Below are 55,162 nucleotides of genomic sequence, written 5' to 3'. Positions count from 1 at the left end.
CGCTCCTAGAAGTCGAAAGTGACCATGCGATACATGATAAAGTCACCTAAAATGGCCCATAGTCCAAAAGTCAGAAAAACCGGAAATACGACTGGATTCCCCCAAATCTGCCCGTAGTATGACGGCGCAATAAGTTGCAGTATCAGGAACATCACGACAGGAAACAGCGAGATAATCCACGCGGATGCGCGGCCTTCGGCCGAAAGCGCCCTGATTTTTAATCTCAACTTCTGCCGTTCGCGCAGTACAGACGAGAGGTTCGCAAGGATCTCTGTGAGGTTGCCGCCCGTCTTGGCCTGGATCGAGAGCGAGACAGACAGCAGATGAAGTCCCTCGAAGCCGACCCGCTCCGACAGTTTCCGCACCGCTTGCTCCATACTCAGCCCGAAGGTGATCTCGTCAGAGACGATGCCGAATTCCGTGCCGAGCGGATCAGGCATTTCGCGGGCGACGAGGCCGATCGCGACGGAGGCCGGGTGGCCGGCGCGAAGCGAACGGACGATCATGTCGAGCGCATCGGGCAATTGCCTGGCGAATTTCAGGATTCGCTTTTTGCAGGCGCGACGCAGGATGAGAAGCGGCAACAAAAAGCCCACTACCAGGAAGACGAGGAGCGCCTCCAGTGCCGAAAGATTGATCAGGAACCAAAGAAGCAACGCCAGTGCCAAACCGGCAAGAAGGAAAGACGCCGCAAAGGTCATCGGGTTGCCGGTGATACCCGACTGAGTGTATAGCCGGTTCAACCAGACAAAACCGGAGATGAAATCTCCTGAATCGGTCAGGCCGCGCTCGCGCAGCAAACGTTGCAGGGTACGTTCCGCCGGCGCGTCATCGGAGAGGCGGCGAAGCCGGTGATTGACCGCGACCCGGCGCGAGCGCCGACCGGCAAGCGAAAGATAGAAGGCTTCGCCGACAAGAATGACGGAGGCCGCCGCGACCGCGTAGATGAAATAGAGCAGTGCCTGTCCGGTCAGCATCACAAGGCAACCTGGGGATTGAACGCATCCTTGGCAAAATGAAGGCCGAGCGTGGCGGCCTCAGGGGCAAAGCGCGGGCGCACGCCGGTGGCGCGGAAATCGCCGATGATCGTCCCATCGGCGACAACATCGCGCCTGACGAAATGATAGATTTCCTGCAGCTGCACGACATTGCCTTCCATGCCGGTGATCTCCGCGATGGAGACGACACGCCGGCCGCCATCGGCAAGGCGCTGGGTCTGGACAATAATGTCGATGGCCGAGGCGATCTGGGCACGGATCGAATCATGCGTCATAGGCAGACCGGCCATGCCGACCATCTGCTCCAGGCGCGAAATGGCGTCGCGCGGCGTGTTGGCGTGGATGGTTGTCATCGAGCCTTCGTGGCCGGTGTTCATGGCCTGCAACATGTCGAAGGCTTCCTCGCCGCGCACTTCGCCGACGATGATGCGGTCGGGGCGCATGCGCAGCGCGTTCTTGACCAGCTCGCGCTGGCGGATCTCACCCTTGCCCTCGACATTGGGAGGACGCGTTTCCAGCCGGCCGACATGCGGCTGCTGCAGTTGTAGCTCAGCCGCGTCCTCGATGGTGACTAGGCGCTCCCTGGCCGGGATGTAGCTCGACAGCGCGTTGAGCAGCGTCGTCTTGCCGCTGCCGGTGCCGCCGGAAACCAGGATCGACTTGCGCGCCTGCACCGCGATCCTGAGCATGTCGATCATCGGCTGGCGGATCGAATTGAACGCCATCAGGCGTTCCAATGAATAAGGGTTCTTCGAGAATTTGCGTATCGAGACCAGCGGGCCGTCGATCGAAACCGGCCGCACGGCGATGTTGACGCGCGAGCCGTCCGCCAGGCGCGCATCCGCCATCGGCGCGGATTCATCCACGCGGCGACCAATGGCCGAGACGATCTTGTTGATGATCCTCAGCAGATGCACCTCGTCGCGGAACCGGATAGCGGTTTCCTCGATCATGCCGCGACGCTCGATGAAGACACGCTCATGGGTGTTGATCATGATGTCGGTAATCGAGTCGTCCTTGAGCAGGGGCTCGATCGGACCGAGCCCCAGCATCTCGTCGGCGGTGTCGCTGGTCAGCTGATCGAGCTCGCGGGCGTTCAACGGTACGTTCCGGCCGCGCACGAACTCGCGCACGATCGGCCGAATCTCATTGAGGATCTCGTCCTTCGACGCGCTTTCCAGCGCCGTCAGGTTAAAGCGGTCGATGAGATGACGATGCAGCTCGACTTTAAGAGTCAGAAAATCATCGCCCTGTGGCTCGGCTTCGACCGCGGGAGCGGTAGCCGCCCCATTCGACGCGATGACGACTGGCGCCAGTGGCATCTTCTGTTCGTTCGGCCCTTTGATGAAGCGACCCAACATGCCGCTTACCCCCTTATCTTTTCCCCAAATGGAAACTAAGCGTTAACCACGAGAGGCACAAGCGGCCTGCAAGCCACAGAGCGTATATTACTTGCGACATAGTTAAGAGATGAGGAACGGGGAAATCGTTTTATTTTCCCCTGCGTTCCGTGCACCGACTAAAGTCCTACGACCTTTGTCAATATGCATGCGACATTGGTCGATAAGCCGCTAGATATACTGAGATATGCATTATTTCTAATGTGGCAACCGAGGGGTATGGCTGCGGCGGAATTGTGAACGAATGGTTAAGATCACTTGAAAAACGAGGCGAATCAAGCTGTTGTGAAAATTCAAAAAGCGTTTGAACGAGTATTGAAAGGTTAAGGGACTGTTAATCCGTTTGACACTGCTTTTTCGCGCGACCTAGGATTGAACGTGACGGGGGATGCTTGGGTATGGGGTTCATCCTTGGCTCTGTCTCGTCGGGTTCAAACCTCCAAAGGGAGAAATTGGCATGAAGAAGCTCATGACGATGGCCCGGCAGTTCCGCGACGAAGAAAACGGCGCTGCTATGGTCGAATATTCGATTCTGATCGGTATCATCACGGCAGCAGCGATCACGTTGATCGTTGGCGTAGGTGCCTATGTGACCGACGCTTGGCAAACCCTCTGCACCGCCTTGGGTAGGACAGGCGCTGGCTGCACGGCGGCGGCGGCGGGTTGAACAAACTGCTGGAGAGCGTTGTGTCCGGGCCTCTCCGGCTTGAAGATTTGTACCAGGCCCAAATTACCTGGGCCTGGTACAAACCGTAGTTGGGCTGGGGCTTGGGTAAATGCGCGCCAATACACTCATTATGATCGTGCTCGCCGGTATATTCGGCGTCCTGGCGGTCGTGCTGATCAACATCTGGCTGGCCGGTCAGCGCAACGCAATGGCGCAGTCGAACGGCGTGCAAGCAAGCACCGTTGTCGTTGCAGCCATGCCGCTGAAATTCGGCGACGCGCTGAGCACCGACAACTTGCGCGAAATTGCATGGCCGGCGGGAGCCGTGCCAGCAGGCGCATTCAAGACAATCAAGGAAGCGATGGCCGGCAACGGATCGCGCCAGGCGCTGCAATCGATCAGCGCCAATGAACCTATTCTCGCCGCCAAGATCACCGGGCCGGGCCAGCGGGCCACGCTGTCGGCAGTGCTCGCCGAGGGCATGAAAGCAGTTTCCATCCGCGTGAACGACGTGCTCGGCGTCGCAGGATTTGTCTTTCCTGGCGACAGGGTCGACGTTTTGTTGACACGGAACGTTCGAGGCGACGACGGCGCCGACAGAAGCTTCGTCGACGTGCTGCTGCAGAGCGTGAAGGTGCTTGCCGTCGATCAGGTCGCCGACGAGAGCAAGGATGCCCCGCAGGTCGTGAAAGCCGTCACGGTCGAAGTCAGCACCAAGGACGCGCAGAAGCTGACACTCGCGGCGGGCGCCGGCCAATTGTCATTGGCTTTGCGCCAGGCTGCAGGCAGCAAGGGTGAGGCGAATGAGAGGGTCACGCTGGCGGATCTAACCGCCGACACGCCTGAGGATGTCGCCAAGCGCCAGGCCGAGCTGGATAGGCAGGCTGCGGAGGAAGCGGCGCGCAAACAGGCCGACCAAAGGATTGACGGCCTCGCCAAGGCGGTGGAACGTGTCGGCAGTCAACTCGATCAGTTGAGCAAGGCAAAGCCCGCTCCGGCAGTCGCCACGGCGCCGCAACCGGTGAAGGAAGTCGTCAAATACGTTCAACCGGAGCCGCCCAAGCTGGCAACGGTCGGAGTGTTCCGGGGCGTCAAGCTGGAATCATACGAAGTGCCGCGACAAGACTGACGAGGGTCGGCGCGGCGGAGGCTGCCCTGGAGCAGCGAGTGGGGAGACGGGGAATGAAGGGGTTTTGGGTAAGGATGGCGGCGGCCGCGCTATCCGTGTTGGGCGTATCGGCGATCTCCGGCCATCCGGCTGCGGCGGCTGACCGCTTCATCGACGTGTCGAGCCCGTCGCTGCATCGCGTGTTCGTCCCCGTTTCCCAATCCGCCACGATCCAGGTGAACGCCACTTTGGGCGACATCGTGGTCGGCGACGAGAAGATCGCCGACGCGCAGCCAATGACCGACAAGACGCTCTACATCATCGGCAAGAGCGTCGGCACCACCACCGTCAATCTGTTTTCCGAGGACAAGCGCTCGCTGGGCGCCATCCAGATCGAGGTCGGCCAGGATGTCAGCGACATGGCGGTAGCCATTCGCCAGGTGGCACCCAAGGCTCGGATCGAGATCGGTTCCATCAACGGCAAGGTCAGACTTTCGGGCCATGTCAAGGATGCCGCAACGTTGGCATCCATTGTAGAAGTCACCCAGCAATACGGGCCAGACTCCATCATCAATGCCGTCACCATTGACGACAGCGAACAGGTCAATCTTTCGGTGCGCATCCTGGAGGCCAAGCGGAATGCAGGCCGCGATCTCGGGGTGTCCATCAGGAGCACGAACAGCCGCGGCACGACGCTAACGGGCACGGGCGTTGCGGCAGTTGATAAGGACAAAGTCGTGCTTGGGTCTGGCGACCTTGTCAGCGGGCTGCTGTCCACAGCGAGCCCATTTGGAGCATTGATTACCCGCGTGATCGACAGCAACGTCAAGGTCGATCTCATCATTGAAGCGTTGGAGTCGAAAGGCGTTGTGCGCCTGCTGGCCGAACCAAACCTCACCACGGTTTCCGGCGAGACAGCTAGCTTCAACGCCGGCGGCGAAGTGCCGATCCGCAGCGTCAACAGCCAGGGCGAAATCGAAATCCAGTTCAAGCAATTCGGTGTCAACCTGAACTTCACGCCGGTCGTTCTCGACGATGGCAAGATCCACATCAAGCTCGCGCCGGAGGTCAGCGACCTCACCGGCTTTACGCCTGCGGGCGACCCTATTTTCACCAACCGGAAGTTGGCAACAGTGGTCGATTTGCGCGACGGCCAGAGCTTCGCGGTCGGGGGCCTGCTTTCCAGCAAGAACACCAGGCTGCAGGACCAGGTGCCGTGGCTCGGCCAGGTGCCGATCATCGGCGCGCTGTTTCACAATTCGAGCACGCAGAAGGAAGAGACCGAGCTGGTCGTCATCGTCACCCCGCATCTCGTGCGGCCGGTGAGGCCTGGCGAGCAACTGGCGACGCCTTTCGACAAGACGAGACCGGCCAACGATCCGGAGCTCATGCTGCTCGGCCAGCTCGAAGTCAACAAGGACATGATCCGCATGTACGAGCATGGCGAAGGCGTCACCGGGCCCTATGGCCACATGCTGGATGTGAAATCGAAGGACAAGCTGGTCTATGTCAAGAAATAAGCTCCTGCTCGTCCTTCTCGCCACCGGCCTGCTTGCGGGCTGCGCGGCCGACTATCTGAACAATTACGACACGATGACGCTGGCTGCCGGCGACTCGCAGAAGGCCAATCAGCTGCTGCAGACGGTCGATCCGTATAACCCGGCTTCCAACAATACCAAGATCGAAGGCGACGGCGCGCGGTCCGTCGCTGTCGTGCAGAAATACAAGCTGCCGCCAAGCACGACCGCGCCGGCGACAAACATGACGGTCAATGTCGGCCCGACTGGCACGACGCAGTGAATTGAGCAGAAGGATGCGGCGCCGGGCGCGCGAGGACGCCTGGCACGAATGGAACAGAGAGTAGATCATGTTGAGGACCATTCGTGAATTCCGGGACGATCAGCGCGGCATAGCGATGATCCTCGTCACTATCATGCTGCCAGTGCTTATCGGCTTTGCGCTCCTGGTCATCGACATGAGTCGGGCCAACAGCTTGCACAACGATCTGCAGAAGGGCGCCGATGCGTTCGCGCTGGCTGGAGCTGCGGAACTCGATGGGCGAGTGGATGCGCTAACTCGCGCTAACCGCGCCATTCTCAATCTCGTTCAGAATACTTATCGCTTCTCCACCCAAAACACTCAGCAGACATTGACTGCTACAAACACTGACACCAGCAGCATTACGTGGCGCTACCTGAGCGGCATACCAGCCAATGACAGCGATCCTATTCTCGATGCGAGCGTAACAACCGATCCGGCTGCAGCGCGCTTTGTCCAGGTCACCGTCAAGCCAGTCGGGTTTGCGACCATTTTTCCAGCATCGTTCCTGACCGGAAGCAATGCCAGCAACGGCATGAGCATCGGATCGACTGCGGTAGCTGGAAACGCCGGCACCACGGTGTGCTCGATGGTGCCGGTGTTCATCTGCAATCCTTTCCCCGGTCAGGATCTAAACCAGATCGCGAACTCGGCAAGCCTTTTGAAGAAGAGCCTCAAGCTTGTTGTGGGCGGCTCCTCATGGGGCCCGGGTAATTTCGGTTTTCTGCGGCCAAGCGACGGCCACGGCTACGGCGAAAGCGACCTGGCAAACGATGTTGCCATCGGTCAAGTGCCTGAATGCGTGAACACTAGGCTCATCTATACGCAGACCGGCAACTTGACGACCAAGGTTACCAATGCGTTCAACACCCGCTTCGACCTGTTTCCGAACGGCGCTAACAGCTTCCCATCGAAAAACGACAGCCGGTGGCCGCCCGCGCCCAATGTGCGAAAAGGCTACAAAACGACGGGCGGCTGCAACAGCACCTTGCAGACCGATACTACAAAGTTCCGCGGACTGACTCCCGACCTGCAGTTCAACGGGCAGATCGGCAACGGGTTGTGGGATTATAACGGCTATGTCAGCGCCAACAATCTGGCTGCCGGCCTTGCTGGCTTCAAGGACGCCAACAACAACGCCTACAGCAACACCAACCCGCCATCACGCTACGATCTCTACAAATACGAAAATGATCCTTCTCATAATCTTGTAGGCACCGCATCAAAAGGCGGAGAGACGGGCACGCCGTCCTGTGCCTCGACAACGGGCAGCGCCAGCCGGCGTCTGTTCCAGGCAGCAATCGTGGATTGCAGCTCGCAAGCCGTTCTCAATCAGCTCAACGGACAAAGCGGCGCCGTGCCGGCGATGGGCTTTGCGAGCCTATTCTTGACCCAGCCGATCGACAGCGGCGCCGTCATGGCGGAGATCGTGGACATCAACGGCACGCTTGGCCGCGGCACCCTGTCTTCGGTGGTGCGGACCGAAGTACAGCTTTATAGGTGATGCGATGCTTGCCGCCTTGGGCCTAGTTCTGCGCAGGTTCGGCCTTGAGGAGAAGGGCACAGCTCTCGTCGAGATGACGCTGATCACGCCGCTCATGATCAGCCTTTCGGCCGGCGTGTTCGAATTTGGCAATCTTCTCCACAAGAAATTGCTGATTGAAGCCGGACTCAACGATGGGGCTCGCTTCGCGGCGCGCTGCAATCAGACGCTCAATCCGTCGGTGAACTGTGCTACATACGCACGCAACATCGCCGCCACGGGAACCTATGATTGCGGCGGCAACTGCAATGTCTCCGGCAGGGTTTCGGGTTGGTTGCCGTCAACGGTTACCGTCAATCTCAACTATCTTGTCATTCCTGTGACAACAGACACCAACGGGTTGCAGAACTACAGCAGTTCGACTTCGAACGTTAGGGTGGTGCAGCTCTCTACTTCTTTCAGCTATACCGGTGTTTCTTTGCTGAACTATCTCGGGTTAGGACCGATCACCCTTTCCGCTGCCCATCAAGAACGTTACATCGGGTCCTGAAAATGCAGAGCCTCGTTACGTTCAGAAAAGACGAAGCCGGCGCGGCAATGGTGGAGTTCACCATCGTCATGACATTGCTGTTCACGCTTACTCTTGGTTTCGTTGACTTCGGCTATGCATTGTACCAATGGAACGCCGCCACAAAGGCCGTTGAAGCAGGCGCTCGCTTGGCTTCTATTTCAGCCCCGGTGGCGCCTGAGATCACCACCGCCGGACTCGCGACCTCACCCGGTGACCCGATCCCTGTTGGTAACTACAACTATACCTGCAATGGCGCGACCAGCACCTGCACATGCACCGGCGCGGGATGTGTGGCGGGCACGTTTACCCTGGCGAACTTCAATCGCATCTTCCGCGGCGATGCCAGCGGCACTGGAACCTGCCCAGCGCTGGCCGCAGGGCAGCGGCCAGGCATGTGTCATTTCTTTCCAAGGCTGCAACCAGCCAACGTCGTCGTCAAATACACGGCGACCGGTCTCGGCTATTACACTCGCGCCGGCGGATCCGTGCCGACCATCAGTGTCAGCCTGCAGAATGTCACCTTTCAATTCTTCTTCCTGGGCGGACTGCTCGGCTTCAACAACATCACCATGCCCTCGATGCTGAGCACGGCTACGGGCGAAGACATGAAGAGCACATGGCCATGAACGCCATCGACACCAGAGTCCTCCCCACAAAACGCAAGCAGGTGGCGCTGTTTTCCGGCGATGCGAATTTCAAGCGCGATGTCACCACGCGGCTCGATGCGCTGGCGATCTACGACGTCAAGGTCTCGGATGCGGCCGAGTTCCTCAAAGGGCCGCCTGTCGACAGCCGGCCCGGCATCATCATTCTCGATCTGGCCAATGGCGAGCTGCTCGGCAATCCGGCAATCGTCGAGGCGCGTGCGGCCTGGGCGTCGGTGCCGCTGATCGCGATCTCCGACGAGCTCACCTCCGAGCAGACGCGCGTTCTGGTGCGAATGAACGCGTCCGACTGGCTGCACAAGCCGCTCGACGCCAAGGAGCTGCTCAACGCCGTCACCTTCCACGACACCGGCAGCCAGGGCACCAAGAGCCGCATCGTCACCTTCATTGCCGCCAGCGGCGGCGCCGGCGCCACCACGCTGGCGATCTCGGCGGCCGAGTATCTCGCCTCGAAATCGGCCGAGCGGGCGGCCGCGACCTGCCTCGTCGATCTCGACTTCCAGAGCGCCAATTGCGGCGCCTATCTCAACCAGTTCAACCAGTTCGACCTCTCCGGCATCATCGGCCAGCCGGACCGGCTCGATGTCGAGCTGATGGACGTCATCAAATTGTCGCGGCCTTCCGGCCTGACGCTCTATTCCTTCGAGCGGCCGCAACTGCCGTTCGAGCCGCGCGGCTCCGACTTCGTCTTCAGGCTGCTCGATCTCGTCGCCTACCGCTTCGACGACATCGTCATCGACCTGCCCAACATCGAGACGCCGTGGCACGATTCGGTGCTGCGCACGAGCGACGAGATCTTCATCGTCTTCGAGCTCAACGTCGCTTCGCTGAGGCAAGGCAAGCGGCTCTACAAGAAGATCCGCGAATTGCGCGGCAACAAGGTCAGCATCACGCTGGTGGCCAACAAGCACAAGCGCAAATGGTTCGGCAACCACTTCTCGCGCAGCGAGCTGGAGAAGATCTTCAAGGCGCCGCACATCAAGTCGCTGGCGCTGGACAACGCGCTTCTGGCCGACGCGCTGAACCGCGCCATCCTGCCTTCCGAGGTGGACGGACGCGCGCGCTTCAACAAGGACTTGAAACGCATGTTCAAGGAGCGGCTGGACAATGCCCAGCGCTAGACTTCGCATCGTCGGGCGTCTTGCCGCGGCCGGCCTGATCGGCATCGCGCTGGCGTCGGCCTGCGGTTTGGCGCAAGCCGGATCGGGCCTGCCGCCGCTGCCGGCCATGGGCCCCAGCCTGCGCAAGGCGGTCGCCTTCGAGACCCGTGAGCAGGCCGGCACGATCGTCATCCGCAAAAACGAGAAGGCGCTCTATCTGGTGACGGCAGCGGGGCATGCGCTGCGCTACCAGATCAGCGTCGGCCGCGACGGCTTCGGCTGGACCGGAACGGTCAAAATCGCTTCCAAGACCGAATGGCCGGAATGGCGCCCGCCCAGGGAAATGCGCGCGCGCCGGCCGGAGCTGCCGGCGATGGTGCCGGCCGGTCCCTACAATCCGCTCGGCGCCAGGGCGCTTTATCTGTCGCGCGACGGGCGCGACACGCTCTATCGCATCCATGGCACCAACGATCCCAAGGGCGTCGGTTTCGACGGCACGTCCGGATGCTTCCGGCTGACGAACACCGATGTGATCGATCTCTTCAAACGCGTCGCGGTGGGCGCAAAGGTGGTGGTTGAATGACGATGATCAGCGAGCCGGACGTCCCGGCAATCGAACTCGGTCATAGGGAAGCCGCTCCGGGAAAGCCCAGCCGGGCCAGGCTGATCGGCGTCGTGGCGGTGGGTGCGTTGCTCGTCACCGTCGTCAATGTGACAGCCGCGGTCTATCTCTATCGCGGCGTCAGCGACTTGAAGACGATGGAGGCGCGGCTGGAACAGCTCGGTCAGTTCGAGCAGCGGATCGGCGCCCGTATCGACACCGTCAATAACGGTTTCCAGAGCCGGTTCGAGACGCTGGACCATCAGTTGCAGGCGAATTTCGGCCGGATCAATGGCAATATCGCCAAGCTTGAGCAAGGCCAGCCCGTCGCCGCCAGCGAGCCGGCGCCCGGCGCGGCCGAGCCTGCCCTGCTCGACAACACCACGGTGGCGGATGCGTCTGCGGCCGACGGAGACGCTGGCGCCGGAGACGGACAGCCCGCGTTCAAGCGCAAGGTCGCGCCTCCGGGGCCCAACCCGTCCTACCAGCGCATCCAGCAGCCCGACGGCAAGGTCTATTACAAGAAGATCAACTGAGCAGGCGGTCTTCGCCTAGACCGGCAGGTTACAGATCGCGCTGCAGCGCAAGCATGCGGACAGCGCGGGCTTCGGCACGCAGCTTTGCCTCGCGCAGAAACGCGACATGGCAGTAGGCGCATGCCGCGAGACCGAGGCACAGCACCAGGCAGTTCTGCAAGCTTAGGTCGACCATCACCGAGAACTGAAGGCCATGGGGCGTGACGAAGGCGGCGATCGTGCTCGCCGTTTCCGCGTGGCTGCTCAGCGCCATCATGGACGCGGCGAAAATGATTGCAGCATGATTGGCGATGAAGAAACCGCCGGACCATTTTGAGCAGCTTGCCATCCAGCAGGCGCCCGCCGCGAAGACAATGATGGCCGCATCGAGCGCCATCGATCCGCCGAGATAGACGTGCACCTGCTGCCAGAACATGGTCGAGAACGGCCGCAGCTCGAGCCAGGCATGCCACGCAGCGGGGCTCGCCGGATAGAAGCCGAGAAGCAGCGCCGCCGCTCGCTCCGCCGCCAGCAAAATGAGCACCAGGGCCGGAAAGGCAAAAAGCAGTATCGGCTTGCGCATCATGTCATCCCCTCGACATCCGATGGCCGATTCTAGGCCGCATTGGTTGCGCGAGACTTAACGCAACGCCTTGCTTTTCAAGGAATGTCGCTCACATCTAATGTATGGTCCGATTCAGCGGTCGGGGGTGACGCCATGTCGACAGGAGCTAACGGGTCGGGCTCAGGCTGCACCGCCGGCTATCGGCACGATCCCGCGAGGGTCCACGCGTGAACCAGGTGAGCCCGTCCGGCCGCCCGCTGCTGGCGTCCGCGCTCGGCGGTCTCGGTCTGCTCGCAGGCATGGTGCTGATCGTCGAGGGTGGCCGCCTGCTGCCGCCCGCTTCGATCGCACCGGCTCAGGACGCCGGCGACCTGAAGCCGGCCTTTCATGGCCCGATCCATGACGCGCGGCCAGGCCGGCCGACGCGCAAGATCGCCGAGGACCTCATTGCGCCGCCGCCGCTCGACCCATCCGGGATCGAGCGCATCGAACCGCGTCCTCCGCTTAGCGAGCTCGGACTTGCGCCGCGGCCGCAGACGCCGATGCCGCAGGATTGGCGCGAGACGCTGCTTTTCCGTCCCGTCGCGACCTCCTCGGCGGTCGTCGAAGCCATGGGACGCACCGTCGCCATCAGCGGGACGGTCGACATAGGCCCCGACAGGACCTGCATGTTCGACGACACCGCCTGGCCCTGCGGCCAGCGGGCGCGGGCCGCCTTCAACGCTTGGCTGCGCGGACGAGCCCTGAAATGCCTCCTGCCGCCGGACATCGACCGTTTTGCCATCGCCGCGCCCTGCGCGCTCGGCACGCAGGATGTCGGCGCCTGGCTGGTTTCCAACGGCTGGGCGATGGCCGCTCCCACAGGCATTTACGGCAAGGCGGAGGTGGTGGCGAGAACCGCCCGGATGGGCATTTTCGGCCCACCGCAATAGTGCTGCCGCGCAAAGCCGGCGGCCGGTTTCCTCGCGGACTTGCGTGAAAGCAGAATGGTCAGGGGAGTTCAGCACTTCTAAAACCTGTACTGGGCCGACGACCTGGCAGGTCGTCAGCCACCGACCGCGGCCGCCGGTGTGCCGGATCCGGCGCTTGCCATGGAGAACATGCCGACTTGCATCAAATTGTACGTTTCCCTGACACCGAAATCGTAACGGACCTCCTGTATGCCATGCGTCGAACAGGAGATTGGCCCTTGACTGCGAAAACACCGACCGCGCCGGTTCAAACGTGGAAGCACCTCATCTTGCTGGCCGCGCTTGGCACCGCCGCCTGCGTCGCGCTTTCGCTCGGGTTGAACTACCTGCTGCTTTTCAGCGACAGCCTGACGCCATTCGGCCGCGGGGCAATTACGGCAATCATCGTGCCGATCGTCATCGGTCTGCCGTTGTTTGCCCTGCTCGGCTGGCAACAGGTGGAGATCCGCCGCTACCGGCAGGAACTCACCAGATCCGGCACCTACGACCAGCTGACCGGCTGCCTGAACGGCAAGGTGTTCACCTCGATGGTCGACCGGAGGGCGCAGAGACCGGCCGGTCCGCGCTCCGGCGCCTTTCTGGTCATCCATCCGGAACATCTGGCATCGATCAACCTGCGCTTCGGTCTCGAATGGGGCGACGAGGCCTTGCGGCTGATCGCATCGGCCATCCGATCCGCGGTGCGCAAGGACGATCTGATCGGCCGGATCGGAACCTCGATGTTCGGCGTCTTCCTGCCGGGCGCGAGCGAAGAGGACGCCAAGGACATCGGCGAGCGCATTCGCGGCACGGTCGGCGAGATCTACTTCGCGCCCAAAGGCGACAAGGACGTGCTTGCGATCAAAGTCGGCGGCGTCATTTTCGAGCGGGAGCTGGATTTCGAGGACATGTTCCGCTTCGCGGAGGAAGGCATGGCCGAGATCCCGGACGAAGCCGGCCTGCGGCTGTCGCATGTCACCAACTGAGCCGGCGCGATCGCCCGACACGCCCACCAGATGTTTCGGAAAGCCGGTGCTGCGAGAGGATTGAACTTCCGCTAATTCAATAAAAACAATATTTTACACTATGTTTTCCAGCATTGTGACGATCGACAAGGTGAACCTGCTGGACAATTGTCTTGCGGGCAAACCCCAGCAAATCACCCCTCGACCTTGCTTGGATTTCCGCTAGCATGGCCGCGAATTAGCTGTTCCTGAAGAAATCGAATTTCGCTGAAGGGGGCGAAAATTCATGGAGATGCAGCAGGTCCGCTATTTCTTGGCCCTGTCCAACACGTTGAACTTCACCAGAGCGGCCGAGGAATGCAACGTCACTCAGCCGGCGCTTACGCGCGCGATCAAGACGCTTGAAGAAGAACTCGGTGGCGAGCTCCTCCGGCGAGAGCGTCAGCACTCGCACCTGACGGAACTTGGACGGCGGATGCTGCCCTTGCTGCAACAATGCTATGACGCGGCCACTTCCGCCAAGTCATTGGCCAAGGCTGTGCAAAGCAGTGACGTTGCGCCGCTCAATGTGACCATTTCGAATAGTATCAACATTGCGCTGCTGGTTTCGCCGTTCACCGAGCTCTTTCGGGCTTATCCCGGTGTGCATCTCAAAATCCACCGTGGCTCGCCGGCGGCTGTGATCGAGGCGCTAAAGGGCGGTGAAGTAGAGTTGGCGATTGCCGGCCCCCTTGGACAGGCTTGGGACCGCCTGGACGTGTGGCCTCTGTTCCAGGAAGGGATCGAACTCGCGGTAAATTCAGATCACCCGCTCGCCCGGCGAAATGAGGCTGATGTCGCGCTGGCTCAGCTCGCCGCCGAACCTGTGCTCAGCCGGATCGATTGGGAGACGAGCGAGGAACTAGCGCGTTGTCTTTCCGCAAAAGGGTATACACCCCGGACCGCGCATGAAGTCGAGACCGATCAGGATCTCCTTGCGCTGCTTGAGGCCAATGCCGGAGTTGGCTTTGTCTCGCTTACGGCACCGCGATCCTCGAACATCCGCCGGCTCAAACTTCGCGATCTGGACGTCTCGCGGATCGTTTCGGTTTATGCGGTCGCCGGCAGGCAGCGCGCACCTGTCGCGACGACGCTGCTCAATCTCTTGCGAGCGGCCGACTGGTCATCCTTTGGCGTCAGCGAGCCCGCCTGAGCGCCGCGATCAGGTCGTCGATGTCCATGCGACGGCGGTAGTCCGGATCGACGAAGCGGTCGGTGATGATCCCGTCGGTTCCGACGACGAATGTGGCCGGGATCGGCAGGAACCAGCTGGAGTTGCCCTGGTAGCTTGGGAGGTCATAGGCAACGCCCATCAACCGCTCCATTTCGGTTCCGATCCATATTGCCAGGTTAAGAGACAGGGCGTAGCCATTGTCCATATCGGTCAGGAAGGGGAAGCTTGCGCCAACCGCGGCCTTCATCGCCCTGGCGAATTTGCCTCGCTCGGGCATGATCGCCACGATTTGCCCGGCCAATGCCGCGATCTCCTGCTGCGCTTCGACGATGCCGATCGCGTTCAAACGGCAGTAAGGGCACCAATGCCCGCGCTGGAAGGTGATCACAGCGGGCCCTTGGAGCAGGATGTCGGCCAAGCCAACCAGCCTGCCTTCGTCGTCAGGCAGCAGGAATGGCGGCATGACATCGCCGGGCTTTGGCGCCGCCGCTCCGGCACCCTGCTTCTCCAGGCGTTCCACCAGCCGATCTACAGCGTCCGCGAACTCCGAGTTTAGGCGGCGGACCGCCGCGGCAACCACCGCCAGCCGTTCATTGAGAGGCGCATCAAGGTCGATGGCTGCCTGGACGGACTGCTCGAATGTCATTGCCTGGTCGTCGGCGGCCATGTCTGCACTTTCATACCTCGCACACAGCCTATCACCGTAACCCCTCGGCAGTTGCCATGTTTTTCCTGCATGGATTTGATGCCCCACCTGCATCGACACATGCCAGATCTGTGTCTTCTTCGCTGACCGAGGCGACGCGTTACATCATGTTCCTGATATCCGCTGCGAAGGTCGGGAAAGCGCAGACCATCTCAGACAGCTCTCGTGCCGTGATGCCGTGCTTCATCGCGAGCGCAAATATGTGGATCAGCTCTTCGCCGGCATGGCCGACCAGGTGAGCCCCAAGGATCCTGTCTGTCGTTTCCTCGACGATGATCTTCGACCATGCTACCGGCTCGGCGTAAGTCCTGGCCGAAAGCCAGCCTTGCATGTCGTTCGAGCGGACTTTGATGATGAAGCCGCGTTCCCTCGCCTTGGCCTCGGTCAAACCGACGGTTGCCACGGCCGGAATGCTGTAGAGCGAGGCAGGTATGTGACTGTAGTCGGGCCGATGTTTCGGGCCGTCGACGATATTGCGGCCGACGATGCCGCCCTCGTAGGTCGCTATCGGCGAAAGCTGCGGAGAATTCCAGACCGCGTCGCCGCAGACATAGACGTCCGGGTTGGAACGGGACCTCAGATGATCGTCGATCTCGATGCGGCCTTCGCGATGCACGATGACGCCGGCGCCGAGATCGAGGCCCTCGACATTGGCAACGCGCCCGGCGCAATTGACGGCCCGATCTGCGTCCACCCGGTATTCGGCGCCATCCTTCGCGAAGCTCACCCGCAGTCGCCCGTCGACCTCCTCGATCTTCTTGACCCAGGCCTTGGTATGGATGCTGATACCCAGGCGCTCGCTCTCGCCAAGGAGCTGAGCAACGGCATCCACGTCGAAGCTTCCCAGAAGCTGCGGCAGCGCCTCTAGGATCGTGACTTCGACGCCGGCGCGCGCATAGACGTGACCCAGCTCGAAAGCGATAACGCCACCGCCAATGAACACCACGGCGCGAGGCAGCGTCGGATCGCTCAGCACATCGTCCGATGTCGTCAGGAATTCCGAGCCCGGAATCGGCATTGGGCGCGGCTTCGAGCCGGTGGCGATGACGATGTTCCTGGCCTCGAATTCTCGACCGCCGACGCGGATGGCGTTGCTGGCGACAAATGCGGCCTCGCCGTAGATGACGTCGACGCCTCGCTTGGCCATCAAACCGGACAATCGGGACGGGATATCCCTGATGATGTCCTTTTCCCGCTCGATCAAGCCTCGCCAATCTAGCCGCGGCGGTTCGATCCTTATTGCATGATCGCCGGCCCTCGCGATCTCGTCGAGCGCGTGGGCTGCCGCGACCAGCACCTTCTTCGGAGTGCAGCCGCGATTGGGACAGGTGCCGCCAAGATCGCGAGCCTCTACCATGGCGACGGAAAGTCCGGCGGCGTGCGTCGCCACCGTCACGCCCATTCCGGCATTGCCGCCGCCCAGGATCACGACATCATACTTTTCCATCGCATCGCCTCCGCCGCTCTAATGAAGCTTGATGCGCGGTCTGGCGCGCCTGACGATCATCTCGCCGATCGAAGCCAGCGTTGTCTGCGCCAGGCCGTGCACCGCCTTGAGATGCATCTTGTGCAGCGTGCGGTAGACGAGCCTTGCAATGAGACCTTCGATCTTCAGTCCCCCGATCAGGCTGCCGAACGTACCGTAGTCGGCGAGTGAGACGAGGGAACCATAGTCGCGGTAGCGATACGCCGGCGGGGCCCGCCCCGCGAGACGCGCCGCAATCACCTTGGCCATGTGGCCTGCCTGCTGATGGGCTGTCTGGGCACGCGGCGGCAAGGCGTTTTCTTCGCCCGGGAGAACGCAGTTCGCGCAGTCGCCAATCGCGAACACATTCTCGTCTGCGACCGTGCGCAAGGTTTCATCGACGATCAGGCGGTTGATGCGATCGGTTTCGAGACCTTCGAGACCCTTCAGGAAATCCGGCGCCTTGATACCGGCCGCCCAGACGACCAGTTCGGCAGGCACAAAGAGCTTGTCGCCGAGCCGTATACCGTCTTCGGTCACTTCAGTGACCTTGATCCCGCAGCGTATCTGCACGCCCAGCTTGATCAGCAAGCGTGCCGTGGCGCGCGCCATCTGCTCAGGCAGCGCAGGCAGGATTCTCGGTCCGGCTTCGACGATGGTGATGCGGATCAGCCTTTCGAAATCGATGTTGTCGAGATTATGCGACGCAATCTCGCGCATCGACTTGTGAAGTTCCGCTGCCAGCTCGACGCCGGTGGCGCCGGCGCCGACAATGACGCAATGGAGCTGACCAGGTGAAAGCTGCTCATACTGCGCATTGGCGCGCAGGCAGGCGTCGATCATGCGCTTGTTGAAGCGGGCCGCCTGTTCCGCGGTATCGAGCGAAATCGCATGGCGCGCGGCGCCCCGCGTGCCGAAGTCATTGGTCACGCTGCCAACGGCCATGACCAGCGTGTCGTAGCCCAGAACGCGCGGCGGGATGACCTGGCGACCGTCATCGTCGAAGCTGGGCGCAACGAAAACCTGGCGTTTGGCACGATCGATGCCGACGACCTCGCCAATGCGGTATCGGTAGCCGTGGCGGCTGGCATGGGCGATGTATTCGACCGCGTCGCGCGATGCACTCAAGGCGCCGGATGCCACCTCATGCAACAGCGGCTTCCAGATATGGGTGCGGTTTCGGTCGACAAGCGTGACGGAAAGCCGCCGGCTGCCGAACTTGCGGCCGAGGCGCGTCGCCAGTTCCAGGCCGCCCGCGCCGCCGCCTACAATGATCACGCGGTGCAATGACTTGTCCGCGTGCGTGCGAGTCTCCGGGATCGTGCGGAACAGCGCAGCATTGTTGGCGAGCACAGCTTCCGGGATCAACCGCATGCCGGGGGTGACAATCTGCATCGGTGGTCTCCGTATCTTGCTCGGCGCGGCACGTCACTCTTGGGATTCGTGGATCACGATGCCTTGCAGCATGTCGACCTCGCATTCCCAGGGCTTGTCAGCGAGGACGCGCTGCCCATGCTCGTATCCTGCCTGCCAGCGCGTGCGTATGCCCGAGCGGGTGAAGTCGATGTCCTTGGTGTGGTCCTCGCCGTCCAGTCGCGGCGAAAGCAGGCGAACGAGATGCATGACCGACGGGCAGCCATAGGAGGCGAGCTCCTTGAACATCGGATCCTCGCGACGCTCCTCCGGCACGAGCCTTCCCAATTCGCGCACGACATGCCGCAACCGATGCAGTTGCTCCTGCCGTGCAACGTGGCTCCGGCCGCGGCTGGCATATTGAAGGTCCTTCTGTCGCCCCATGACCTGCCAGATCGATTTCGGCTCGTTGGCGCGGGGCTGCCACATGTTGACGGCAAAGATCAGCGCGTCACGCCGAGGGCGCTCGTCCAGCACGACCTCAATGGGCGTGTTCGAATAGATGCCGCCGTCCCAATAGGGCTCGCCGTCGATGCAGACTGCTGGAAACGCCGGCGGCAAGGCACCCGACGCCATGACATGCGCCGCCGACAGGATCATCTCGCGCGTGTCGAAATATTTGAGCTCGCTGGTGTTGACGTTGACCGCGCCGACCGTCAGCCGCGTGTGGCGCCCGTTGAGATAGTCGAAGTCGATCAGATTGCTGAGCGTCCTCTTGAGCGGATCCGTAGTGTAATAGGATGCGTTCTCGACACCGACCTCGCGGTTGACTCCGAACATGGCGCTTGGGTTCGGCTCGAAGAACCCCGGGATGCCGCGCATCACCGTGCCCATATTGGCAAAAATGTTGCTTGGAACCATCATCCGGAAAAACTCGTCGAATGGACTGCTGCGGCTGACGCCGTCCCAGAATTCCTGCAGCCTGGCCAGACGCACGCCGGGCTCGTTTCCAGCAATCAGCGCGGCGTTGATGGCGCCGATGGACGTGCCGATGACCCAGTCCGGTTCGATGCCGCCCTCGACCAGCGCCTGGTAGACGCCGGCCTGGTAGGCGCCGAGCGCGCCGCCGCCTTGAAGGACAAGAACGGTCTGACGCTTGACTTCGCCCTGATGGCCGATCGCCGGTCCTGCTTGCGGGGCGGACAGGTTTTGCGTGATCTTGTTCATCGCCTTCGCTCCTCGTGCGGGTCTAGTGAGCGGTCCAGCCGCCTTCGATCGGCATGACGGCACCGGTGATCGAGGCCGCGTCGTCCGACGCCAGGAACAGGCAGAGCGCGGCAACCTGCTCGACCGTGACGAACTGCTTGGTCGGCTGCGCTGCCAGCAGAACATCCTTGATCACCTGCTGCTCGGTGATGCCGCGCGCCTTGGCGGTATCCGGTATCTGCTTCTCGACCAGCGGCGTGAGCACGTAGCCGGGGCAAACGGCGTTGACCGTGATGCCCTGTTCGGCAACCTCCAACGCGACTGCCTTGGTCAGGCCGGCGACACCGTGCTTGGCAGCGACATAGGCGGATTTATAAGGCGATGCGACGAGCGCGTGCGCCGAGGCCACGTTGATGATGCGACCCCATTTGCGCGCCTTCATCGCCTGCAAGGCGCGCCGGATCGTATAGAACGAAGACATGAGATCGATCGCCACCACCGCTTCCCATTTCTCGATCGGGAAGTCATCGATCGGCGCGACATGCTGAATGCCGGCGTTGTTGACCAGTATGTCGACGGCGCCGAACTCGGCGATGGCCTTGTCCATCATCGCCGTGATGGCGTCGCCCTTGCTCATGTCGGCATTGTCGTATCGAACGGCGACCTGATGATCGGCCGCAAGCTTGGCCCGCAGGCGTTCGATCTCGGCGGCGTCGCCAAAGCCGTTCAGAACGATGTTGCAGCCCTCGGCCGCGAAGGCTTCGGCAATGCCTTGCCCGATGCCGCTGGTCGAACCGGTGATGAGCGCTGTCTTGCCTTTGAGCATCGTCTTGTCCTTCCGATTGCGCTATGAGCGACGGGGTGCGGGCCGGCTCTGGATCTGACGATGAGTATGGTGAACCGCCGCAAGCTGCGGAAATGCCGTTGAGACATGGATTCGATAGCTGACGGTCAGATCGTCGGCTGTGGAGGTCGATCGACCGCTCGGGTTGTTTGACGTCAGGGCAGCTAGTAAGATTGCATGGCACCCGGGCCGTGCCGTATGCACGTCCAGTGAGGGAGCGTGCAGTGGAGATCAGCCAGGTCCGATACTTCTTGGCCGTCGCCAAGGAACTGAATTTCACGCGGGCGGCCGAGCAGTGCAATGTCACGCAGCCGGCGCTGTCGCGCGCCATCAAACTCCTGGAAGATGAATTCGGCGGGCCGCTTTTCCACCGTGAGCGCCGTTTCACTCACCTCACCGAGCTCGGCCGCATGGTTGAGACCTATCTCGAGGGAGTCTTCGAGAACTCTCGCCAGGCAAAGCAGATTGCCGAGCAATATGTGAGCCTGAAGAAGATGCCGCTCAAGGTCGGCATCATGAGCACCATCGCTCCGGACGAGATCATCGAGCTCATCGCGGCCGTGCGCGCGCACCACCCTGGCGTCGAGTTGCATCTTTGCGATGCGGACGCGGTAAGCCTCAGGAGAAGGCTGATCGGGGGTGAGCTCGAGGCTGCCATCTATGCGTTGCCTTCAGACGCCCCCGACGAAGAAGTGCACGCCCTGCCGCTTTTCCAGGAGCAGATGGTTATGGCTGTTCACCTGACCCATCGCCTTGCCAATCAGCGCGCGGTGCGGGTGAAGGATATGAGCAACGAAAGCTATATCCACCGCAACAATTGCGAGTTCGCCGGCTACGCGGATGCCATCCTTGCCGAACAAGGCGTCACGGTCAGCCCGGTATACTGGAGCGATCGTGACGACTGGACATTGGCGATGATCGCCGCCGGGCTCGGCTTCGGCTTCATGCCCGAGCATACCGCCAAGCATCCTGGCGTGGTGCCTCTGCCGATCACGGAGCCGGAATTCTGGCGGGAGGTCAATCTCGTCACGGTGCGCGGCCGCAGGCATTCGCCCGCGGTCGGCGCATTGGTGCGAGAGGCCACGCAGAAGAAATGGTTTGGCGAGCGGGCTAAAGCGTTGTCCGCCGCCGAATAGGGTCGCCAGGCAAGGCAGCGTGCTTTGCATGCCGGGCAATGCTTTTCCGCATTCAGTTCCTCTTGACGGTTGAGGTCACCGACTGGATGACTTCCGTCGCCATCTTGAACTGCGCGGTGCGGTCGGTGATGCCGTGCCGCTTGGCGATCCAGTCGAAATCGCTGTAGGCGGCGTAAACCGAGCCGTCGGCGCTCTGGTAAACCAACACTCTCACAGGCCAGTCGAGCCCGGCTTCGGGATTGGAGGTGATGAAGGTGGTGCCGAGCGCCGGATTGCCGAACATGACGAGCCGCGACGGCCTGACATCGTTGCCCGCATTCTTGCCAAGCTGTGCCTGGTCGATGACGCCGAAGAACTTGATGCCTTTCTTGAGCACGTCCTTCTTGATACGGGCGACGGTTTCGGCGACGGAATAGTCGCTCTTGACTGTGACGACGCCGTCCGAAGCCGTAGCCGGGAGGGCAGCAGCCATCAGCATGGCTGCGCCTGCAAACAGAGCTTTAAGATGGTTGGTCATGTCGGTCTCCTTGGTTGGACAACTAAGTTTCGATTTCAGGTCTCAGGCCTTCGGCGTTTGCAGCACGCGCGCGATCGCGATCGCACTGGCGAGAACCGCGGCCAGCACGATCACGCATGCGGTCCAGCCGACACGGTCGTAGATCTGTCCGATGAGGAAGCTGCCGGCGAGCCCGCCCGCGTAGTAGGACGCGAGATAGATGCCGCTCGCGGCGGCGCGATCGCGCGACGCGGTCCGGCTGACATGTCCCGTGGCTATCGCTTGAGCCAGGAAGGTGCCGACGGCGACCAGCGCCATCCCGGCGAGGACGACCGGAAGGCTGGGTGCGAGCAGCAGAAGCAAACCGATGATCGCCAGCCCAAGCGTCGCGCCCACCCCCATTTTCGGGCCCAGGCCTGAGGCCACGCGCCCGGCGAGCGGAGTGGTCAGCATCGATGGCAAGAAGACGAAATAGACTGCGCCAAGCGCCATGGGGGTCAGCGAAAGCGGCACCGCGACAAGCTGAAAATTCACATAGGTGAACGTGCCGATAAAGACGAACAGGATCAAAAAGCCGATCGCGAAGCAGGCACGCAGCTCGGCGTTCCGCAACGGGGCTTTCCAGGCGCCGCGGGCGGGCTGACCTTCGGCGTCGGCGCGCATCATTGCCGAGGTCTTTTGCAACGTGAACCAGACAAGGGTGGCGCCGAGCAGATTAAGCGCGGCGAAGGTCAGAAAGTTGGTGGAGATGCCGAACGTGTCGGCGACGGCCGCCGACATCAACCGGCCGAAAAAGTTGCTGGCAACATTCCCCGTCACATAGGCCGCAAGCGCGCTCGTCGTCTGCCGCGCCGAAAAATGCTCCGCCAGGTAGGCCATGGTGAGCGTGAACGCAGTCGACATGCAAAGGCCTTGCACCACGCGCAGCAGCGCGAAGACCACAATATTGTCCGTCTGCGACAGCAGCGCCGTCGGGATCGCCAGGATGGCCAGGCTGATCCAGATGCCGTTGCGGCGGTCGATGCCGCGCCCAAAGAGAGCGACGGCAATCCCGGCCACCGCCATGCCGAAGGTGCTGGCGTTGACGGCAAAGCCCATGGTGGCGCGGCTGACGCCGAATTTCACCACCAGCGACGGCAGGATGGCTTGGGTGGCGAACAGATCGACAAGCGTCAGGAACGCAATCAGCGCGATCAGGCCGAAGCGCCAGCTATCCGCGGCCGCCATGCGAAGCCGCGTCGGTTCGGAATGCTCACTGGTCGTCATGACAGGCTCCGTTGCCACGTCCTCAGGCAATCGCCCGAGGACGGGCTTTTGGTTTCTGATGCCGGGATATCTTCACCGCGACGAGCGGCTTACATCATGTGGTCTTCATGCATCGCCGGCGGCAGGACGTCGGCGGAATAGAGGACGGCCGGAACCTTGCCGTTGTTCTTCCACCAGTGGGCGAGTTGGCCGAACTCGGCGGTCGCGTCGCCGGCCGGATGCTCGATGCCGACCTTGCAGGTGCTGGCGTATTCAGTGATCGAGCCTTCGACGACTATAATGTTGGCAGGGCGGACATTGTGCTCATGCCACGGCACGACACCGCCGGGCTGAACGACGAGCTTGCGAAGGCGCAGCATGTTGCCTTTCCAGGCCTCGCCCTTGCTGCTCAGATCGATTGCGGAAAGCACCGTGTCGGTCACGCCGACCGGCTTGCTGGGATGTTCCTGAATATCAGTCGTGGCGGCCTGGCCGGCAGGGCAGTCGCCTGCGAAAGCCGGGGCCGCGGAAAATGCAGCGGTCGCGGACAGCATGCCCAGCGCGAAGGCAAGGTTGAGTTTCTTGGTAGCCATCTCGTCTTTCTCCTTTGTCGGTGCCCAATCGCGGGAGGCGGGGCATGACGAGGAGAGTGACCGGAGGCTCCTCCAAAGAGAAATGCTGACTGGCTCTTAAATCGATACCTGAAAACTATCGTGGTTCATCATACCGGCGCAGCAATCCGCGCCACGACAGACCATGGCGTCGGTTCTTTTCTTCGACTTGCTATGCAGCCGTTTTCCTAACCAGATCGATGCCGCTTTCCGGCCAGCTGTGCGCCTTCACGCTGTTGACGAAGGTTGATGTGGCCGGCGAGAACCGGCGCCCGGCCACGACGACAAGCGATACCTCTCGCCAAACCTCCGGATCTATGACGGGCCTGACCTGCAATCCCGGGATGACGGCGCTGAACTCCGGGATGAAGCAGATGCCCAGCCCGCCGGAGACCATGTTTTGAATCCAGTCTTCGCGTTCGCTGGCGTAGGAGATCCTGAGCTTCACGCCACGTTCATTGCAAAGGCCCGCAAGATAGTCGCGATACTCGCAGTTCAGGCGCCTGAGATAGTTCTCGCCGTCGAGCTCCGAGATGGCGACATTGTCGTTTCGGGCCAGCCGATGCCCGTTGGGAAACGCGAGCACGAACCGCTCGCGGTAGAGGGGCGTGACATCGAACCTCTCCGGAAAGCTGTTGCTCGACGCCATGATGGCGACATCGATCTCACCCGCTTCCAGCAACTGCGACAGGGATGCCGGGACCCCCTCGACAAGCTGCAGCTGGATGCCCTGCTGGCGTCGGTTGAAGTCCGTCAGCAGCCCAGTGAATCGCCGCGGACCGATCGTGCACATCACCCCAACCTTGAGATTTGCATTCTCCAGGCAAAGAAACCTCGACGCCTCCTGGCGAACGCCGGTCACCTCATCGAGAATCTGCTGAAATCTGGGGCGGAGCAAAGCGCCCAAATCGGTGAGGTGCGTCAGATTCCGCTCGCGGCGAAACAACAGTCCGCCGACCTCATCCTCGAGCTGCTGGATGGCGCGCGAGAGCGCCGGCTGGGTAACGTTGCACTTCTCGCCTGCGCGCGTGAAATTCCGGGTTTCGCAGACGGCCAGGAAATAGCGGATGTGATGAATGTCCATGCGGGTCGTCCCTCAACTGCATCTGCAGGCTCGAACCCTGCCGCAATGCATTCCATCACGCCAATGCACGGGGGGTATAAAGTCGATAGCAATCGGTCATGATGAGCTTCCGGCGAATGCTCTCGCTTTCTCAAAAGCATGATGGCGAGCAAGCTGCTCGCCATCATGCCGCCGTCCGATGTTGCCCGAAACGGTTGTCGAGCGCTCAGTTGGCGCCGCCGAGCGCCTGGAGGTTGGCGCAGAATTCGGCGTGCGGCTTGCTCATCGCCGCATCCTGGCACTCCTTCATCATCGCACCCTGCTTGTCCTTCGACATCGCGTCCCAGGCGGCCTTGAATTCAGCCTTGGGCTTCATCGTCTTCATGCTGGCGTCGGTGAAGAAGGGCTGCATGTTGGACGGCTCGTCGAGCGCGCCGGCGAACGCAGCGCTGCCGAGCATGGAAAGTGCAAATGCGCCGATGCAGATGGCTTTGATATTCATGGTGGGATCCTTCTCCGGAGTTGTGCAATCGCCCCTTTGACGACTGCGTTGATGACCGGCAGCATTTTGGAACTCTATTGTTCCCGCTTGCCGAGGTGGACCTTGCTTCATCCGGCGCTCAATTCGCCAATGCCATCTGCGAATGGGGTTTATGCCGGTTCTGCATTCCGGGCGTGCGCCGCTAATTGGCTCCGCCCAAAACAAGCACGTTGGCGCAGTATTGTGCGTGGGGTTTGCGTTGCGCCGGGTCGTTGCACGCCTTCGTCATCTTGACCCGGTCATGCTTTGACAGAGCAAACCAGGCCTTCTTAAACCCGGCCATCGGTTTCATCGTCTTCATCGTGGAGTCTGCATAGAAGGTCGGGAATGCAGCGAGGTCGCTGAACGGGTCGGCGGACGCCGGGCTCACGCCAAGACAAACGGCAAGCACAGCCACACAGGCAAGTTGTCTTCTCATCATTCATCTCCCTTCCAGGCGCGGCTCCGGCAACGGCGCCAGCCTGATCGGGATGAAGATTGTCGCGCGCGGGGGCCGGCAGCCAATGCAATCTGCCTATGGACTTCATGCCACCTTGGCATTTCGGCTGAACAAGAAGATGCGGCAGTCTCTCTCCAATCGCCCTTGCTGGCGACCTTGGGATGGAGACCAGGCCATGCTTGCCCAGTCCGCAGTGAGCACAGTCCAATCGATCACGTCAGCGACGGATCTTATCACGTCAGTGACGGATCCTAATGTCGATGGCCGGACGATCGACATCGTGCTGGCAAACGACGCGCATGCCGCTTTCGTCTGGGGTGTGCTCGATCGGCTGCTGGACGAGCCGAACTGCAGCGTGAGCGGCGTTACCGCGTCGGGCTTTGCAGCGATGCAGGCGGCGGTCTTTGCTTATGGGCTGACCGTCGGCGGAAGGCGCGGCGCGCGGACGGCGCTCGCCAATTTCTGGCGGCGCGTCAGCCATGCCTCGATGTTCGCCATCGATGAAACGAGCCTGCTTAGATCGATGCTGGAACAGTCGATCGACCTTCAGCCTATCCGCGACGAAGACTGCCCGGTGAAGCTGCGCGTCGTGGCCGTCAATGCCCGCACAGATGCGGTGAAGATATTCTCGGACGAACAGTTGTCGGTAAACGCGATCGTGGCGGCAGCCACTGTTCCGTTCCTTTCGCCGGCCATTGAGATTGACGGCGATCTCTATTGGGGCGACGGCGACATCTCGCAACTGCCGCCTGCGGCATCGATCGGAGCCTGCCATCGTGTGGTGGTCAGCGGCAAGCCGTCGATATTCATGGCGCGCTGTCCGGATCGCAGCCCCGGCGCCACCCAATGCGTGACCGGATGCGCCCCGGTTCAAAGCATCTTCGACAGCCACTATCGGGCTGGAGCTCCGTTGCTTGTGAGGCCCTGGATCGACTGGGGCGAGCTGACTGACATTCGCGACAGGGGACGGCAATGTGCCGAAGACTGGCTTGCCGCTGATCTTTCCAGCACCGACGAGCGCCCGGCTAACGACTGCAGAACCCAATACATCTAGGCGCTTTCCTCCCGCCTAGCCGCGCCTGCTTCGCATACTCCCGAATGCAGGCGCCAGGCCCTCCGGTTCCCGGCCGGAGGGCCTTTTCGCGCCGCCCTCGGCATATCGTGGCCCGCTTATCAATTCCATGCCGAGACAGCATTTCAGCTCGGCATGGCGATCGTGGAAACTGATCTGCAGACGGGCCTCAGGGCCGGTCTTTCCGTCGAAACGCCAACCAGGAGACAAGCCTGTGATCAACACCAAGACCCTTATCGGTTCGGCCCTCGCGGCCGCCACCTCGCTCGCCGCCACGGCGGCATATAGCGGTCCCGCCGCCAAGCCCGGCTTCGCCTTCGAGAAGTGCTACGGCGTCGTCAAGGCAGGCCAGAACGACTGCCAGACCGCGACGCATTCATGCGCCGGCACTTCCACCGCCGACAACCAGCCAGACTCCTGGCTCTACGTGCCGGCCGGCAGCTGCGCGAAGATTTCCGGGGGCAGCGACAAGCCCAAGGCCTAGCCGACTTTCCACCTCGAGCAATCAGACCAGAAGGAGGAGACCGATGTCCAATATGTTTTCGCCACTCGCAATCCCCGCATCGGCGGGCATCGGTCTTCGCTCGCCCCACATCGCGGAGATGCTGACGCGGCGCCCGTCCGCAGGCTGGCTCGAGGTCCACGCCGAGAACTACATGGGCGACGGCGCGGGCGTCCAGGCGCTGGAAAGACTGCGCCAGACCTACCCGCTGTCCGTGCATGGCGTCGGTCTATCGCTGGGCAGCGCGCAAGGCCTGGATCGCGACCATCTCGAAAGGCTGCGCAAGGTCTGCGAGCGCTTTCAGCCCGATCTGGTTTCCGAGCACCTTGCCTGGAGCGTCGCCGACGGGGCCTATCTCAACGATCTTCTGCCGTTGCGCTATGACGAAGAGGCGCTGGCGATCGTTGCCCGCAACGTCGAGACGGTTCAGGACACGCTGAAGCGACGCGTGCTGATCGAGAACCTGTCGGCCTACCTGGCATTCGCGGACTCCTCGATGAACGAGGCCGAGTTCCTGGCGGCGCTCGTGGCGCGAACTGGCTGCGGCCTACTGCTCGACGTCAACAATGTCCAGGTCTCCGCGCACAACCTGCAATATGACGCCAAGGCATTCATCGACGCCCTGCCGGAAGAGGCTATCGGCGAGATCCATCTCGCCGGCCATGCGACCAACCAGGTCGGAACCGACACCGTGCTGATCGACGATCATGGCTCGCGCGTGCCGCCGGTCGTCTGGGCGCTCTACCGGCATGCCGTGGATCGGCTTGGGCCGCGCCCGACATTGATCGAGTGGGATACCGACGTTCCCGTTCTCGACGTGCTGCTGGGCGAAGCGATGTGGGCCGACATGCTGACCGCATCGATCATGTTCAGCCGCAAGCAGGCGGTGCGGCGCGAGCAAACGGCAGAAGCCCGAGCGATGCCGATCCGCCTGCCGATCGAAGCCGAAACGACAACCAGCATGCCCGTCCTTGCGGCGTTCGCGGCTGCCAGAACCGCGAGGCCATCCGTCTCCCTGGCGCTGCCTCCGCTCGAGGAGGAATACCATGCTGCCGCTTGAGCACCTGCAGACCACGACGGCGCGCTCGGTGCTGGCCAAGGATCCAACGATCGCCGCGAGATTGCTGACCGCGGGAAAGGCCGATCCGCTAGCCCGCCTGCGCATCTACCAGAACAACACCCGCAGCTCGCTGACAGCGGTGCTGATGGCGGTTTTTCCGGTCACGGTTCGCCTGGTCGACGAACGTTTCTTCCGCTACGCGGCGAGCGAGTTCATTCGACGCCATCCGCCGACGGAATCGCGGCTGGCGCGCTATGGCGCCGGCTTCCCGCGCTTCCTCAAATCAACCGACACGCTGTCCGACATGCCGATCGTTGCCGAAACGGCGCGGCTCGAATGGGCCATAGCCGAGGCGCTCGATGCACCTTCGTCGCAGCCCCGCAGCCTCGCCGAATGCGACAACACCGAGCTCGGCCCGTCGCCAGATATCGTGTTGCAGCCTTCGCTGCGGCTGATCATTTCGCACTGGTCGATCCTTTCGGTATGGACCGCGCATCAGCAGGAAGGACCCGTCGACCAGAACAGCGCCTGGACAAGGCGCCCCGAACGCGTGGCGTTGTGGCGGTCAGGGGATAACGTGCGACTTGCTCTGCTCGACCGTGCGAGCCTCGCCTTCTGGCATTCGCTGAAGCATGGTCTCGGCCTTGAGCATGCCACCGGCCGTGCGTTGGCCCTCGACCCTGCCTTCGATCTGGTTTCCGCCCTTATGCGTCTGTTCGGCGACGGTCTCGTCACCAATGTGCGCGTCGCCGCGAATTTCCTCTCAAACACATGGAGACAGTCATGAGCGCAGCATCAGAACATTCCTCGTCCATGCCGGCCGGCCTTGTCGGCCTCTACAGGCGCGCCATCAAGCTGCCCGAACATATTCCATTTTCGCTGGTCCAACTCGCTGCGCGCGTGGCGGTGGCGCATGTCTTCTGGCAATCGGCCCAGAGCAAGCTCGCCTCGTGGCCAGTGACGCTGCAGTTGTTCGCAAACGAATACAACCTGCCGTTCATCGATCCTTCGATCGCGGCGCCATTGGCGACAACGGCCGAAATCACAGGCTCGGTGTTGATCTTTTTTGGACTGTTCTCGCGCCTGGCGGCCCTGATGCTGCTCGGCGTCGTCTCCGTCATCCAGCTCTTCGTCTATCCCGAGAACTGGGCCGAGCACCTGTTGTGGGCCTCGTTGCTGCTTCTCGTGCTGACGCGCGGCGCCGGCATTTTCTCGCTCGACTATGTCGCGGAGCGGAACCTTTCGGCGTCCGGCGGATGAACATCGCGACGGGTGAGGCTATCGCTTACCCCCCGTGCTCGCGGACTTTGACGATAGTCATGTGTTGAAATCGGCGCGAAAGACAGACGCAGACCTTTAGCTCTCAAGAGCTTCAGCAAATTCAAAGGGATAGGCTGGTGCTGCGAGAGAGGATTGAACTCTCGACCTCTCCCTTACCAAGGGAGTGCTCTACCACTGAGCTACCGCAGCCTGCGATGGCGGCGCTTCTGCCATATCGAACCGGTAAGCGCAAGGCCAAGAAAAACCCAAAGCGTCGCATGTGATTCCCGCCGGCAATTATGCGGTTTGGGGCGGCATGGGCGGCTGATCCACAGGATGAACCCGACTTTCGGCCCGCTTTCATGACATGGCCGCGCGAAAATGCTAGCCATGCGGAATCGCGGCCGGCTGACCGCCGGTCAGGAATGGACGATGGACGACAAGGCAAATCCACCGAAAAAAGGCGGCGGCGAGCGCAAGGACCGGCTGGCCGAGGCGCTGCGCGCCAATTTGCAGAAGCGCAAGATGCAGGCACGTTCGCGACGGGTTGGCGACGCTAACAAGCAGCGCGCCCGCGACCGTGACAAGCACCGCACTGGCGACGTTCACAAGCAACGCGCCGGTGACGCTGACGAACAGCGCGCTGCCGATCCCAACGATCGGCCGGAAGAGTTGCCGGCTGCAGGAAAAATGCACAAGGACTGACCAAATCAGCCATACTGGCCGGCCACAGTCGGTCCGGTTTTAGGAAAATCGTATTTCTTGAACCAAGCCGACCAATAGTCTAAGCCGGGCACACTCAAACCGATTGAAGCGGCCTGTTCGGGCCGAGGGGACATTTTCTCATGGATCGCATCAGAATTGTCGGCGGCAACGAGCTTGCCGGCACCATTCCGATCTCGGGCGCCAAGAACGCGGCATTGCCGCTGATGATCGCCTCACTGCTCACCGACGACACGCTGACGCTGGAAAACGTGCCGCATCTTGCCGATGTCGAGCAGCTGATCCGCATCCTCGGCAATCACGGCGTCGATTATTCCGTCAACGGCCGGCGCGAAAAGCAGCAGGAAGGCTATTCGCGCACCATCAATTTTTCCGCCCGCAACATCGTCGACACCACCGCTCCCTACGAGCTGGTCTCGAAGATGCGCGCTTCCTTCTGGGTGATCGGGCCGTTGCTTGCCCGCATGGGCGAGGCCAAGGTGTCGCTGCCCGGCGGCTGCGCCATCGGCACGCGCCCGGTCGACCTGTTCCTCGAGGGCCTGCAGGCTCTCGGCGCAGAGCTCGACGTCGACAATGGCTATGTCATCGCCAAGACCCAGAATGGCCGCCTCATCGGCAATCGCTACGTGTTCCCGAAGGTCTCGGTCGGCGCCACCCATGTGCTGATGATGGCGGCCTCGCTCGCCAAGGGCGAGACGGTGCTGGAGAACGCCGCCTGCGAGCCGGAAATCGTCAATCTCGCCGAATGCCTGATCGCCATGGGCGCCAAGATCCATGGCGCCGGCACCTCGACCATCACCATTCATGGCGTCGAGGCGCTGTCGGGGGCGCGCGTGCGCGTCATCCCCGACCGCATCGAGACCGGCACCTATGCCATGGCCGTCGCCATGACCGGCGGCGACGTGATGCTCGCCGGCGCCCGGCCCGATCTGCTGCAGACCGCGCTCGACGTGCTTGTCGAGACCGGGGCCGAGATCACGCCGACCAATGAGGGCATCCGCGTCAAGCGCAACGGCTCAGGCATTGCGCCGGTCGACGTGACCACCGCCCCCTTCCCCGCCTTCCCGACCGACCTGCAGGCGCAGTTCATGGGTTTGATGACGATGGCCAAGGGCAAATCGCGCATCACCGAAACGATCTTCGAGAACCGCTTCATGCATGTGCAGGAGCTGGCACGGCTGGGCGCCCACATCACGCTTTCCGGCCAGACAGCGATCGTCGACGGCGTCGCCAGGCTGAAGGGCGCGCCCGTCATGGCGACCGACCTGCGCGCCTCGGTGTCGCTGGTGATCGCCGGCCTGGCCGCCGAAGGCGAGACCACGGTCAACCGCGTCTATCACCTTGATCGCGGCTTCGAGAGGCTGGAAGAGAAGCTCTCCGGTTGCGGCGCGGTGATCGAGCGCATTTCGGGCTGACGCTTCGCAGCATTCTTTCCCAGCGGTTGCGCCGAGCGGAAAGACCGCATAACAGAACGTTGAATTGTCAACGTTCAGGGTGCGCATTCCGCATGGCAGCTCTCAAGCTCATCGCGCTCGACGACCAGGATCTGAGCATCGTCTCGGCGCATGTCCAGGACGCCGTGATGAAGGTCTCCGACCTCGAATATCTGCCGGCGGCCAAGCGCTTCGTGCTGACCATGAACCGCTTCGTCTGGGAAGCGAAATCCGGCTTGTTCCGCCAGCACAACGAACGCCGGCAGAGCGTTCTGCATTTCGACCGCGTGCTCGGCGCCAAGACCAACGGCATTGCGCGCGACAAGCCGGCCGAGGTGCTGTCGCTGCTGGCGGTCAGCTTCATCGCCATCAGCAAGCCGGCCGGCATCGTCGAGCTGATCTTTTCGGGCGGCGGCACCATTATGCTTGACGTCGAATGCATCGAGGCCAGGCTTGCCGATATCGGCGGCTCCTGGGAAGCCACCTCGCGCCCCCTGCACAGAGGCTGAAGCGCGATGGCGATAACGCTCCGACAGCAGGACGCCGATTTCGAACAGCGTTTTTCGGCCTTCCTCACCACCAAGCGCGAGGTGTCGGCCGATGTCGAGGCCGTGGTGCGCGACATCATCGCCCGCGTGCGCGCCGAAGGCGACAAGGCGCTTGTCGATTACACGCTGAAGTTCGACAAAGCCGATCTCAACACGCTCGGCATCGCGGTGTCGAAGGACGACATCGCCAAGGCCTATGAAGCGGCCGATCCGGCGACCGTCGAGGCGCTCAAATTCGCGCGCGACCGCATCCGCTCGCATCACGAGCGACAGAAGCCGACGGACGATCGCTATACGGATGCCGCAGGCGTCGAGCTCGGCTCGCGCTGGACGGCGATCGAAGCCGTCGGCCTTTACGTGCCGGGCGGCACGGCGAGCTATCCAAGCTCGGTGCTGATGAACGCGGTGCCGGCCAGGGTCGCCGGCGTCGAGCGCATCGTCATCGTCGTGCCGGCCTCGGGCGGCGTCATCAATCCGCTGGTGCTGGTGGCAGCCGACCTTGCCGGCGTTTCGGAGATCTACCGCGTCGGCGGCGCGCAGGCCGTTGCAGCGCTTGCCTACGGCACCGAGACGATCAGGCCGGTCGCCAAGATCGTCGGTCCGGGCAACGCCTATGTCGCGGCGGCCAAGCGCCAGGTGTTCGGCACGGTCGGCATCGACATGATCGCCGGGCCGTCGGAAGTGCTGGTGGTGGCCGATGCCGACAACGATCCGGACTGGATCGCGGCCGACCTTTTGGCGCAAGCCGAGCATGATGTTTCGGCGCAGTCGATCCTGATCACCGACGAGCCGGAATTCGGCAAGGCGGTCGAGCAGGCGGTCGAGCGCCAGCTGAAAGTTCTGCCGCGCGGCGAGACGGCCGGGGCCAGCTGGCGCGATTTCGGCGCGGTGATCCTGGTGCCGACGCTCGAGGCCTCTCTGCCGCTGGTCGACAGGATCGCGGCCGAGCATGTCGAGCTCGCCTTCGACGACGCCGAGGCATTCCTTTCCAGGATGCGCAACGCGGGCGCCGTGTTTATCGGCCGCCATACGCCGGAAGTCATCGGCGATTATGTCGGCGGCTCCAACCACGTCTTGCCGACGGCGCGGTCGGCGCGTTTCTCGTCGGGTCTGTCCGTGCTCGATTTCGTCAAGCGCAGCTCGATCCTGAAGCTCGGCCCGGAGCAGCTCAAGGCGCTGGCGCCCGCCGCGATCGCGCTCGCCAAGGCCGAAGGGCTCGATGCCCATGCCCGCTCCGTCGCGATCAGGTTGAACATGTAACGATGTCCGGCCGCGACCAGACCCGCGACAGGCTGATCGACGTCGAGCTCGACGAATCGATCGGACGTTCGACGCCCGACGTCGAGCACGAGCGGGCCGTGGCGATCTTCGACCTCATCGAGGAGAACCGTTTTCGGCCGGTCAATGATGACGGCGCGGGTCCTTACAAGCTTAAGCTTTCACTGGCCGAGTCCCGCCTGGTCTTCGGCGTCTGCCGCGAGAACGGCGCCGAGGTGGTCACCCACATCCTGTCGCTGACGCCGCTGAGACGGATCGTCAAGGACTACTACCTGATCTGCGAAAGCTACTACGAAGCCATCCGCTCCTCGACGCCGAGCCATATCGAGGCGATCGACATGGGCCGGCGCGGCCTGCACAATGAAGGCTCGCAGACGCTGATGGACCGGCTAGCCGGCAAGATCGAGATCGACTTCGACACGGCGCGCCGGCTGTTCACGCTGGTCTGCGTGCTGCACTGGCGGGGCTAGATCAGGATGATGTTTCGTTGAAACACCGTCCTGATCCAGTTCTTTGTTGGAGTATGATTTTTTCCAAAAACCGGTTCCCACTTTTTGGGATCATGCTCTAGTGGCCGCCCTGCCCCATTCGATCCTGTTTTTATGCGGCATGAACGCCGTGCGCTCACCGATCGCGGAGCAAATGGCGCGCCGCATGCTTCCCGCCACCACCTTCGTCGCTTCGGCCGGTGTGCGCGCCGGCGAGCGCGACCCATTCGTCGATGCGGTGCTCGCCGAAGAAGGCCTGTCGCTTGGCGAGCGCCAACCCAGGACGCTGGCCGATATGGAGGACGATTATTTCGACCTGATCGTGACGCTGGCGCCGGAGGCGCATCATGCGGCGCTCGAGCTGACGCGCTCGCTGGCCGTCGAGGTCGAATACTGGCCGATGCCCGACCCCACCGACACAGGCGGCACGCGAGAGCACATCATGGCCGCCTATCGCGATGTGCGCGAGCGGCTGAAAGCGCGCATAAGCCGACGTTTTCTGCTTCCTGAGGCAAAAAACGCGGCCGATTAAGCATGTTCACAAGCGGGCGATTATCATATAGGTTCCGCCGCAAATTCCGGCCGGAGTCGGATGATTTCCGGTCGGTTCGGCCGGAAATCACCCGACTCCGGATCAAAGAACTAGAGCACGATGTCGCCCGAAACCGCTTGACACTTTTCGGCATCATGCTCTAGGCGCCGGAACCGCCATCCAAGCAAAGGTATCGAATGCCGAAGGAAGAAGTCCTCGAGTTTCCAGGTGTGGTCACCGAACTGCTGCCCAATGCGATGTTCCGGGTGAAGCTCGAAAACGAACACGAAATCATCGCCCACACGGCCGGCCGCATGCGCAAGAACCGCATTCGCGTGCTGACCGGCGACAAGGTCCTGGTCGAGATGACGCCCTACGACCTGACCAAGGGCCGCATCACCTATCGCTTCAAGTAACCATCTAGCGCGGACCCAGAGCTGGATGATTTCAGGTCTGTTCGACCCGAAATCATCCGGCTCCAAATCAGAGAGTGGAGCATGATGTCGTCCGAAAACCGCTTCACACTTTTCGGCATCATGCCCCCATGAGCATTCTGCAGAAGCTGGTGCTTGCCTCTGGTTCGCCGCGCCGCATCGAACTCTTGCAGCAGGCCGGCATCGAGCCGGACCGGGTGCTGCCCGCCGATGTCGACGAGACGCCGCTGCGCGCCGAGCATCCGCGCTCGCTAGCCAAGCGCCTTTGCAAGGACAAGGCCGAGAAGGCGCTGGCCTCGCTGAAGAGCGAGGAGGACTATGCGCCAGCCTTCATCCTCGCCGCCGACACGGTGGTGGCGGTCGGACGGCGCATCCTGCCCAAGGCCGAGACGATCGACGACGCCGTCAATTGCCTCGGCCTGCTTTCCGGCCGCTCGCACCGGGTCTATTCCGGCATCTGCCTGATCACGCCCGGCGGCAAGCTGCGCCAGCGGCTGGTCGAGACAAGGGTGCGCTTCAAGCGGCTGCCGCGCGAGGAGATCGACGCCTATGTCGCGTCGGGCGAGTGGCGGGGCAAGGCCGGTGGCTACGCCGTGCAGGGCCTGGCCGGTTCCTTCGTCGTCAAGCTGGTCGGCTCCTACACCAACGTGGTCGGCCTGCCGCTCTACGAGAGCGTGGCGCTGCTTTCCGGCGAAGGCTTCAAGGCGCACCAGCACTGGCACGCCGCGCGCTCATGAGCATAGTCTACACATGAGCTCGGGCGACAAGGTAACGCCGCTGAGGCCGAAACGGCCCTGCCCCGAATGCGGCAAACCGTCGGTGCGCGAGCATTATCCGTTCTGCTCGGCGCGCTGCAAGGACATCGACCTCAACCGCTGGCTGAAGGGCGCCTATGTCATTCCCGGCCGCGACGGCGAAGAGGAAGAAGACGACAGCCCGACGCCCAAGGACGAGCCGTAAGCGCAGCCGGCGACCGGTTGTTTTCCAGCGATTTTTCTTTCCTGACGAAATCAACACCTAGGCGCTGGACAGGCAAGATTCCCGTGCTATAACCCACGCGCTTTCAAGGGGCGCCGCCTGGCGCCTTCGTGAAACCCGGCGGGCGCATCCCGTTAGCCGGCACAGGCCCAGATAGCTCAGTTGGTAGAGCAGCGGACTGAAAATCCGCGTGTCGGTGGTTCGAATCCGCCTCTGGGCACCATTCCCTCTTGGTCCGTTCCGGACACATAGGTTACGGTTTATACCGGAGACATGGGTAACACTTTTGGCCCGAAGGGGTTGTGGAGTGGTTCGAGCCTGAATGTCTCATCATCAAAGTACCCCAAATCATAGTCCATGAAGCTGGCAAGCCAGATATGGTCTTCGATCTGTTTGATGCCGACGGTCTGGCCGGCAAAGACGAGGCTAAGGTTGATCTTCTTGCGATTGTAGCAGATGCGACCGCAGGTGGTGACGGTGACGGCCTTATCGTGAAACGGATAGTCGAGCTCTGGCAAGCCAGTGTAGGGGCGCGTTGAGGGCGTGTAGCGCTCTGCCGGGCAGTCCATGCCGAGCGCCTGATGCGGGCGCTCTGAGTTGAACTCGTCGATGAAGTCATCGAACCTAGCCTGTTGCTGAAGGAAATTGGCGCCAGCCGGTTTGGTGGCTTCCTTCTTCAGGGTGAGGTGCATGCGCTCGTGGCGCCCATTCTGCTGTGGGCAGCCCGGCTGGATGCGCTCGATGTCGATGCCCAGGCGCAGCCACCAGACCGACAGCTTGCTGAGGTTGAAGAGCGCGTTGGGGCTGGCGAAGGGAACGCCATTGTCGGTCCTGATGGCGCGGGGCAGACCGAACTCCTTGAAAACGCTCTCGAACATGGTGAAGGCATAGGCTTCCTTGGTGGTCGACAGCGCCTCGCAGGCAATGAGATAGCGGCTGGCGAAGTCAGTGATCGTCAGCGGATAGCAATAGCGCCGATCGGTGAGCATGAACTCGCCCTTGTAGTCGGCGCACCACAGATCATTGGGTCGACAGCTGCTTGAAAGTGGCGTCCCCGTCGCCTTGTTGCGCCGTCGCTTGCGGTGCTCGACCATACCGTGCCGGTCGAGCACCGCATGCACCGTCGAGATCGCAGGCCTGTGCACATCCGGATAGAGCCGGGCCAGCCGCTCGCGTATCTTAGGCGCACCCCAAGTCGGCTTGTCCTGCTTCAGGCGCACAATCAACTTCTCGATTTGAAACGGAAGCTGATTGGCGTGGCGATAGGGTCGGCGTGACCGATCCGTCAGCCCCTCAAGGCCGCTATCATTGTAGCGCGCGAGGATCTTGTAGCCGGTCTTGCGCGAGATATCGAATTCCCGGCAAAGGACCGCCATCTTCTCTCCGTCCAGCAGACGGGCCACGAACTTAAGCCGCTCGTCCATGACGTTACACTCCTTCCAAGGCACCTTGCTCTCCTTGCAAAGGGCCAAAAGTGTAACCCATCTATCCAGAATGAACTGTCACCCATCTCTCGGGAGGGGCACTTCTCCCGACATTCCCTCTCGCCAAAGCTTCAACGCTCAAGTCTCCGCAAGGCACTGAATTTGCTCCTCTTTTCGGCACGATGAGTGTGCTTGAACGAATTTCATCGCAGTTCGGCAGATTTCGTCCAACGGGGCGAGGTGTTGGTATTTTTGTTGGTATCTGAGACCCTGTTGGTATCGAAGCGCCAAAACAGGAGGTCCCACAATGGCTCTCTCCGACGTGAAATGCCGCAACGCCCGGCCCGCGTCCAAGCTCCAAAAACTGTCCGATGGCGGCGGGCTGCAGCTATGGATTCAGCCGTCGGGAACCAGGCTATGGCGCCTAGCCTAGCCCCGCTCAAGGGCGTCTTTGAAACTGGACATTTTGGTCGCCTCCGACTGGTCAGCGCATGAGGCCGACGGCAGATCGGCCGCAGCTCTTCAGTCTAAAGAACGCACGCAATCGGCGGATGTTGCGCGGAACTGAATTGGGTGCGTCTATCGGTGTTCGTCCGATTGCGAGACGAGGGCCCTCAGCTTACGTCCTTGGCCCGCTGCCGTCTTTCCGTGCTAGACGATGTAGGAGTCTTTGAACTCGACCAGGAAGCCACCTTTCAACGCGAAAGATTGGCAGGCTTAGCAAATGTCTCCGGACCGCCTCGTTGGAGAACTGGCCCCTCAGCAACTCGGCAACTCGATCGTTCTGACGTAGCCCGCGCGGCATTTCTTGGCACCTGTTTGCTTTCTAACCAGCGCCGGTGTTGAAGTTCCCAGCGGCTGAGGCCGAGCACGACATCTCCCAGTTTCATGATCGAACGGCGATCTCCACTGGCAGCGGGGAGCGCTGGTTCTGCAGCGAAGCTGATGCCCGATCCGAAGAATGCCGAAACGCACGCCGGTAGCGCCCACCGTGGTCCTGAACTGCTGCACAAGCGCGGCTTTGGTTCCTCTGACGGCCAGCGAGCGTCGTCAGGTTAGGAGTGTGTGGTCGAGCTTTGTGGGCCATCAACTCAACACCAACCCGGCCACCAAAATGACCACCGCGAGGGATACTGGAACGGCCAGCAACCAGCCCGCTTCCGTTAAATCGATTTCGGCGTCTTTCACGAACACTCTCCTTTTCAGGAGAAGGGTTCAATCGCCCAATGGTTCCGCTGATGCTAAGCCCACCTCGAGGTAAGTCGCTCCATCGAGGAAAGAGTTCGGTTCAAGGCGCAATGGCTTTTTATTGGAGGACCAACGAGACATACCGGATTGGGCAATTGGTTTCGTTCCAGCAAGATTCCCTCCGTGGCTGCGGCCCACGATGACCGCGCTACCTCATCAGAGCTTAATTCGGCGAGACATGCCCTCACGGCCACGGGCCATTTCGGTCCGCGCTTAGACTATTCGAGCAGATTTTTAGCGGCTGCACATTGTCTCACAGCGGACGCCCGCGTGCTGATTATTTACCGAGACCGGCTGGAAAAGGACGCCGTGGTGGTCGCATCACTCATGGCAGTCGAATGCGACGAAAGCGCCAAGACATACCGCGTCGGAGACTATCAGGTCCACTAGCTCGCAATCCCTCTCAATTAGGTGGGGATCACGCTCGCGGATGGTCCAAATAGTGTCCTTAATGGAGATCGTATCGCCGGGCCGGACGTTGGCGAGCAGTTGTCGAACCAACTCCACAGTTTGACCACGCGGCCGATCACCAATGGGAATCCCCACCACTGAAATCCCAAACCCAAGCACCCGAATTTTTTCTACCTCGGCGGAACAAAAAGCAATCAGTATTTTTTCAAAGCCGATCCGCGATGGCACCCGGAGAATTCTGGCCACCCAGGTTCTTGGAATACGTCATGGCTAGAAATGAAATCTTCAGGATAATTTGACAGGCTGGGAATTTGCGGGACCTCAGGGTGGGGTTCGAACGGATGATTAGGAGAAAGCGCAAGGCCTCTCGACTGTGTCAGACCTCATGCACCTCGATGCGCAGGATGACCCTGCCCTAACTGCTGAAGTTGACCGGCTTCTGGCGCGCCGAACGCGCGATATCCGCCTCAAAGGTGAAATCAAGCGTCTGTTTCGAGCACGAGTCTGGCCGCAAACGGCGAAGATCATTCGTGCCTGGATGATCTGGGTGGCCTTGTTGGATCTGCTGACGCTGGCGCTCAACATGCTGATGCTCCCAAACGCAATCGCGCAATCTTTGCTTCTGCCTGGAGCTATCATCCCGCCCGTCGTCGTCGCAGTGGTTCTAGCATGGCGAAAGCCGCGCCCCTCCTGGTTCGAAGGGGCTTCACTGATTGTAGGTATGTTCCTGATTTTGTTGTCGGTTGCGTTGGTCGGCGTAAGCGCTGGCGGTGAGTTCTATGAACGGCAATTGAACGTCATGCTGTTCGTGGCCATCACAGCCATCATCATCTTCGGCATCCCGCTAGCCTGGACGGTCGCGATTGCCGCGCTGGCGCTCGGACTGTATCTGGTATTTCAGGTGCAGAATCCGGCCATCGAGCATGGGAGCGCCGTCGCTGGAACGCTGTTCTTCGCCAGCGGTATCTTCGCGACGGTCGCAGCACGGCGCATCATCACAATTCTCGCTCAGAAGAGTTTCCTGTTCGAGCTACGCGACCGGCGCAGGGTCGCCGAATTGGCTAAAGCGAACGATCGACTGGAATTGCTGGCGAAGACCGATCCGCTCACGGGCATCGCCAACCGGCGCTGGATGACTGAGACGCTTGACCACCTGTGGGGAAATGACAAACGTTGCCTCGACGGTGCGGCAATGCTGATGTGCGACATTGATCACTTCAAGAAGCTGAACGATCACCTCGGCCATTCCGAGGGTGATCGCTGTCTGGTGGAGGTCGCCAATATTATTCAGGAGAACATCAGGCGCGATCGTGATTGCGTGGCTCGCTACGGTGGCGAAGAGTTCCTCGTGCTCCTGCCCGGGGTAACCGAGGAAGAGGCCGTCTCTGTAGCTGAGCGGGTTCGTAGGAGCATTGAGGCCGCCGCTTTGCCCAACCCCGGATCCCGCGTCTCGCGCAGCGTCACACTCAGCATTGGCGTGGCAGTTCAGACTGCTGACGAGGCCATTTCACCGGAGCAGTTACAGCGTCAAGCGGACGCCGCACTCTATCTGGCCAAGCAATCCGGCCGGAACCGGGTGCGGCTCCACAGACCCGACCCGGCGGTTCACAAACATATCCGCTCGACGCGGTGAGGCCTCGAGTGAGGTCCGCAGTGCGACGTTCCAGAATATCTTTGCATTTCGATCTACGTGGGTTGAACGTAGCGTCTTCACCACATGCAGCGCGCGGTTCGCTGACGATGGAGCACATGAAAGCCCCGTTCGCGTTCGGACTCGCAGGCTTGAGAACGCTTGATCTGCCCGCCGTTAAGCCGCTGTGTTTGGTTCGTCACCACAGCTATCAGAACTACGAACCTTCCCGGCCACGCGCCGAGCCAAATGGAAGTACGACAAAGACGTTAAAATCCGACGTATATTCTTAGCCGGTAAGAAACCATACCCCGCCGCCCATTCTCCTGTGGGGAAACCCTCCGTCCCTTAGATCGTACTAATTTGAGTAACGGGCAAATGGCTTGTTGCAAGTTCGTAAGCAACCACAGGAGAGTGTCATGGCCAGCATCTTCGGAAACCTACTAAAACATTGGCGGGCGGTGCAGTCATCGCGGTTATATGCGCGTCGGCAAATGCAGCCGGAATTGGCGCCGGCGCATCTGTCGCTGGCAGTGGCGGCGTTAATGCCGGGGCTGGAGCTTCCTTGGGCGGCTCCAACGGGGTGAACGCCGGGCTCGGTGCGTCCATTGGCGGATCAAGTGGCATCAACGCCGGAGCTGGTGCTTCGTTAGGCGGCCTCGACGGGATTAACGCCGATCTCGGTGCCTCCGTTGGCGGATCGAGTGGGGTCAACGCCGAGGATAGTGCTTCGTTGGCTGGCTCCAACGGGGTGAACGCAGGCGCTGGGGCGACAGTGGACGGTGCCAGCGGCGTCACGGCGGGCTTGGGCGCTACGGTAAGTCGATGCTCCTCTGCCTTCGTTATGGGCTATCTTCGGCAGCGTTTCCGCTCGCCGCGGGTAGGCTGAAGTGAAAAGTTGCGCCGTTACCGTGGGATCCGACCGCCCACATGCGCCCGCCATGCGCCTCAATGATTGAACGGGCGACGCGAAGTCCCATACCTGTCCCGCCTGGTTTCGTTGTAAAGAACGGGTCGAATATTTGTTCGGCTAGGTCCCGCGGGAACCCTGGGCCGGTATCGCTTACCGAAACAAGAATGTCGTTTTCGATCCCCTGTGACTTAACGACGACCTCTCGTTTTCCTTGGACGTCCTTCATCGCCTCGATGCTGTTGACAATCAGGTTCATCGCGACCTGCTGCAGTTGCACGCGATCTCCGGCGATCTGAGGAAGATCGGTCGCCAGCTCCGTTCGTACCGATATGTTGTATCTCGCTGCCTGGTCGCGCAAGAGGGCCACGGTTCCTCGATTGATCTCATTCACATCAAGAACCTCCCGATCCAGGCTCCCCCTTTCGAATTGTGAGCGTATCCGTCTCAGAATCTCGGCGGCACGTTGCGCATCTCTTACGATTCTGCTGACGGCCGTATGCAACTGGTCTAGGTCAGGTCGGGCGCGATCGAGTTCTTGCAGGCAGACGTTGGCATTGGTGAGGGCACCGGTGAGCGGTTGACTGACTTCATGCGCGAGGGAGGCTGCCAACTCTCCCATGGTTGTCACCCGATTAATGCGGGCAAGATCGCTCTGCGATTGTCGCAAGGCTTCTTCGGCCCGCTTCAGGTCATCGATGTCGGTTGTCGTTCCGACGAATCTGAGGAGTTTCTGCTCAGAATCTCGCAAGACCACGGCCTGTTGGAGATGCCATCGATATGTCCCGTCGCGAGCGCGGAGAGACCGGGCCTCCATTGCGAAATCCTGCCCCGAACTTACGCCATGCCAAAAGGTCTTGACTGCCATCGCACGATCATCGGGGTGGATCACGCTCATCCAGGCCTCGGGATGCGAGCGGACATAATCCAGGGTCTGACCGGCAAAATCGAGCCAGACTTGGTTCACGAAATCCGGCGTTCCATCGGGTTTGAGCGTCCAAGCAGACACCGGAAGTCGCTGCAGCAATCCAACTTGGAGCTGTAGTTCGTCATACGCATCTCGTAGCCCTTTCCACATGTGGTTGAATGCCCGGACGAGAAAGTCGAGTTCGTCGCTTGGCCGAGGTGGGCGCCGCTTGAGTTGGAGCGGCGCCTGCGGGCCGCGAAAATCATATCCCCTGAGCGCTGTTCCCATCGCTGTGAGGTGACGTGTGATCAGCCGGTGGACAGTAAGCAGGATGAAAAACGAAACCATGAACGTCTTTATCGCCTGACCGATCATGATTGTCGCAGCAGTATTGAGAAGCTGGCGATAGATCTGATCGTATGTGGCTTCGACCACGAGAATGCCAAGTAGTTGTTTGGTATCGCGTTTGGAATAATAAATTCTAAGTTCGTGCCGCTCTGGCGGATTAGCCTGGTGGGTCCCTGCAGTTACGACGAGAGGGGCAGCTTGATCGGTGATCTCACGCAGTTCAACGTAGCGGATATTGGGCAAGCGAAGGATCCCCTCGACCTGCAACTGAAGTTGCCGACCATCCATCTCCCAAAGTCCCTCGCTAAGACTTTGCCGGTAGCTGCTGTCAATCTCCGCCATCTTTTTGTCTATTGCTTGGACGTCGCCGCGGTAATCGAGATAAAGCTGCGTCAATGTGAGAAGCAGCGTGATCACCGAGCTGAAGATGAAGACACTAACAAGGAGACGCCCTCCAATGCCCCGAAGAAGATGTGGGAACAAGCGCCAAGCAGACGCGCTGCGTCTCAGCTCCGGCCATTCGCGATCGAATTTGCCAACGTCCGTACTCACGTATGTCGATTCAGATTGCAAAACCCGCCCTCGCGACGCAAGCTCGCACAACCCATGTTGACATGGCTGCTAGGCTCGGCTCGCGCGAGATCGAGACCTGTACCATCGCATAAAACGAGTTCCTGCACTATCGGCCAAATGTGGGATGCAAGGGACACCCGCAAATGGCGAGATCTGCAGACTTTGGGCGCTTGCTTTGCAGGACTATAATTCTTGCGTGGGTCATCAACGGACCAGCCTTCTCGGCGGAGCGTTTGCGGTTCGTCAACGATGATTTTTTGGGTCCCACCGAGGGCATAACCGATGGAAGCTCGCCAGGACTAGCGGTTGAAGTCGTCAGGCAGGTCTTCACCGGCTTGGGGCAGGACGTCTCCTTCGAGTTCTTCCCGGCGAAGCGGGCTTGGATGATGGTCATCCGCGGTGAGCGCGATGGAATGCTGGCCACGTTACGAACCGGCGAAGGCGAGCGGTTCTGCTCTTTTCCTGACGAACCGCTGGTCCGGGATAGGTGGGTCTTGTTCGTGCGCAGGGCCGACATCGGGAAGCTAAAGTTTTCGTCGATGGACGATCTCATTGGACACGACGTCGCTGTTCGCGAACCAGTCTCTGGCCCCCTCGCACAACCGACCGTGTCGCCTGAGCTATGGAATTTCTTGCGCAAGCATAACAACATGGTCGCGACAGACGGCACCGCGGTTAGTCTGCGCATGTTGGGCAGCCGGCCGCGTCGATTACGCGGTCGCGAGTCTCACCTACGGGATGAGTGAGACTACAAAATTAGGATTATCTGGAAGGATCGAGCCACTGTTGTCCCGTAGCGTGGCGGACGAAGATGTTTATGTCTGTTTCACCAAGGGGCGCGTTTCGCCCGTTTTGATCGACGCCTTCTCGCTCGCTCTCAAGCAGTTCAAGCGGACCGAGGCCTTCCAGAAGATCTACAGAAAGTATTTCCCGTAACGTCCGCCAATTTTCGTGATGAGCAGCAACTCAGCATCGGGGCCAAGCCCAGGCCAGCCCATAGAAGGCCCCGCCCGAATTGCCTCTCGCACGAAGAGGGCAACGGCGATTGCGCTCTAAGCTGCAGCAAATGAAGCAATCGACTCGACCCAAAACTACGGTGCATTCCACATCGACTCCAGTCATGAAAGGCCGCTCTGCTCCAAGCCTTGGCACCAAACTTTGATCGCGGCTATTTCGGTTGGGGCCGCTGCCTTAATCGACGGCATTCAGGCACTCGCATTCATCGCCAAAGAATATTCAGTGAAAACCGGATCACGGTGGACCTTGCGTCCCCCGGTGCTAACCGTAAACGACAGCCGACTTACTTTGGCCCACTTCGATGATGTAACCGTCTGGATCCCGAATGTAGCAGCGGGTCTCGCCGTACTTTTCCATCGGCTCTGTGATGAATTCGGCGCCCCGAGCTCGCCAGCATTCGAAGCAGCCACGGACATCAGCAACGCGAATGTTCATGAAGCTGCTGACCGAGTTTGGATCTGGGGGAACCCTGAGCGTCACCGACGGCTTATCAGGTGTGGGGCCGCCCCCGATATTGACGATGAGCCACGTGTTGGCGATCTGGATGTATCCCGGCGCGCCACTGCTGTCGCCCAGGCTCAGGATGTGGCCTCCAAAGACCGTCTCATAAAATCGTGCGGAGCGTTCGATGTCGGCGACTGTCAGAAAATGCGCGACGGTAAAGCCGCGATGGGGCGGCATCATATAGACTTCGTTTTCAACTCGTACTCGGGACATACGCGACTCCTATCGAGAGAGTTTTCAAGTCTCCGGTCCCGGCCACGACGCGCGCCGACGGGGTCTAGTGTGGCTCTGGCGACATGGGTTTAGGTTGACCTTAGTATTGAGACGTGTCCGGATTTCGCGCGGGCTCGGTGACGAGAATGTGGATCAAGGCGCGTCCTGATCCAATCAGACGAAGGTGTGAACGCGCCTGCACCGCGCTAATCTATCGCCGACACCAAGGTGCTATGGACCTCGTTGGGTTGTACAGGCACCGTGTATCCATCGCTTAGGCGAGCACATGGGTCGCTGTGGCTGGTTGTTTTCTAAAGGTGTTGGAGACGCCGAAGCATTTCTGCCAGCGCGTGCCGTGGGTTCCGCGCGTATGTTGTGACGCTTCATGCCGGCGCTGTCGATGCATGGTGCGATTGGGTCCTACCGCCGGATTAGGCGGGAGGTGAGTGAAATCGTCTCCAAAGAGAATGCTTGGGATCGGGCCGGAAATGTCGCTGGAGTAATCTGGGTGTCTCCAGTACGGGCGGCGAACTGCTCGGGATCGACTGTCGTCTCTTTCTTGATCGGGTTCCATCGACTTGAAGGCAAGGGTCTCGGTATGGCGGACCAAATGCACAATCAGGCCACCCTTCAGCCGGCCACCGTAGCGGTCGAAACCAGCAGCCTGCGTGATCAGATGGCGACGATCGGACGGGCGCTTGCGGGATCGCCGGTTCGCGAGTGGCTGCTCTGGGCATCGGTAGGCATCATGGTTGTTATTGTTGCGACGGCGATCGGCCAAGTTGTGCTCAACCACTGGAGCCAGCCCTTCTATGACTCTCTGGCGCGCCGGGACATGGAAGCCTTCGTCCATCAGCTCCTCATCTTTGCGATGATTGCCGGCGGACTGCTGGTTCTCAATATCAGCCAAACCTGGCTCAACCAGATGATCCGGCTGAAGTTGCGCGAGGCGCTGACGCTCGACCTTATCAATCAGTGGATGCGGCCAGCGCGCGCCTTCCGGCTGGCCAATGCCGGTGCCATCGGCGTCAATCCCGATCAGCGCATGCAACAGGATGCGGCGCATGTGTCCGACCTGTCGACCGACCTCGGCGTCGGGTTATTGGAATCCCTGATCCTGCTAGCTTCCTTCGTCGGCGTGTTATGGAAACTGTCTTCGGGCTTCGCCTTTCACGTGAACGGCTGGACGATAACAATACCAGGCTACATGGTCTGGGCGGCGTTCCTCTATGCGGGCACCGCATCCTGGTTGAGCTGGCTGGTCGGGCGACCCCTCATCCGCCTGAACAGCGACCGCTACGCACAGGAAGCTGAACTGCGCGCCGCGATCGTCCGCGTCAACGAGAATATTGATGCCGTGGCCATTTACCATGGCGAAGCCGATGCCAGGCGCCGCCTTGAGCTTGACCTCTGCACCGTGCTCAGCGCCATGCGGCGCATCTACGCTGCGCAGATCGGCTTGTCCTGGGTCACCGATACTTATGGTTGGATGACCGTGGTGGCCCCAATCCTGGTCGCCTCACCGATCTATTTTTCGGGTGATATCAGCTTCGGCGGGCTGATGATGGCGGTTGGCGCTTTCAATCAGGTCCACTCCTCACTTCGCTGGTTTATAGACAACATCGGCAGCATTGCCGATTGGCGCGCCACGCTCATGCGCGTCGCCGACTTTCATATCGCAATATATGAGACGGACGTGCTGCACGATACCGAAAGGCGTATCTCATTCGATCAAAATACCAATGGCAGTCTGACGTTCGAGAGGCTCCAAGTGGCCTCGCCGGGAGGCTGCACAAAACTCTCCCAAGATTGTGTTGAAATCCGCGCCGGCGAAAGAGTGATGATCACCGGCGAGCCGGGCGCCAGCAAAACGCTCTTCTTCCGTGCCATTGCCGGGCTCTGGCCTTGGGGCAGCGGGAAAATCGGGCTGCCCGCGGGAGAATCAATTGTATTCGTTCCCCGCGTGCCTTATTTGCCGGCCGGCACTTTGCGCGACGTACTCAATCACGCGAACGGGCATGCGCCAGCGGGTGATACCGAGATTGCCGTCGTGCTGGCCGAGGTAGGTCTTGAGCGGCTGTCTTCGTCGCTCGACCGCGTCGGGCACTGGGACCGTGAATTGGGAGATGACGAACAGCGCTTGCTGGGCGTGGCCAGGCTCGTCCTGCGGCAGCCGAAATGGGTGATCATAGACGAGGCGATGGACGTATTCGACGGACCCGCACTGCGGCGGGTCCTAGCGATGCTGGAAAAACGCCTCGAGGGTGCCGCGATCATCAACATCGGGCGCGGCCAGCACGACAATCAGTTCTTTCCGCGCGGTCTGACGCTCGTTAATGATTTGGCTGCTCAGCCGCTAAAACCGGCCCGTGTAAGGGCCGGTGCAATTGATCCGCCACCCATCGCCACCCCGCCGCAAACGATAGGCAGATCGAAGCCTCGCCGGGGCGTGCTAGCCCTCGTGATACTGGTTACGGTGGGGACTTCGCGCATCGCCTCGATTCTATTGAGACGTCCTCGGAGGCCGATGGATCCTCCGTAGTGGATTTGCGGCAATGAGGTGAGCAGGCAGGTCATCGGTCCGCCGTCCGCACCTCTACCTGCGCCACCCCCCAATTGCGAAATTATTGCTTGCACCCCGTTAGCGAAAGCCATGTCGCAGGAAAGCGTGATCCCGCTTCCTAGTCTAGCCGGCAGCGCGATCCGCGGATAAGGGCGACAGACGCGATCGGCGCGTGTGAGTAGGACAAGAAAATCCAGCCAGGGCGGCAGGCCCGTCCGAGACGAGGGTCTCAGCCCGGGCCAAAGGCGACAATCCTGCGAAACGGCCTATCCACCTGTCCACGGTGTCGCCCAATCCCGCTCCAAATGGCAGTGATATCTGACTAACGGAAGGAAGAAACTGGTGCCAAGTGATCGCTGGACCCGGAGGGTCAAAATCTTCTACGGAACATCAATATCTTAGCAGCTGACGTCGGTTCTTTTTTTATTGTCTCATATGGTCTGGCGAACCTAAGGACCAAGACGACTTCTGGTCGACGCAGGTGTTGCACGACCGATCAATTGCTTGATCACAATCAGGCACGGCGCAGCGACCGCGAACAGCAAGACAAGCCCAAAGAAAGCTTCGTCGAAGGAAATTATGGAAACCTGCTTGTCGAGGGCGCGCCGCAACAGCGAGAGCGCGGCCTTTGCCGCCGCAGCCCGGTCGACACCGTTTGACGTCAGAGTGCTTGCGACAGCTCTCAAGAGCTGGTCCGCCGCGGGATCGCCGTCGACGAGGTGGGTAGCCAGTATCGTCCTGTTATAAACATTCTGGTGATCAACATATGTTTGCAGAAAGGCCGTACCGCCCAAACCGCCGAACTGCTTGCCGAAGTTGAACAGACCTATGCCGAATGGAAGCGCATCGGCCGCAAGCCCCTGGAGCGTGACAAGCGTCGACGCCATGAACAGAAGGCCCAAGCCGAACCCGCGCAGCAGCAGCGGCAGCGCCAGGTCCGAGAACCCGCTGGCGCCGGTTGACCCCGATAGGAGCCACATCGCTGCGGCGAACAGCAAAATGCCGAATGGAGCAAGCATGATGGCGCGTATTCCGGCCTTTTCAATGACAAGGCCGGACACCAGGAGTCCCAGCGCAAGCGTGGCTCCGCTGGGCAGCAGAAGCAGGCCGGCATCCGTGGCGGTGAAATCAAGGACGTTCAGGGCAAAAGCCGGAATGAGATAGGCACTGCCGGAGAGGGCGAAGCCCGCCACAAGGCTGGTGAGCAGACCAAAGCGAAAGTCCGGATCGCCAAACGGCGAGATCGGCAACAGAGAGGCATGTGAACGGAAACCGGTTTCCCCGACGATCAGAAGGGCGGCAGACGCCACGCCGATCGTGGCAAGGACGGTAATGCCCGTGTCATCGAACCAGTTGAATCTGCTGCCCTGCAGCAGGACGTAGGTCAAAAGTGCGGCCCCCATGCCGAGCAACAGGATCCTACGGGCAGGAAATCCGGCATCCCGCCGATAGACCGCGTCGCCATCAGCCGCCAGCAGTACAAGGGAAGCAAGTCCCAGCGCTATGTTGCTGAGAAATATCCAGTCCCAGGTGAGATGATCCACGAACCAACCCTGCAGAGCCGGGGTGACGGTCGTTGGAGCCATCACGGCGCCAATGGCAAAAACGGCCTGAACGAGGGGCTGGTGTCGATGCGGAAAGCGAAAAAAAAGCAAGGTCTGACCGGCAACGAGAATTGTGCCGCCGGCCAGCCCCTGGACGACGCGGCAAATGCAAATCCAGACAAGGTCCGTCGAGAGCGTCATTGCGGCGGAGGCAAGAAGAAGCATGACGGCACCTGCGCGCAGACAGGCGGTTGGTCTGATCGCCCTGACAAAAAGCGGAGCGACGAGGAAAGCCAACAGCTTCGCCGCGACGAAAACAACATCAAGCATCGCGAGTTCATCTGGCGTCGCGTGCGTATCGCCGAGTATGTCGATCCGGCCGATCGACAGGGCAGTGGATGCGACGGCATCCATGAACGCGGCCAGCACAACCCCCGCTGCTACCAGCCATGCTCGCAGCGGTGCATCAAGACGGTGCCGCACGGATGAATGCCTTTCGACGACGGGGGTCACTGCAGCAAGTGCCCGTTCCCAGTTCCACCTGTCTGCGTGTCCAGTGCTATGGACGCCCCATTCCTGGTGCCAACGGCTATGGCAACTCGGGCCGAGAGGCCCGGCACCAAGCGACCAGGCAGTGGATTGTGCGTCATCCTGATTTTGACCGGCACGCGCTGGACGACACGGATAAAGTTTCCAGTCGCGTTGTCTGGCGGCAGTAAGCTGAATGCCGCGCCGCTGGCGGGAGCGAAACTGTCGACCACACCGTCTATTTTCAGTCCCGGATATTCATCGACCGTCACGCGAACCTTTTGGCCTACCTGCACCTGCTCCAACTGCGTTTCCTTGAAATTGGCGACAATCCAGACGCCTTCCACCGGAACGATGTCCAACGCGACGGTACCGGCAGTGACATAGCGGCCGACACGGATCTGACGATTGCCGACAATTCCGTCGACCGGGGCCCTTACAACCGTATTGGCAAGGTCAAAGGTCGCCAGGTCAAGCGCAGCCCGACTCTGTGACAGGGCTGCCTGCGCACCGGCTAACTGAGCATCCAGGACGTCCAGCTTTAGCCCTTGTGCCGATAGATTCGCCGCTGCGCCGTCCACCGATGCCCTTGCCTTGTCGTACGCAGCCTGCGCATCCTGCAGTTTCTGGTCGCTCGCGGTCCCATTCTTCTGCAGAGTGATGTAGCGGTCCAGGTTGGCGCGAGCTAGCTGCAGGTCAGCTGCGGCCGACTGTTTTTGCGCTTCGGCCTGAGCTATCAAAGCCTTCTGCAAGGCGGCCGTTGCCATGGTATTGCCGACGTCCGCCATGCGGGCGGCCACGTTGGCCTTTGCTTGCTCCACCTTCGCCCTGTAGTCGCTATCGTCTATCCGAAACAGGACAGCGTTTTTTGAAACGCTCGCGTTGTCGTCTACATCGACCTCCACCACGTACCCGGCAAGCTTGGGCGCGATGCTGGTGATGTCTCCACGCAGATAGGCGTTGTCGGTCGTTTCCTCGAAGCGGCCTATCGTGAACCATTGCCAGCCCCAGAGTGCTGACAACGACACCACCGTAAAGGCCACCACGGCGATTGCGATCTTGCGGGCTCGGCTCATGCTTGCCTCTTCGACAAAGCGCAGGCTGCAAATTCCGTGCAAGCCTCATCGTCACACGGCTGGGTGATTGAAAACCGCGCCCTCGCCAACTGCGGATGTGCAGCTTTACACACAACCGCGTCTGGTCCGAACTGAGAACCAGACGCAATCCGCTCCGATCAAGCAGCCACCTTGGCGCGCTCCTGCAGAGCAGCTTCGACGATTGCCACGTCTTCCTCGGCCGTCCCGCCGCTGACGCCGATGCCGGCGTAGACCTGGCCATCCTCGGTCAGCGGGACGCCGCCACCCATGGGGCAGAAGCGACCGCCGCCCACCGAAGGGAGTACGTAGAGCGATTGACCAGGCTGCACCAGTTTCAATAGATCGACTGTGCGCATGCCAACGAGGGCGGAGGTGTAGGCCTTCCGCTCCGATATCTCGAGCGAGAACACCGGAGCGCCGTTCATGCGATGCTGGAGCACCAGGTTGCCGTGGACGTCGACAATACAGACGGCTACCGGAATCTTGGCTTTGATTGCTTCGGCTTCTACGCGCTCGGCCAGCTTCTTGGCTGTCATAAGCAGATCCATGAGAATCATCCTTCCTGAAGGTTTTGCCGGTTGCCTACCGAGCCAGTTCGCCCAGGTGAAACCCGAGCCGGGTCTCCACATCGCCGGGCTTTTGGAAGCCCTTCGCAGTCAGGGCTTTGATGCCATCTTGGGCAGCGGGCCGCCCGAGCGAGGCGATGCACGCGTCCCATCCGGCGCCAAGTTCGACATCCGGCGGCAAGCTGGCATTCACCAGCCGCTTGGTCTGGCCGATGGCCCACTTGTCGAAGCCGGAAATGCGGGTAGCGAGCGCTTCGACATAGTCGTCGAGCTCGGCGTCGGGAAGCGCCCTGTTGATGTAGCCGTAGGCCTCGGCTTGGTCGGCGGAAAGGTCCTCCGAGCTCAACAGCACTTCCATGGCCCGGTTGCGCCCGATAAGGCTGGGCAGCCGCGCCATTGGCCCGCCGCCGGCAACCATGCCCACCCCGACTTCCCACTGGGAAATGATCGTCTTTTCCTTGCCGGCGAAGCTCATGTCGCAGGAAAGCAGCAGCTCGCTGCCATTGCCAGTCGCGCGGCCACGGATCAGCGCGATCGAAACCACAGGGGCCCGTGTGAGGCGTACGAGGAAATCCGGCCACGGCGGCAGGCCCGTCGGTCCGGGTGGCATAGACGTCATCTCTTCAAGAGGGGCCATGAAGTCTGAATGGTTCAGGAAAAAGTCTTCCACCGCGCTGTCGAAGACCACGACCCTAACGCTCTCATCGGCCTCGATGGCGGCGATCGTCGCCTGGAATTGCCGTACCATCTCCGGTCCCATGACATTCAGCGGAGCGTTGTTGAAGGTGACGCGCCAGTAGACCGGAGTGTTTCGGACCAATCGGATCTGTGGTGCAACTGTCTTGGCGTCCATTGAGGCCTCCTTTGGAACACAAACTGGGAACGTCACTCAGTTACTGCTCAAATTGCTGAACTTCGATTGGACCTAAGTATCGCCGATACTTTCGTGTCAACGATATAGTGCCTGAGAAGTTATCTCGCGAAACCCGCCGTGAAGATGCCCGAGATGTTCCGGCCAAAGCGTAATCGCCTTAGGTGTCGGCGATACCTTGGAGCAATAGATCAGCAGGACAACTTCTGCTCTGGCTTTGGGTCGCGTCGCGCGACAATTTCGTGGTGACGCAGACCTTGCGGAGGATCAAGTCATGCTCTTTGTCACGACCAATACGCGCACCACACATCGTCATTTGCGAGCGACGGCGTTGCGCGGGCACGCGTTTGCCGCCCTTGCGCTGAGAGTGGCGGGGGATCGGATACGCGCGAAAGCTACGGCCAGCCGAGCTCCAATGGTCCCGGCTAGCGACGGAAGCAACGACCTTGGTATTCACGTGGGAAGTATATGTGCTGCGCTAGCGGAGGAGCTGGAGGTTCGGCTCAGCGTCAAGACGGACGAGATACGGTTGCACGCTGCCTGTTGCCAGCAGGTAGGACTGATCGTATCCGAGCTGGTCCGCAGCGCAGCGCACCACAATCTGAAGGGCCGGCGAGAGGCTGTCGAGATTATTTTGAGTGGATGGGGCGGCAATGTGCGCTGCCTGGTCAAAGGCAGCCGCTCGACGGGGCTGGGCTCCCAGGAGTGCCCCGAGCGGCGGCGGGTCCGAATGTTGGCAGCAGAACTCGGCGGGTCGGTCGAGTGGTGGTTCACTGAGTCCGGATCATTCGCCGGCCTGCATTTCTCGATCGAGCGATCGAAGGAATTGCCGTCGCAACTGAATGCGGATTCCACCTGATGCGTCGGTCAGACATACTTGTCGCGCGTCGGGACACAGAGGTGATCGACACAACGAGATTTGTCACTTCCACTATGCCGAACGGGCCGTTGCCATCACCGCGTCCACATCAGCCTGGCGAGGAGTTCCTTTTGGCCATCCGGGCCGCAAGACGTCTGTGGGAGCGGTCCGCTGCCTACCCGCCAGCTACTCCCGCATGGCGGTCCCTGGTGCGACCTGACCCGGCCAGGTCATACCGATGCGGGTCAGGTGGCAAGCGAGAGCTCGCATGGGGCCTCGCTGCTGGTGTTGTCCTTACGAAGGACAGCAGACGCCCCGCAGTCCAGCAATACAAAAGTATCGGCGATACCATTGTGTGATGGATTCGCCTTCACCGACAGTTGATCTGTTAGGAGCATTCGAAAAAACCAATTTGGACAGGAGGACCTTATGACACGACGCGAGCTACTTGCCGCCGCGGCTGCCGCCGGGGCTGCCAACATGCTTCCCGGAACACTTCAAGCCGCGGAAGGGACGATCCGCCCCTTCACTGTCAACTTCCCAGACAGCGACCTCGATGATCTGCGCCGGCGCGTGGGGGCGACCCGTTGGCCGGACAAAGAGATCGTTGCGGATGATACGCAGGGCGTGCAGCTGGCGACGATCCAGAAACTCGCGCAGCACTGGGCGAAGAATTACGACTGGCGCAAGGTGGAGGCCCGGCTCAACGCGCTGCCGCAGTTCATCACGGAGATCGATGGGCTGGACATCCACTTCATTCACGTGCGTTCCAGGCACCAGAACGCGCTGCCAATCATCGTCACGCATGGCTGGCCTGGCTCGATCATAGAACAGCTGAAGATCATCGAGCCGCTTGCCGATCCGACTACCCATGGCGGAACCGAAGGCGATGCGTTTCACGTAGTGATCCCCTCGCTCCCAGGATACGGCTTCTCGGGCAAGCCGACCGCACCGGGATGGACCCCCGTCCGCATCGCCAAGGCATGGGCAACGCTGATGCAGCGCCTCGGCTACGCGAAATACGTGGCGCAGGGCGGTGATTGGGGCAATGCCGTATCCGAGCAGATGGCTCTGCAGCAACCTCCAGGGTTGCTTGGCATCCACACCAACATGGCGGCAACGGTCCCGGCCGACATTTCCAAGTCGCTGGCGGCAGGCGGCCCGGCGCCGGCCGACCTATCGCCGGACGAGAAGCGTGCTTACGACCAGCTCGACGACTTCAACAAGAACGGGCTGGGCTATGCGATTGAGATGAACAATCGCCCGCAGACGCTGTACGCCATCGCGGATTCGCCCGTCGGGCTGGCCGCCTGGATGCTTGACCACGACATTCGCAGTTACAGGCTCATCACGCGCGTCTTTGATGGCAGCGCCGAAGGGCTGACGAAGGATGACATCGTCGACAATGTCACGCTGTACTGGCTGACTAACACGGCGATCTCCTCGGGCCGCCTCTACTGGGACAATGCACATTTCCCAACGGGCGGATTCTTCGATCCGCGCGGCATCAAAATCCCAGTTGCCGTGAGCGCCTTCCCGGACGAGATTTATCAGGCGCCACAAAGCTGGGCTGAAAAAGCCTATCCGAAGCTGATCCACTACAACCGGCTCGCCAAGGGCGGGCACTTCGCGGCCTGGGAACAGCCGACGGTGTTTAGCGCAGAGCTCAGAGACGCCTTCCGCCCGCTGCGCCAGTCCATCTGAAGCCGAAGGGCAGCCATCAGGTCGTCCACATTTCAAACGGCGGGCGGACCGACAGGTCGGTCCGCCGAGAGTGAGTCCGCGCGCCTGTGACGGCGCGAACCAAGCAGGAGAAGGCGATGAACAGGATCGATGAGCGCCGTCGCCGCCTTATTGGGGCCGCGGCAATGGGGCTTGCATTCGCCGAGTTTGGCATCACCGAGACGGCAACGGCGG

General features: G+C 61.1%; 58 protein-coding genes, 2 tRNA genes and 1 pseudogene (1 of these 61 only partly in view). 38 read left to right on the top strand and 23 right to left on the bottom strand.

Features of this window, described 5'->3' with window-relative positions; genetic code table 11:
* Nucleotides 1–5 precede the first annotated feature (5 nt).
* On the bottom strand, nt 6–977 hold the full coding sequence (locus tag LB515_RS13795) for a type II secretion system F family protein (RefSeq protein WP_224611507.1): 972 nt from the start codon (nt 975–977) through the stop codon (nt 6–8).
* A complete protein-coding gene (locus tag LB515_RS13790) occupies nt 977–2,320 on the bottom strand; it encodes a CpaF family protein (RefSeq protein WP_411966415.1) in 1,344 nt (447 codons plus the stop codon). The genes LB515_RS13795 and LB515_RS13790 overlap by 1 nt, the downstream gene beginning before the upstream one ends.
* Nucleotides 2,321–2,855: 535 nt before the next feature.
* Between LB515_RS13790 and LB515_RS13785 the strand changes: the two genes are divergently transcribed.
* From LB515_RS13785 to LB515_RS13740, 10 genes are all read left to right on the top strand, one after another.
* Nucleotides 2,856–3,065, top strand: a complete 210-nt coding sequence (locus tag LB515_RS13785; RefSeq protein WP_224708042.1) for a Flp family type IVb pilin — start codon at nt 2,856–2,858, stop codon at nt 3,063–3,065.
* Nucleotides 3,066–3,174: 109 nt separating this feature from the next.
* Entirely contained in the window at nt 3,175–4,194 is a 1,020-nt protein-coding gene (gene cpaB, locus LB515_RS13780) for a Flp pilus assembly protein CpaB (RefSeq protein WP_224611502.1), read from the top strand.
* Between the two features lie 53 nt (nt 4,195–4,247).
* The gene (locus LB515_RS13775) at nt 4,248–5,693 is read left to right on the top strand and encodes a type II and III secretion system protein family protein (protein WP_224708041.1); all 1,446 of its coding nucleotides are present in this window, start codon (nt 4,248–4,250) and stop codon (nt 5,691–5,693) included.
* Nucleotides 5,680–5,973, top strand: a complete 294-nt coding sequence (locus tag LB515_RS13770) for a hypothetical protein (protein WP_224611499.1) — start codon at nt 5,680–5,682, stop codon at nt 5,971–5,973. The genes LB515_RS13775 and LB515_RS13770 overlap by 14 nt, the downstream gene beginning before the upstream one ends.
* A gap of 67 nt (nt 5,974–6,040) precedes the next feature.
* The gene (locus LB515_RS13765; protein ID WP_224611497.1) at nt 6,041–7,495 is read left to right on the top strand and encodes a TadE/TadG family type IV pilus assembly protein; all 1,455 of its coding nucleotides are present in this window, start codon (nt 6,041–6,043) and stop codon (nt 7,493–7,495) included.
* 4 nt (nt 7,496–7,499) lie between these two features.
* A complete protein-coding gene (locus LB515_RS13760) occupies nt 7,500–8,024 on the top strand; it encodes a TadE/TadG family type IV pilus assembly protein (RefSeq protein ID WP_224611495.1) in 525 nt (174 codons plus the stop codon).
* 2 nt (nt 8,025–8,026) lie between these two features.
* Nucleotides 8,027–8,671, top strand: coding sequence for a TadE/TadG family type IV pilus assembly protein (locus LB515_RS13755; RefSeq protein WP_224611493.1), 645 nt, complete (start codon nt 8,027–8,029; stop codon nt 8,669–8,671).
* Complete coding sequence (locus tag LB515_RS13750) at nt 8,668–9,831, top strand: CpaE family protein (protein ID WP_224708040.1); 1,164 nt, start codon at nt 8,668–8,670, stop codon at nt 9,829–9,831. The genes LB515_RS13755 and LB515_RS13750 overlap by 4 nt, the downstream gene beginning before the upstream one ends.
* Entirely contained in the window at nt 9,818–10,393 is a 576-nt protein-coding gene (locus LB515_RS13745; RefSeq protein WP_224708039.1) for a L,D-transpeptidase, read from the top strand. Before LB515_RS13750 ends, LB515_RS13745 begins: the two co-directional genes overlap by 14 nt.
* Nucleotides 10,390–10,947 (top strand): hypothetical protein, encoded by a 558-nt coding sequence (locus tag LB515_RS13740; protein ID WP_224708038.1) that lies wholly within the window; start codon nt 10,390–10,392, stop codon nt 10,945–10,947. Before LB515_RS13745 ends, LB515_RS13740 begins: the two co-directional genes overlap by 4 nt.
* Nucleotides 10,948–10,975: 28 nt before the next feature.
* On the opposite strand, the gene LB515_RS13735 is transcribed toward LB515_RS13740, so the two are convergent.
* Nucleotides 10,976–11,509 (bottom strand): hypothetical protein, encoded by a 534-nt coding sequence (locus LB515_RS13735; RefSeq protein ID WP_224708037.1) that lies wholly within the window; start codon nt 11,507–11,509, stop codon nt 10,976–10,978.
* A 209-nt stretch (nt 11,510–11,718) separates the two neighbouring features.
* On the opposite strand from LB515_RS13735, the gene LB515_RS13730 reads away from it, so the two are divergent.
* The 3 genes from LB515_RS13730 (at nt 11,719) to LB515_RS13720 (ending at nt 14,598) form a co-directional block, all read left to right on the top strand.
* Complete coding sequence (locus LB515_RS13730) at nt 11,719–12,423, top strand: thermonuclease family protein (RefSeq protein ID WP_224708036.1); 705 nt, start codon at nt 11,719–11,721, stop codon at nt 12,421–12,423.
* Between the two features lie 257 nt (nt 12,424–12,680).
* Nucleotides 12,681–13,427 (top strand): GGDEF domain-containing protein, encoded by a 747-nt coding sequence (locus LB515_RS13725; RefSeq protein WP_224708035.1) that lies wholly within the window; start codon nt 12,681–12,683, stop codon nt 13,425–13,427.
* Between the two features lie 265 nt (nt 13,428–13,692).
* Nucleotides 13,693–14,598, top strand: coding sequence for a LysR family transcriptional regulator (locus LB515_RS13720; protein WP_140847209.1), 906 nt, complete (start codon nt 13,693–13,695; stop codon nt 14,596–14,598).
* Here the strand turns inward: LB515_RS13720 and LB515_RS13715 are convergent.
* From LB515_RS13715 to LB515_RS13695, 5 genes are read right to left on the bottom strand one after another with little or no spacing between them, the layout of a single operon-like run.
* On the bottom strand, nt 14,582–15,379 hold the full coding sequence (locus LB515_RS13715; protein ID WP_411969138.1) for a peroxiredoxin-like family protein: 798 nt from the start codon (nt 15,377–15,379) through the stop codon (nt 14,582–14,584). The genes LB515_RS13720 and LB515_RS13715 overlap by 17 nt on opposite strands.
* A 46-nt stretch (nt 15,380–15,425) precedes the next feature.
* The gene (locus LB515_RS13710; protein WP_224708034.1) at nt 15,426–16,772 is read right to left on the bottom strand and encodes a dihydrolipoyl dehydrogenase family protein; all 1,347 of its coding nucleotides are present in this window, start codon (nt 16,770–16,772) and stop codon (nt 15,426–15,428) included.
* 18 nt (nt 16,773–16,790) lie between these two features.
* Nucleotides 16,791–18,185 (bottom strand): NAD(P)/FAD-dependent oxidoreductase, encoded by a 1,395-nt coding sequence (locus LB515_RS13705; RefSeq protein ID WP_224708033.1) that lies wholly within the window; start codon nt 18,183–18,185, stop codon nt 16,791–16,793.
* Between the two features lie 33 nt (nt 18,186–18,218).
* The gene (locus LB515_RS13700) at nt 18,219–19,370 is read right to left on the bottom strand and encodes a patatin-like phospholipase family protein (RefSeq protein ID WP_224549167.1); all 1,152 of its coding nucleotides are present in this window, start codon (nt 19,368–19,370) and stop codon (nt 18,219–18,221) included.
* A 22-nt stretch (nt 19,371–19,392) separates the two neighbouring features.
* On the bottom strand, nt 19,393–20,175 hold the full coding sequence (locus LB515_RS13695) for a 3-hydroxybutyrate dehydrogenase (RefSeq protein WP_224549156.1): 783 nt from the start codon (nt 20,173–20,175) through the stop codon (nt 19,393–19,395).
* A gap of 242 nt (nt 20,176–20,417) precedes the next feature.
* On the opposite strand from LB515_RS13695, the gene LB515_RS13690 reads away from it, so the two are divergent.
* On the top strand, nt 20,418–21,329 hold the full coding sequence (locus tag LB515_RS13690; RefSeq protein WP_224708032.1) for a LysR family transcriptional regulator: 912 nt from the start codon (nt 20,418–20,420) through the stop codon (nt 21,327–21,329).
* Nucleotides 21,330–21,381: 52 nt separating this feature from the next.
* On the opposite strand, the gene LB515_RS13685 is transcribed toward LB515_RS13690, so the two are convergent.
* From LB515_RS13685 to LB515_RS13660, 6 genes are all read right to left on the bottom strand, one after another.
* Entirely contained in the window at nt 21,382–21,846 is a 465-nt protein-coding gene (locus tag LB515_RS13685; protein WP_224549154.1) for a DUF302 domain-containing protein, read from the bottom strand.
* Nucleotides 21,847–21,888: 42 nt separating this feature from the next.
* Nucleotides 21,889–23,091, bottom strand: a complete 1,203-nt coding sequence (locus LB515_RS13680) for an MFS transporter (protein ID WP_224708031.1) — start codon at nt 23,089–23,091, stop codon at nt 21,889–21,891.
* Between the two features lie 89 nt (nt 23,092–23,180).
* Entirely contained in the window at nt 23,181–23,663 is a 483-nt protein-coding gene (locus LB515_RS13675) for a cupin (protein ID WP_140700490.1), read from the bottom strand.
* Between the two features lie 190 nt (nt 23,664–23,853).
* Complete coding sequence (locus LB515_RS13670; RefSeq protein WP_140847189.1) at nt 23,854–24,765, bottom strand: LysR family transcriptional regulator; 912 nt, start codon at nt 24,763–24,765, stop codon at nt 23,854–23,856.
* 205 nt (nt 24,766–24,970) lie between these two features.
* The gene (locus LB515_RS13665) at nt 24,971–25,246 is read right to left on the bottom strand and encodes a hypothetical protein (RefSeq protein WP_140847187.1); all 276 of its coding nucleotides are present in this window, start codon (nt 25,244–25,246) and stop codon (nt 24,971–24,973) included.
* Between the two features lie 181 nt (nt 25,247–25,427).
* Nucleotides 25,428–25,703: a hypothetical protein gene (locus LB515_RS13660; RefSeq protein ID WP_224708030.1), complete on the bottom strand. Its 276-nt coding sequence runs from the start codon at nt 25,701–25,703 to the stop codon at nt 25,428–25,430.
* A 196-nt stretch (nt 25,704–25,899) separates the two neighbouring features.
* On the opposite strand from LB515_RS13660, the gene LB515_RS13655 reads away from it, so the two are divergent.
* From LB515_RS13655 to LB515_RS13635, 5 genes are all read left to right on the top strand, one after another.
* A complete protein-coding gene (locus LB515_RS13655; protein WP_224708029.1) occupies nt 25,900–26,778 on the top strand; it encodes a patatin-like phospholipase family protein in 879 nt (292 codons plus the stop codon).
* Nucleotides 26,779–27,010: 232 nt separating this feature from the next.
* A complete protein-coding gene (locus LB515_RS13650) occupies nt 27,011–27,280 on the top strand; it encodes a DUF2282 domain-containing protein (RefSeq protein ID WP_140700495.1) in 270 nt (89 codons plus the stop codon).
* Nucleotides 27,281–27,323: 43 nt separating this feature from the next.
* Nucleotides 27,324–28,358 (top strand): DUF692 domain-containing protein, encoded by a 1,035-nt coding sequence (locus LB515_RS13645; RefSeq protein ID WP_224708028.1) that lies wholly within the window; start codon nt 27,324–27,326, stop codon nt 28,356–28,358.
* Complete coding sequence (locus tag LB515_RS13640) at nt 28,345–29,145, top strand: DNA-binding domain-containing protein (RefSeq protein WP_224708027.1); 801 nt, start codon at nt 28,345–28,347, stop codon at nt 29,143–29,145. The genes LB515_RS13645 and LB515_RS13640 overlap by 14 nt, the downstream gene beginning before the upstream one ends.
* Nucleotides 29,142–29,618, top strand: coding sequence for a DoxX family protein (locus LB515_RS13635; RefSeq protein WP_411969137.1), 477 nt, complete (start codon nt 29,142–29,144; stop codon nt 29,616–29,618). The genes LB515_RS13640 and LB515_RS13635 overlap by 4 nt, the downstream gene beginning before the upstream one ends.
* 135 nt (nt 29,619–29,753) lie before the next feature.
* Here the strand turns inward: LB515_RS13635 and LB515_RS13630 are convergent.
* Nucleotides 29,754–29,828: transfer RNA gene (locus LB515_RS13630), tRNA-Thr, on the bottom strand.
* A 222-nt stretch (nt 29,829–30,050) separates the two neighbouring features.
* Between LB515_RS13630 and LB515_RS13625 the strand changes: the two genes are divergently transcribed.
* The 10 genes from LB515_RS13625 to LB515_RS13580 all read left to right on the top strand — a co-directional run bounded on the left by LB515_RS13625 (nt 30,051) and on the right by LB515_RS13580 (nt 36,255).
* On the top strand, nt 30,051–30,323 hold the full coding sequence (locus tag LB515_RS13625; protein WP_224708053.1) for a hypothetical protein: 273 nt from the start codon (nt 30,051–30,053) through the stop codon (nt 30,321–30,323).
* Between the two features lie 140 nt (nt 30,324–30,463).
* On the top strand, nt 30,464–31,756 hold the full coding sequence (murA, locus tag LB515_RS13620) for a UDP-N-acetylglucosamine 1-carboxyvinyltransferase (protein WP_224708026.1): 1,293 nt from the start codon (nt 30,464–30,466) through the stop codon (nt 31,754–31,756).
* A 92-nt stretch (nt 31,757–31,848) separates the two neighbouring features.
* Complete coding sequence (locus LB515_RS13615; protein ID WP_095765704.1) at nt 31,849–32,283, top strand: DUF2948 family protein; 435 nt, start codon at nt 31,849–31,851, stop codon at nt 32,281–32,283.
* Between the two features lie 6 nt (nt 32,284–32,289).
* Complete coding sequence (hisD, locus tag LB515_RS13610; RefSeq protein ID WP_224708025.1) at nt 32,290–33,582, top strand: histidinol dehydrogenase; 1,293 nt, start codon at nt 32,290–32,292, stop codon at nt 33,580–33,582.
* A 2-nt stretch (nt 33,583–33,584) separates the two neighbouring features.
* Nucleotides 33,585–34,070, top strand: coding sequence for a UPF0262 family protein (locus LB515_RS13605; RefSeq protein WP_224708024.1), 486 nt, complete (start codon nt 33,585–33,587; stop codon nt 34,068–34,070).
* Nucleotides 34,071–34,170: 100 nt separating this feature from the next.
* Nucleotides 34,171–34,620, top strand: a complete 450-nt coding sequence (locus LB515_RS13600) for a low molecular weight phosphatase family protein (protein WP_224608971.1) — start codon at nt 34,171–34,173, stop codon at nt 34,618–34,620.
* 197 nt (nt 34,621–34,817) lie between these two features.
* A complete protein-coding gene (infA, locus tag LB515_RS13595; RefSeq protein WP_006200926.1) occupies nt 34,818–35,036 on the top strand; it encodes a translation initiation factor IF-1 in 219 nt (72 codons plus the stop codon).
* A gap of 128 nt (nt 35,037–35,164) precedes the next feature.
* On the top strand, nt 35,165–35,791 hold the full coding sequence (locus LB515_RS13590) for a Maf-like protein (protein ID WP_095765708.1): 627 nt from the start codon (nt 35,165–35,167) through the stop codon (nt 35,789–35,791).
* Between the two features lie 13 nt (nt 35,792–35,804).
* Nucleotides 35,805–36,014 (top strand): DNA gyrase inhibitor YacG, encoded by a 210-nt coding sequence (yacG, locus tag LB515_RS13585; RefSeq protein WP_140847161.1) that lies wholly within the window; start codon nt 35,805–35,807, stop codon nt 36,012–36,014.
* Nucleotides 36,015–36,179: 165 nt separating this feature from the next.
* Nucleotides 36,180–36,255 (top strand) — tRNA-Phe (locus LB515_RS13580).
* 37 nt (nt 36,256–36,292) lie between these two features.
* Here LB515_RS13580 and LB515_RS13575 read toward each other — a convergent pair.
* Nucleotides 36,293–37,480, bottom strand: a complete 1,188-nt coding sequence (locus LB515_RS13575) for an IS481 family transposase (RefSeq protein WP_411969136.1) — start codon at nt 37,478–37,480, stop codon at nt 36,293–36,295.
* A gap of 283 nt (nt 37,481–37,763) precedes the next feature.
* Here LB515_RS13575 and LB515_RS13570 point away from each other — a divergent pair.
* Nucleotides 37,764–37,886: pseudogene (locus LB515_RS13570) on the top strand (Arm DNA-binding domain-containing protein); the annotation flags it as partial.
* Between the two features lie 1,139 nt (nt 37,887–39,025).
* Here LB515_RS13570 and LB515_RS13565 read toward each other — a convergent pair.
* Nucleotides 39,026–39,361 (bottom strand): hypothetical protein, encoded by a 336-nt coding sequence (locus LB515_RS13565; protein WP_224708022.1) that lies wholly within the window; start codon nt 39,359–39,361, stop codon nt 39,026–39,028.
* 139 nt (nt 39,362–39,500) lie between these two features.
* On the opposite strand from LB515_RS13565, the gene LB515_RS13560 reads away from it, so the two are divergent.
* Nucleotides 39,501–40,748, top strand: a complete 1,248-nt coding sequence (locus LB515_RS13560; RefSeq protein WP_224708021.1) for a GGDEF domain-containing protein — start codon at nt 39,501–39,503, stop codon at nt 40,746–40,748.
* 416 nt (nt 40,749–41,164) lie between these two features.
* On the top strand, nt 41,165–41,332 hold the full coding sequence (locus LB515_RS13555) for a hypothetical protein (RefSeq protein WP_224708020.1): 168 nt from the start codon (nt 41,165–41,167) through the stop codon (nt 41,330–41,332).
* A 255-nt stretch (nt 41,333–41,587) separates the two neighbouring features.
* Here the strand turns inward: LB515_RS13555 and LB515_RS13550 are convergent, their stop codons facing one another.
* On the bottom strand, nt 41,588–43,462 hold the full coding sequence (locus LB515_RS13550) for an ATP-binding protein (RefSeq protein WP_224708019.1): 1,875 nt from the start codon (nt 43,460–43,462) through the stop codon (nt 41,588–41,590).
* Between the two features lie 254 nt (nt 43,463–43,716).
* Here LB515_RS13550 and LB515_RS13545 point away from each other — a divergent pair, with 254 nt between their 5' ends.
* A complete protein-coding gene (locus tag LB515_RS13545; protein ID WP_224708018.1) occupies nt 43,717–44,229 on the top strand; it encodes a hypothetical protein in 513 nt (170 codons plus the stop codon).
* Nucleotides 44,230–44,269: 40 nt separating this feature from the next.
* Complete coding sequence (locus tag LB515_RS13540; RefSeq protein WP_224708017.1) at nt 44,270–44,419, top strand: hypothetical protein; 150 nt, start codon at nt 44,270–44,272, stop codon at nt 44,417–44,419.
* 342 nt (nt 44,420–44,761) lie between these two features.
* On the opposite strand, the gene LB515_RS13535 is transcribed toward LB515_RS13540, so the two are convergent.
* A complete protein-coding gene (locus LB515_RS13535) occupies nt 44,762–45,217 on the bottom strand; it encodes a VOC family protein (protein WP_224708016.1) in 456 nt (151 codons plus the stop codon).
* A gap of 598 nt (nt 45,218–45,815) precedes the next feature.
* Between LB515_RS13535 and LB515_RS13530 the strand changes: the two genes are divergently transcribed.
* Nucleotides 45,816–47,759: an ABC transporter ATP-binding protein/permease gene (locus tag LB515_RS13530; protein WP_224708050.1), complete on the top strand. Its 1,944-nt coding sequence runs from the start codon at nt 45,816–45,818 to the stop codon at nt 47,757–47,759.
* Nucleotides 47,760–48,229: 470 nt separating this feature from the next.
* On the opposite strand, the gene LB515_RS13525 is transcribed toward LB515_RS13530, so the two are convergent.
* The 4 genes from LB515_RS13525 to LB515_RS13510 form a co-directional block, all read right to left on the bottom strand.
* Nucleotides 48,230–49,807: an MFS transporter gene (locus LB515_RS13525; protein WP_318012628.1), complete on the bottom strand. Its 1,578-nt coding sequence runs from the start codon at nt 49,805–49,807 to the stop codon at nt 48,230–48,232.
* Nucleotides 49,808–49,833: 26 nt separating this feature from the next.
* Nucleotides 49,834–50,928, bottom strand: a complete 1,095-nt coding sequence (locus LB515_RS13520; protein WP_224708014.1) for an HlyD family secretion protein — start codon at nt 50,926–50,928, stop codon at nt 49,834–49,836.
* Between the two features lie 158 nt (nt 50,929–51,086).
* Nucleotides 51,087–51,497, bottom strand: a complete 411-nt coding sequence (locus LB515_RS13515; protein ID WP_224708013.1) for a GlcG/HbpS family heme-binding protein — start codon at nt 51,495–51,497, stop codon at nt 51,087–51,089.
* 34 nt (nt 51,498–51,531) lie between these two features.
* Nucleotides 51,532–52,368 (bottom strand): enoyl-CoA hydratase/isomerase family protein, encoded by an 837-nt coding sequence (locus tag LB515_RS13510; protein ID WP_224708012.1) that lies wholly within the window; start codon nt 52,366–52,368, stop codon nt 51,532–51,534.
* Between the two features lie 292 nt (nt 52,369–52,660).
* On the opposite strand from LB515_RS13510, the gene LB515_RS13505 reads away from it, so the two are divergent.
* The 3 genes from LB515_RS13505 to LB515_RS13495 all read left to right on the top strand — a co-directional run.
* On the top strand, nt 52,661–53,245 hold the full coding sequence (locus tag LB515_RS13505) for a hypothetical protein (RefSeq protein ID WP_224708011.1): 585 nt from the start codon (nt 52,661–52,663) through the stop codon (nt 53,243–53,245).
* Between the two features lie 429 nt (nt 53,246–53,674).
* Nucleotides 53,675–54,949: an epoxide hydrolase family protein gene (locus LB515_RS13500; protein ID WP_224708010.1), complete on the top strand. Its 1,275-nt coding sequence runs from the start codon at nt 53,675–53,677 to the stop codon at nt 54,947–54,949.
* A gap of 116 nt (nt 54,950–55,065) precedes the next feature.
* A protein-coding gene (locus tag LB515_RS13495; protein ID WP_224708009.1) for an alpha/beta fold hydrolase crosses the window boundary here: on the top strand, nt 55,066–55,162 show its 5' portion. It continues 947 nt past the right edge of the window; 97 of the gene's 1,044 nt are visible here — the first part of the coding sequence; the start codon lies at nt 55,066–55,068; its stop codon lies beyond the right edge, outside the window.

The organism is Mesorhizobium sp. CA15 (assembly GCF_020165215.1).
In the GTDB taxonomy this organism is placed as follows: domain Bacteria; phylum Pseudomonadota; class Alphaproteobacteria; order Rhizobiales; family Rhizobiaceae; genus Mesorhizobium.
This window is presented reverse-complemented; position numbering and strand designations above follow the sequence as displayed.

What these genes read in the sequence shown, in the direction of transcription:
- LB515_RS13795 (WP_224611507.1), bottom strand. Translation starts at nt 977, where the DNA reads ATGCTGACCGGACAGGCACTGCTCTATTTCATCTACGCGGTCGCGGCG.
- LB515_RS13790 (WP_411966415.1), bottom strand. Translation starts at nt 2,320, where the DNA reads ATGCCACTGGCGCCAGTCGTCATCGCGTCGAATGGGGCGGCTACCGCT.
- LB515_RS13785 (WP_224708042.1), top strand. Translation starts at nt 2,856, where the DNA reads ATGAAGAAGCTCATGACGATGGCCCGGCAGTTCCGCGACGAAGAAAAC.
- cpaB (WP_224611502.1), top strand. Translation starts at nt 3,175, where the DNA reads ATGCGCGCCAATACACTCATTATGATCGTGCTCGCCGGTATATTCGGC.
- LB515_RS13775 (WP_224708041.1), top strand. Translation starts at nt 4,248, where the DNA reads ATGAAGGGGTTTTGGGTAAGGATGGCGGCGGCCGCGCTATCCGTGTTG.
- LB515_RS13770 (WP_224611499.1), top strand. Translation starts at nt 5,680, where the DNA reads ATGTCAAGAAATAAGCTCCTGCTCGTCCTTCTCGCCACCGGCCTGCTT.
- LB515_RS13765 (WP_224611497.1), top strand. Translation starts at nt 6,041, where the DNA reads ATGTTGAGGACCATTCGTGAATTCCGGGACGATCAGCGCGGCATAGCG.
- LB515_RS13760 (WP_224611495.1), top strand. Translation starts at nt 7,500, where the DNA reads ATGCTTGCCGCCTTGGGCCTAGTTCTGCGCAGGTTCGGCCTTGAGGAG.
- LB515_RS13755 (WP_224611493.1), top strand. Translation starts at nt 8,027, where the DNA reads ATGCAGAGCCTCGTTACGTTCAGAAAAGACGAAGCCGGCGCGGCAATG.
- LB515_RS13750 (WP_224708040.1), top strand. Translation starts at nt 8,668, where the DNA reads ATGAACGCCATCGACACCAGAGTCCTCCCCACAAAACGCAAGCAGGTG.
- LB515_RS13745 (WP_224708039.1), top strand. Translation starts at nt 9,818, where the DNA reads ATGCCCAGCGCTAGACTTCGCATCGTCGGGCGTCTTGCCGCGGCCGGC.
- LB515_RS13740 (WP_224708038.1), top strand. Translation starts at nt 10,390, where the DNA reads ATGACGATGATCAGCGAGCCGGACGTCCCGGCAATCGAACTCGGTCAT.
- LB515_RS13735 (WP_224708037.1), bottom strand. Translation starts at nt 11,509, where the DNA reads ATGCGCAAGCCGATACTGCTTTTTGCCTTTCCGGCCCTGGTGCTCATT.
- LB515_RS13720 (WP_140847209.1), top strand. Translation starts at nt 13,693, where the DNA reads ATGGAGATGCAGCAGGTCCGCTATTTCTTGGCCCTGTCCAACACGTTG.
- LB515_RS13715 (WP_411969138.1), bottom strand. Translation starts at nt 15,379, where the DNA reads ATGCAGGTGGGGCATCAAATCCATGCAGGAAAAACATGGCAACTGCCG.
- LB515_RS13710 (WP_224708034.1), bottom strand. Translation starts at nt 16,772, where the DNA reads ATGGAAAAGTATGATGTCGTGATCCTGGGCGGCGGCAATGCCGGAATG.
- LB515_RS13705 (WP_224708033.1), bottom strand. Translation starts at nt 18,185, where the DNA reads ATGCAGATTGTCACCCCCGGCATGCGGTTGATCCCGGAAGCTGTGCTC.
- LB515_RS13700 (WP_224549167.1), bottom strand. Translation starts at nt 19,370, where the DNA reads ATGAACAAGATCACGCAAAACCTGTCCGCCCCGCAAGCAGGACCGGCG.
- LB515_RS13695 (WP_224549156.1), bottom strand. Translation starts at nt 20,175, where the DNA reads ATGCTCAAAGGCAAGACAGCGCTCATCACCGGTTCGACCAGCGGCATC.
- LB515_RS13685 (WP_224549154.1), bottom strand. Translation starts at nt 21,846, where the DNA reads ATGACCAACCATCTTAAAGCTCTGTTTGCAGGCGCAGCCATGCTGATG.
- LB515_RS13680 (WP_224708031.1), bottom strand. Translation starts at nt 23,091, where the DNA reads ATGACGACCAGTGAGCATTCCGAACCGACGCGGCTTCGCATGGCGGCC.
- LB515_RS13675 (WP_140700490.1), bottom strand. Translation starts at nt 23,663, where the DNA reads ATGGCTACCAAGAAACTCAACCTTGCCTTCGCGCTGGGCATGCTGTCC.
- LB515_RS13670 (WP_140847189.1), bottom strand. Translation starts at nt 24,765, where the DNA reads ATGGACATTCATCACATCCGCTATTTCCTGGCCGTCTGCGAAACCCGG.
- LB515_RS13665 (WP_140847187.1), bottom strand. Translation starts at nt 25,246, where the DNA reads ATGAATATCAAAGCCATCTGCATCGGCGCATTTGCACTTTCCATGCTC.
- LB515_RS13660 (WP_224708030.1), bottom strand. Translation starts at nt 25,703, where the DNA reads ATGAGAAGACAACTTGCCTGTGTGGCTGTGCTTGCCGTTTGTCTTGGC.
- LB515_RS13655 (WP_224708029.1), top strand. Translation starts at nt 25,900, where the DNA reads ATGCTTGCCCAGTCCGCAGTGAGCACAGTCCAATCGATCACGTCAGCG.
- LB515_RS13645 (WP_224708028.1), top strand. Translation starts at nt 27,324, where the DNA reads ATGTCCAATATGTTTTCGCCACTCGCAATCCCCGCATCGGCGGGCATC.
- LB515_RS13640 (WP_224708027.1), top strand. Translation starts at nt 28,345, where the DNA reads ATGCTGCCGCTTGAGCACCTGCAGACCACGACGGCGCGCTCGGTGCTG.
- LB515_RS13635 (WP_411969137.1), top strand. Translation starts at nt 29,142, where the DNA reads ATGAGCGCAGCATCAGAACATTCCTCGTCCATGCCGGCCGGCCTTGTC.
- LB515_RS13625 (WP_224708053.1), top strand. Translation starts at nt 30,051, where the DNA reads ATGGACGACAAGGCAAATCCACCGAAAAAAGGCGGCGGCGAGCGCAAG.
- murA (WP_224708026.1), top strand. Translation starts at nt 30,464, where the DNA reads ATGGATCGCATCAGAATTGTCGGCGGCAACGAGCTTGCCGGCACCATT.
- LB515_RS13615 (WP_095765704.1), top strand. Translation starts at nt 31,849, where the DNA reads ATGGCAGCTCTCAAGCTCATCGCGCTCGACGACCAGGATCTGAGCATC.
- hisD (WP_224708025.1), top strand. Translation starts at nt 32,290, where the DNA reads ATGGCGATAACGCTCCGACAGCAGGACGCCGATTTCGAACAGCGTTTT.
- LB515_RS13605 (WP_224708024.1), top strand. Translation starts at nt 33,585, where the DNA reads ATGTCCGGCCGCGACCAGACCCGCGACAGGCTGATCGACGTCGAGCTC.
- infA (WP_006200926.1), top strand. Translation starts at nt 34,818, where the DNA reads ATGCCGAAGGAAGAAGTCCTCGAGTTTCCAGGTGTGGTCACCGAACTG.
- LB515_RS13590 (WP_095765708.1), top strand. Translation starts at nt 35,165, where the DNA reads ATGAGCATTCTGCAGAAGCTGGTGCTTGCCTCTGGTTCGCCGCGCCGC.
- yacG (WP_140847161.1), top strand. Translation starts at nt 35,805, where the DNA reads ATGAGCTCGGGCGACAAGGTAACGCCGCTGAGGCCGAAACGGCCCTGC.
- LB515_RS13560 (WP_224708021.1), top strand. Translation starts at nt 39,501, where the DNA reads ATGCACCTCGATGCGCAGGATGACCCTGCCCTAACTGCTGAAGTTGAC.
- LB515_RS13555 (WP_224708020.1), top strand. Translation starts at nt 41,165, where the DNA reads ATGGCCAGCATCTTCGGAAACCTACTAAAACATTGGCGGGCGGTGCAG.
- LB515_RS13535 (WP_224708016.1), bottom strand. Translation starts at nt 45,217, where the DNA reads ATGTCCCGAGTACGAGTTGAAAACGAAGTCTATATGATGCCGCCCCAT.
- LB515_RS13530 (WP_224708050.1), top strand. Translation starts at nt 45,816, where the DNA reads ATGGCGGACCAAATGCACAATCAGGCCACCCTTCAGCCGGCCACCGTA.
- LB515_RS13520 (WP_224708014.1), bottom strand. Translation starts at nt 50,928, where the DNA reads ATGAGCCGAGCCCGCAAGATCGCAATCGCCGTGGTGGCCTTTACGGTG.
- LB515_RS13515 (WP_224708013.1), bottom strand. Translation starts at nt 51,497, where the DNA reads ATGGATCTGCTTATGACAGCCAAGAAGCTGGCCGAGCGCGTAGAAGCC.
- LB515_RS13510 (WP_224708012.1), bottom strand. Translation starts at nt 52,368, where the DNA reads ATGGACGCCAAGACAGTTGCACCACAGATCCGATTGGTCCGAAACACT.
- LB515_RS13505 (WP_224708011.1), top strand. Translation starts at nt 52,661, where the DNA reads ATGCTCTTTGTCACGACCAATACGCGCACCACACATCGTCATTTGCGA.
- LB515_RS13500 (WP_224708010.1), top strand. Translation starts at nt 53,675, where the DNA reads ATGACACGACGCGAGCTACTTGCCGCCGCGGCTGCCGCCGGGGCTGCC.